58 protein-coding genes and 1 tRNA gene (2 of these 59 only partly in view) are annotated in these 55,935 nt (G+C 68.6%); 24 read left to right on the top strand and 35 right to left on the bottom strand.

Going from position 1 to position 55,935, the window contains the following annotated elements; all coding sequences use genetic code 11:
- The 3 genes from OIE13_RS28850 to OIE13_RS28860 form a co-directional block, all read right to left on the bottom strand.
- Positions 1-428, bottom strand: the 5' portion of a protein-coding gene (locus OIE13_RS28850; protein ID WP_326828969.1) for a helix-turn-helix domain-containing protein. The gene continues 181 nt to the left of window position 1, outside the view; 428 of the gene's 609 nt are visible here — the first part of the coding sequence; the start codon lies at positions 426-428; its stop codon lies off the left edge, out of view.
- Positions 429-1,257: 829 nt separating this feature from the next.
- Entirely contained in the window at positions 1,258-1,974 is a 717-nt protein-coding gene (locus tag OIE13_RS28855; protein ID WP_326828970.1) for a GntR family transcriptional regulator, read from the bottom strand.
- Between the two features lie 15 nt (positions 1,975-1,989).
- Positions 1,990-2,544 carry a GntR family transcriptional regulator gene (locus OIE13_RS28860; RefSeq protein ID WP_326828971.1) on the bottom strand — a complete coding sequence of 185 codons (555 nt, stop codon included), beginning with the start codon at positions 2,542-2,544 and terminating at the stop codon, positions 1,990-1,992.
- Positions 2,545-2,780: 236 nt separating this feature from the next.
- Between OIE13_RS28860 and OIE13_RS28865 the strand changes: the two genes are divergently transcribed.
- Positions 2,781-3,467: a hypothetical protein gene (locus tag OIE13_RS28865; RefSeq protein WP_326828972.1), complete on the top strand. Its 687-nt coding sequence runs from the start codon at positions 2,781-2,783 to the stop codon at positions 3,465-3,467.
- Positions 3,468-3,667: 200 nt separating this feature from the next.
- Here the strand turns inward: OIE13_RS28865 and OIE13_RS28870 are convergent, their stop codons facing one another.
- The 3 genes from OIE13_RS28870 to OIE13_RS28880 are packed head-to-tail and all read right to left on the bottom strand — an operon-like array spanning position 3,668 to position 4,370.
- Positions 3,668-3,940, bottom strand: coding sequence for a hypothetical protein (locus tag OIE13_RS28870; RefSeq protein WP_326828973.1), 273 nt, complete (start codon positions 3,938-3,940; stop codon positions 3,668-3,670).
- Complete coding sequence (locus OIE13_RS28875; RefSeq protein ID WP_326828974.1) at positions 3,937-4,128, bottom strand: hypothetical protein; 192 nt, start codon at positions 4,126-4,128, stop codon at positions 3,937-3,939. The genes OIE13_RS28870 and OIE13_RS28875 overlap by 4 nt, the downstream gene beginning before the upstream one ends.
- On the bottom strand, positions 4,125-4,370 hold the full coding sequence (locus OIE13_RS28880) for a hypothetical protein (RefSeq protein WP_326828975.1): 246 nt from the start codon (positions 4,368-4,370) through the stop codon (positions 4,125-4,127). The genes OIE13_RS28875 and OIE13_RS28880 overlap by 4 nt, the downstream gene beginning before the upstream one ends.
- 539 nt (positions 4,371-4,909) lie before the next feature.
- On the opposite strand from OIE13_RS28880, the gene OIE13_RS28885 reads away from it, so the two are divergent.
- Positions 4,910-10,504: a DNRLRE domain-containing protein gene (locus OIE13_RS28885; RefSeq protein ID WP_326828976.1), complete on the top strand. Its 5,595-nt coding sequence runs from the start codon at positions 4,910-4,912 to the stop codon at positions 10,502-10,504.
- An 87-nt stretch (positions 10,505-10,591) separates the two neighbouring features.
- Positions 10,592-11,149 carry a DUF6461 domain-containing protein gene (locus OIE13_RS28890; RefSeq protein WP_326828977.1) on the top strand — a complete coding sequence of 186 codons (558 nt, stop codon included), beginning with the start codon at positions 10,592-10,594 and terminating at the stop codon, positions 11,147-11,149.
- Between the two features lie 183 nt (positions 11,150-11,332).
- Here OIE13_RS28890 and OIE13_RS28895 read toward each other — a convergent pair whose 3' ends face one another.
- The 3 genes from OIE13_RS28895 to OIE13_RS28905 form a co-directional block, all read right to left on the bottom strand.
- Positions 11,333-12,334 carry an IS30 family transposase gene (locus OIE13_RS28895; RefSeq protein WP_326828978.1) on the bottom strand — a complete coding sequence of 334 codons (1,002 nt, stop codon included), beginning with the start codon at positions 12,332-12,334 and terminating at the stop codon, positions 11,333-11,335.
- 134 nt (positions 12,335-12,468) lie between these two features.
- Entirely contained in the window at positions 12,469-12,636 is a 168-nt protein-coding gene (locus OIE13_RS28900) for a hypothetical protein (RefSeq protein WP_326828979.1), read from the bottom strand.
- 156 nt (positions 12,637-12,792) lie between these two features.
- Positions 12,793-13,122, bottom strand: a complete 330-nt coding sequence (locus OIE13_RS28905) for a hypothetical protein (protein ID WP_326828980.1) — start codon at positions 13,120-13,122, stop codon at positions 12,793-12,795.
- 169 nt (positions 13,123-13,291) lie between these two features.
- Here OIE13_RS28905 and OIE13_RS28910 point away from each other — a divergent pair, with 169 nt between their 5' ends.
- Positions 13,292-13,504, top strand: a complete 213-nt coding sequence (locus OIE13_RS28910) for a hypothetical protein (protein WP_326828981.1) — start codon at positions 13,292-13,294, stop codon at positions 13,502-13,504.
- A 125-nt stretch (positions 13,505-13,629) separates the two neighbouring features.
- Here the strand turns inward: OIE13_RS28910 and OIE13_RS28915 are convergent, their stop codons facing one another.
- The 6 genes from OIE13_RS28915 to OIE13_RS28940 form a co-directional block, all read right to left on the bottom strand.
- The gene (locus OIE13_RS28915; RefSeq protein WP_326828982.1) at positions 13,630-13,992 is read right to left on the bottom strand and encodes a hypothetical protein; all 363 of its coding nucleotides are present in this window, start codon (positions 13,990-13,992) and stop codon (positions 13,630-13,632) included.
- 80 nt (positions 13,993-14,072) lie between these two features.
- Positions 14,073-14,705 (bottom strand): type II secretion system F family protein, encoded by a 633-nt coding sequence (locus OIE13_RS28920; protein ID WP_326828983.1) that lies wholly within the window; start codon positions 14,703-14,705, stop codon positions 14,073-14,075.
- Between the two features lie 407 nt (positions 14,706-15,112).
- Positions 15,113-15,817 (bottom strand): type II secretion system F family protein, encoded by a 705-nt coding sequence (locus OIE13_RS28925; RefSeq protein WP_326828984.1) that lies wholly within the window; start codon positions 15,815-15,817, stop codon positions 15,113-15,115.
- Positions 15,814-17,049: a TadA family conjugal transfer-associated ATPase gene (locus OIE13_RS28930; protein ID WP_326828985.1), complete on the bottom strand. Its 1,236-nt coding sequence runs from the start codon at positions 17,047-17,049 to the stop codon at positions 15,814-15,816. The genes OIE13_RS28925 and OIE13_RS28930 overlap by 4 nt, the downstream gene beginning before the upstream one ends.
- Positions 17,046-18,092: a septum site-determining protein Ssd gene (gene ssd, locus OIE13_RS28935; protein WP_326828986.1), complete on the bottom strand. Its 1,047-nt coding sequence runs from the start codon at positions 18,090-18,092 to the stop codon at positions 17,046-17,048. Before ssd ends, OIE13_RS28930 begins: the two co-directional genes overlap by 4 nt.
- A 1,069-nt stretch (positions 18,093-19,161) precedes the next feature.
- On the bottom strand, positions 19,162-19,935 hold the full coding sequence (locus tag OIE13_RS28940) for a Fic family protein (protein WP_326828987.1): 774 nt from the start codon (positions 19,933-19,935) through the stop codon (positions 19,162-19,164).
- Between the two features lie 336 nt (positions 19,936-20,271).
- Between OIE13_RS28940 and acs the strand changes: the two genes are divergently transcribed.
- From acs to OIE13_RS28960, 4 genes are all read left to right on the top strand, one after another.
- On the top strand, positions 20,272-22,257 hold the full coding sequence (acs, locus tag OIE13_RS28945; protein WP_326828988.1) for an acetate--CoA ligase: 1,986 nt from the start codon (positions 20,272-20,274) through the stop codon (positions 22,255-22,257).
- A 721-nt stretch (positions 22,258-22,978) separates the two neighbouring features.
- Positions 22,979-23,446: a phage holin family protein gene (locus tag OIE13_RS28950; protein WP_326828989.1), complete on the top strand. Its 468-nt coding sequence runs from the start codon at positions 22,979-22,981 to the stop codon at positions 23,444-23,446.
- Positions 23,443-24,366 (top strand): alpha/beta fold hydrolase, encoded by a 924-nt coding sequence (locus OIE13_RS28955; RefSeq protein ID WP_326646551.1) that lies wholly within the window; start codon positions 23,443-23,445, stop codon positions 24,364-24,366. The genes OIE13_RS28950 and OIE13_RS28955 overlap by 4 nt, the downstream gene beginning before the upstream one ends.
- Positions 24,363-24,866: a DUF309 domain-containing protein gene (locus OIE13_RS28960; protein ID WP_326646550.1), complete on the top strand. Its 504-nt coding sequence runs from the start codon at positions 24,363-24,365 to the stop codon at positions 24,864-24,866. The genes OIE13_RS28955 and OIE13_RS28960 overlap by 4 nt, the downstream gene beginning before the upstream one ends.
- 47 nt (positions 24,867-24,913) lie before the next feature.
- On the opposite strand, the gene OIE13_RS28965 is transcribed toward OIE13_RS28960, so the two are convergent.
- A complete protein-coding gene (locus OIE13_RS28965; protein ID WP_326646549.1) occupies positions 24,914-26,110 on the bottom strand; it encodes a MarP family serine protease in 1,197 nt (398 codons plus the stop codon).
- 72 nt (positions 26,111-26,182) lie between these two features.
- Here OIE13_RS28965 and OIE13_RS28970 point away from each other — a divergent pair, with 72 nt between their 5' ends.
- Positions 26,183-26,734, top strand: coding sequence for a HEAT repeat domain-containing protein (locus OIE13_RS28970; protein ID WP_326646548.1), 552 nt, complete (start codon positions 26,183-26,185; stop codon positions 26,732-26,734).
- On the opposite strand, the gene OIE13_RS28975 is transcribed toward OIE13_RS28970, so the two are convergent.
- Together OIE13_RS28975 and nth are read right to left on the bottom strand one after the other, a co-directional pair.
- Positions 26,684-27,328, bottom strand: coding sequence for an NUDIX hydrolase (locus OIE13_RS28975; protein WP_326646547.1), 645 nt, complete (start codon positions 27,326-27,328; stop codon positions 26,684-26,686). The genes OIE13_RS28970 and OIE13_RS28975 overlap by 51 nt on opposite strands.
- Positions 27,329-27,446: 118 nt before the next feature.
- Entirely contained in the window at positions 27,447-28,166 is a 720-nt protein-coding gene (nth, locus tag OIE13_RS28980) for an endonuclease III (protein WP_326646546.1), read from the bottom strand.
- A gap of 45 nt (positions 28,167-28,211) precedes the next feature.
- Between nth and OIE13_RS28985 the strand changes: the two genes are divergently transcribed.
- Entirely contained in the window at positions 28,212-28,934 is a 723-nt protein-coding gene (locus tag OIE13_RS28985; RefSeq protein ID WP_326828990.1) for a Crp/Fnr family transcriptional regulator, read from the top strand.
- Positions 28,935-28,985: 51 nt separating this feature from the next.
- On the opposite strand, the gene OIE13_RS28990 is transcribed toward OIE13_RS28985, so the two are convergent.
- The 4 genes from OIE13_RS28990 to OIE13_RS29005 form a co-directional block, all read right to left on the bottom strand.
- Complete coding sequence (locus OIE13_RS28990; protein WP_326646544.1) at positions 28,986-29,774, bottom strand: MBL fold metallo-hydrolase; 789 nt, start codon at positions 29,772-29,774, stop codon at positions 28,986-28,988.
- A complete protein-coding gene (locus OIE13_RS28995) occupies positions 29,771-30,607 on the bottom strand; it encodes an NUDIX hydrolase (protein WP_326828991.1) in 837 nt (278 codons plus the stop codon). The genes OIE13_RS28990 and OIE13_RS28995 overlap by 4 nt, the downstream gene beginning before the upstream one ends.
- 423 nt (positions 30,608-31,030) lie before the next feature.
- Positions 31,031-31,489 carry a RidA family protein gene (locus OIE13_RS29000; protein ID WP_326646542.1) on the bottom strand — a complete coding sequence of 153 codons (459 nt, stop codon included), beginning with the start codon at positions 31,487-31,489 and terminating at the stop codon, positions 31,031-31,033.
- The gene (locus OIE13_RS29005) at positions 31,486-31,641 is read right to left on the bottom strand and encodes a DUF4177 domain-containing protein (RefSeq protein WP_012887236.1); all 156 of its coding nucleotides are present in this window, start codon (positions 31,639-31,641) and stop codon (positions 31,486-31,488) included. The genes OIE13_RS29000 and OIE13_RS29005 overlap by 4 nt, the downstream gene beginning before the upstream one ends.
- A gap of 432 nt (positions 31,642-32,073) precedes the next feature.
- On the opposite strand from OIE13_RS29005, the gene OIE13_RS29010 reads away from it, so the two are divergent.
- Entirely contained in the window at positions 32,074-33,078 is a 1,005-nt protein-coding gene (locus tag OIE13_RS29010) for an ArsA-related P-loop ATPase (protein WP_326646541.1), read from the top strand.
- A complete protein-coding gene (locus tag OIE13_RS29015) occupies positions 33,075-34,202 on the top strand; it encodes an ArsA family ATPase (protein ID WP_326646540.1) in 1,128 nt (375 codons plus the stop codon). The genes OIE13_RS29010 and OIE13_RS29015 overlap by 4 nt, the downstream gene beginning before the upstream one ends.
- Before the next feature lie 159 nt (positions 34,203-34,361).
- Here OIE13_RS29015 and OIE13_RS29020 read toward each other — a convergent pair whose 3' ends face one another.
- Positions 34,362-34,658, bottom strand: coding sequence for a WhiB family transcriptional regulator (locus OIE13_RS29020; protein WP_012887233.1), 297 nt, complete (start codon positions 34,656-34,658; stop codon positions 34,362-34,364).
- A 265-nt stretch (positions 34,659-34,923) separates the two neighbouring features.
- Between OIE13_RS29020 and OIE13_RS29025 the strand changes: the two genes are divergently transcribed.
- The gene (locus OIE13_RS29025; RefSeq protein WP_326828992.1) at positions 34,924-37,176 is read left to right on the top strand and encodes a transglycosylase domain-containing protein; all 2,253 of its coding nucleotides are present in this window, start codon (positions 34,924-34,926) and stop codon (positions 37,174-37,176) included.
- A gap of 190 nt (positions 37,177-37,366) precedes the next feature.
- On the opposite strand, the gene OIE13_RS29030 is transcribed toward OIE13_RS29025, so the two are convergent.
- Entirely contained in the window at positions 37,367-37,825 is a 459-nt protein-coding gene (locus tag OIE13_RS29030; protein ID WP_326646537.1) for a GatB/YqeY domain-containing protein, read from the bottom strand.
- An 80-nt stretch (positions 37,826-37,905) separates the two neighbouring features.
- Here OIE13_RS29030 and OIE13_RS29035 point away from each other — a divergent pair, with 80 nt between their 5' ends.
- Both OIE13_RS29035 and OIE13_RS29040 read left to right on the top strand, forming a co-directional pair.
- The gene (locus OIE13_RS29035) at positions 37,906-38,829 is read left to right on the top strand and encodes a metallophosphoesterase (protein ID WP_326646536.1); all 924 of its coding nucleotides are present in this window, start codon (positions 37,906-37,908) and stop codon (positions 38,827-38,829) included.
- A 35-nt stretch (positions 38,830-38,864) separates the two neighbouring features.
- Positions 38,865-38,938, top strand: a tRNA-Pro gene (locus tag OIE13_RS29040).
- 240 nt (positions 38,939-39,178) lie between these two features.
- On the opposite strand, the gene OIE13_RS29045 is transcribed toward OIE13_RS29040, so the two are convergent.
- The 3 genes from OIE13_RS29045 to OIE13_RS29055 form a co-directional block, all read right to left on the bottom strand.
- The gene (locus OIE13_RS29045; RefSeq protein ID WP_326646535.1) at positions 39,179-39,379 is read right to left on the bottom strand and encodes a DUF397 domain-containing protein; all 201 of its coding nucleotides are present in this window, start codon (positions 39,377-39,379) and stop codon (positions 39,179-39,181) included.
- Complete coding sequence (locus OIE13_RS29050; protein WP_326646534.1) at positions 39,376-40,209, bottom strand: helix-turn-helix domain-containing protein; 834 nt, start codon at positions 40,207-40,209, stop codon at positions 39,376-39,378. The genes OIE13_RS29045 and OIE13_RS29050 overlap by 4 nt, the downstream gene beginning before the upstream one ends.
- A gap of 386 nt (positions 40,210-40,595) precedes the next feature.
- Entirely contained in the window at positions 40,596-40,724 is a 129-nt protein-coding gene (locus tag OIE13_RS29055) for a hypothetical protein (RefSeq protein WP_326646533.1), read from the bottom strand.
- 367 nt (positions 40,725-41,091) lie between these two features.
- On the opposite strand from OIE13_RS29055, the gene OIE13_RS29060 reads away from it, so the two are divergent.
- The 6 genes from OIE13_RS29060 (at position 41,092) to OIE13_RS29085 (ending at position 46,268) form a co-directional block, all read left to right on the top strand.
- A complete protein-coding gene (locus OIE13_RS29060) occupies positions 41,092-41,328 on the top strand; it encodes a hypothetical protein (RefSeq protein ID WP_326646532.1) in 237 nt (78 codons plus the stop codon).
- Positions 41,325-41,645, top strand: coding sequence for a hypothetical protein (locus tag OIE13_RS29065; protein ID WP_326646531.1), 321 nt, complete (start codon positions 41,325-41,327; stop codon positions 41,643-41,645). The genes OIE13_RS29060 and OIE13_RS29065 overlap by 4 nt, the downstream gene beginning before the upstream one ends.
- Positions 41,646-42,006: 361 nt before the next feature.
- Entirely contained in the window at positions 42,007-42,804 is a 798-nt protein-coding gene (gene modA / locus OIE13_RS29070; RefSeq protein ID WP_326646530.1) for a molybdate ABC transporter substrate-binding protein, read from the top strand.
- A 276-nt stretch (positions 42,805-43,080) separates the two neighbouring features.
- Positions 43,081-43,551 carry a hypothetical protein gene (locus tag OIE13_RS29075; RefSeq protein ID WP_326646529.1) on the top strand — a complete coding sequence of 157 codons (471 nt, stop codon included), beginning with the start codon at positions 43,081-43,083 and terminating at the stop codon, positions 43,549-43,551.
- Between the two features lie 109 nt (positions 43,552-43,660).
- On the top strand, positions 43,661-44,944 hold the full coding sequence (locus OIE13_RS29080) for a PLP-dependent cysteine synthase family protein (protein ID WP_326828993.1): 1,284 nt from the start codon (positions 43,661-43,663) through the stop codon (positions 44,942-44,944).
- A 49-nt stretch (positions 44,945-44,993) separates the two neighbouring features.
- Positions 44,994-46,268 carry an MFS transporter gene (locus OIE13_RS29085; RefSeq protein ID WP_326646527.1) on the top strand — a complete coding sequence of 425 codons (1,275 nt, stop codon included), beginning with the start codon at positions 44,994-44,996 and terminating at the stop codon, positions 46,266-46,268.
- 48 nt (positions 46,269-46,316) lie between these two features.
- Here OIE13_RS29085 and OIE13_RS29090 read toward each other — a convergent pair whose 3' ends face one another.
- The 4 genes from OIE13_RS29090 to OIE13_RS29105 form a co-directional block, all read right to left on the bottom strand.
- Positions 46,317-46,985, bottom strand: coding sequence for an isochorismatase family protein (locus OIE13_RS29090; RefSeq protein ID WP_326646526.1), 669 nt, complete (start codon positions 46,983-46,985; stop codon positions 46,317-46,319).
- 42 nt (positions 46,986-47,027) lie between these two features.
- Positions 47,028-48,176 (bottom strand): isochorismate synthase DhbC, encoded by a 1,149-nt coding sequence (gene dhbC / locus OIE13_RS29095; protein WP_326646525.1) that lies wholly within the window; start codon positions 48,174-48,176, stop codon positions 47,028-47,030.
- A 262-nt stretch (positions 48,177-48,438) separates the two neighbouring features.
- Positions 48,439-49,200, bottom strand: coding sequence for a 2,3-dihydro-2,3-dihydroxybenzoate dehydrogenase (locus tag OIE13_RS29100; RefSeq protein ID WP_326646524.1), 762 nt, complete (start codon positions 49,198-49,200; stop codon positions 48,439-48,441).
- 351 nt (positions 49,201-49,551) lie between these two features.
- Entirely contained in the window at positions 49,552-50,004 is a 453-nt protein-coding gene (locus OIE13_RS29105; protein ID WP_326828994.1) for a MarR family winged helix-turn-helix transcriptional regulator, read from the bottom strand.
- A gap of 57 nt (positions 50,005-50,061) precedes the next feature.
- Here OIE13_RS29105 and OIE13_RS29110 point away from each other — a divergent pair, with 57 nt between their 5' ends.
- A complete protein-coding gene (locus OIE13_RS29110) occupies positions 50,062-50,655 on the top strand; it encodes a class I SAM-dependent methyltransferase (protein WP_326828995.1) in 594 nt (197 codons plus the stop codon).
- Between the two features lie 78 nt (positions 50,656-50,733).
- Here OIE13_RS29110 and OIE13_RS29115 read toward each other — a convergent pair whose 3' ends face one another.
- Both OIE13_RS29115 and OIE13_RS29120 read right to left on the bottom strand, forming a co-directional pair.
- Positions 50,734-51,402, bottom strand: a complete 669-nt coding sequence (locus OIE13_RS29115) for a response regulator (RefSeq protein WP_326646519.1) — start codon at positions 51,400-51,402, stop codon at positions 50,734-50,736.
- 224 nt (positions 51,403-51,626) lie between these two features.
- Positions 51,627-52,595 (bottom strand): magnesium transporter CorA family protein, encoded by a 969-nt coding sequence (locus OIE13_RS29120; protein ID WP_326646517.1) that lies wholly within the window; start codon positions 52,593-52,595, stop codon positions 51,627-51,629.
- Positions 52,596-52,812: 217 nt separating this feature from the next.
- Here OIE13_RS29120 and OIE13_RS29125 point away from each other — a divergent pair, with 217 nt between their 5' ends.
- A complete protein-coding gene (locus tag OIE13_RS29125; RefSeq protein ID WP_326646516.1) occupies positions 52,813-53,322 on the top strand; it encodes a hypothetical protein in 510 nt (169 codons plus the stop codon).
- A gap of 12 nt (positions 53,323-53,334) precedes the next feature.
- Here OIE13_RS29125 and OIE13_RS29130 read toward each other — a convergent pair whose 3' ends face one another.
- Positions 53,335-54,570, bottom strand: a complete 1,236-nt coding sequence (locus OIE13_RS29130; protein ID WP_326646515.1) for a benzoate/H(+) symporter BenE family transporter — start codon at positions 54,568-54,570, stop codon at positions 53,335-53,337.
- 105 nt (positions 54,571-54,675) lie between these two features.
- Here OIE13_RS29130 and OIE13_RS29135 point away from each other — a divergent pair, with 105 nt between their 5' ends.
- A complete protein-coding gene (locus tag OIE13_RS29135; protein WP_326646514.1) occupies positions 54,676-55,269 on the top strand; it encodes an XRE family transcriptional regulator in 594 nt (197 codons plus the stop codon).
- Positions 55,270-55,320: 51 nt separating this feature from the next.
- On the opposite strand, the gene OIE13_RS29140 is transcribed toward OIE13_RS29135, so the two are convergent.
- Positions 55,321-55,935, bottom strand: partial view of an MBL fold metallo-hydrolase gene (locus OIE13_RS29140; protein WP_326646513.1) — the 3' portion only. 132 nt of this gene lie beyond the right edge of the window; the window shows 615 of its 747 coding nt (coding positions 133-747); its start codon lies beyond the right edge, outside the window — the gene reads right to left on this strand; the stop codon is at positions 55,321-55,323.

The raw sequence follows: 55,935 nt of genomic DNA on the forward strand, positions 1-55,935 counted from the left end.
ACGATGCCCTGCGCGCGGGCGGCGGCGGTCAGGCTGTCCAGCGTCCACTCGGCGGGGCCGGCCTCCTCGTCTGCGGCCAGGTCCCCGGCCTCGTCGCGGACCGGCCGTCCGGGCGGAGTCGAGCGTGCCAGCGCGATGAGCTGTCCGCGTTCGAGCTCGGTGATGCGTGGTTTGCGGCCTGCCCCGGGCCGGTCGCCCAGCCCGGCCAGGCCCTCGGCGTTGAAGCGCTCGATCCGCTCGCGCACGGTCTGCATGTGACAGCCCAGCTGGGCGGCGATGGCGCTGGTGCGCAGCCCCCGCCAGCTGAACACGATGATCCGCGCTCTCATGATCCAGTCGGCCGGGGCATGACGGGCCCCGGCCAGCTTGCAGATCTGTCGTTTCTCTTCGGCGTCCATCGGTGGACGCGCATGCAGCAGTTTCGGCATGACAATCCCCCCTGAGACCATCATCACCCCAGGTCAGCAGGGATCTCCGCCCCCATTCAGGAACGCAGCACTAGCACGGTCCATCAGGGTCGCGTCCACGGATGTGGTGTACGAGCATCCGAATCCGGTAAGCCGGTCACGGTGGAAAAGCGCGGCGTCGTCCGTGGGGAAAAGCGCGGCGAGGGCGGTGGAGTGCTTCAGGGCCGCTCGCTGGTGTCGCGTCGTGCGGGGTCGAAGGTCAAAAGCGCGCCGAGGACCGTGGAGTGGCCCCAGACCGCCCATCGGTACGGGTCCGCCGCGGTGCGGCAGGATCCGGGGCCGCTCCTCGCCGCCGCCTCGCGCGGGGCTCTCGCCGTGCGGGGCTTTCGCCGTGCGGGGTACGAAGGTCCGCGGGGTGTCCGGTCATGGGCCGCCCTCGGCCGGGGGGGTGGGGACGAATCGGGCCTGCCACCACGAAAAGCGGCCCACCCAGGGGGCGGGAGTGGCGCCTTCCTTGATCGGGGTGAATCCGCACGCCACCAGCGTGCCAACTCACCCCGATCATGGAAAATCCCCGATCGTCACCACCACGGCCCCGCCTCCACGCCCGCCATGACCCGCTTTGCCCCCTCCCGGAGCTCCACCGGCCCGCCCCCTGTCACCCACACCCGACCAACGCCCGCCACCACCCCTCACGATGCGTTACCGGTGAGCGGTCCCAGACCACTCCAGCGCCCTCGCTGCGCTTTTCCCCACGGACTACGCCGTGCTTTTCAACGGCGATCAGCCAGGCGCGACGCAGGTACCGATCTCAAACACTCGTATACCACCTGCGCGGGCGCGACCTCCATCAGTCGACGACCTGCTGATACGAGAGCTCGTAGAGGTGGCCACCCTTGATCAGGATTGAGACCTCCACCGGCCGCCTCAGGTCGCTGTAGATCACCCGAAACTGGCGAAATACCGGTACATCGGTCGGAAGGTCCAGCCTCTCGACCTCCTTCGTGGTGGGTTGCCGCACCGAGATGCGGTCCTCGAAGTGTCGCTCCGGAAACCCGAGATCGGCCAGTGCTTGAGGTGCCCCGCCGCGGATCTTTCCACGACCTGCCAGGGGACTTCCGGAGGCGATGTGGGGTGGGTAGTACGACCATGACAGCTCAACGGGCGCGCCGTCGTGCAGCAGTAGCCGGTGACGCATGATGACCGGATCGCTGTGCGGAATGGTGAGAGCCGCAGCGACGTCGGTCGGCGGTTCCACCTCGCCGACCTGAAGCAGCTCGTAGCTGTAGCCACGCGGAGCTGGGGCGTTGTAGGCAGCGGCTTCGACAACGAAGGGCTGCCTGTCTCGTACGAAAACGCCTTTTCCTGCGTGGCCACGTACGACCCCTTCCTCCTTCAAAGATTGCAGAGCACGCTGGATCGTCGCGTTGGCTGCGCTGAAGCGCGCCACCAGGTGTGGCGTCGAAGGGAGCTGCCGGCCCGGCTTCAGAGCGCCGGACATGATCTCAGCGCGCAGCTCTGCAGCGATCTGCTGATGACGAGGACGAGGGTCCAGCCGCCTTGCCAAGATTGTCGGGTCTCCTCATTGAATGATCATTTTGTATCGCAGTTCACGGCCGTCGGCGATCATCGTCATTACGGCGACCTCAATCGGCACTCCGTCGTTGGTTCGTAGCACCCGAGTGAGGACCAGGACCCAGTCCTCCGGTCGGATATCAAGCAGGTCTTGCTCTGGAAGGGTTGAGGGGCGCGCTATGACGCCTTCCTCCGCACTGTGTGGCTGGTAGCCGAGTTCGGCAAGCATGGTAGGGGCTCCGCCCGGAATCTTGCGCGCTTCGGCCAGCGGTGTGTCGCGGGCGATCGTCACGGGGTAGTAGGAGTCTGCGAGTTCTGTCGGGCGCCCGTCCAGGAGTACCAGCCGGCGACGAACAATCGCCGTGTCCCCGGGATCGAGGCCGAGGACTTGAGCAACCACTTGTGGCGGGTGGACCTCTTCCACGGTGCGGAGTTGATGAGTGCCGATGTGACCTTGCTGAGCGGCCTCTTCCGCCCAGGGATCTGACTCTCCAGGACGGCGAGGTCTCACATAGGGCGCAGAAACGCTGACCCAGCCTGTGTCCGCCACGCGCTCCTCCATGGGTCATGAAAGGCCATTTAGCAGCCACCGTACCGGTTCGACAACATGCCGGGTTGGTTGAGGACAGCCACTTCAGCATGAGTACATCATTACTGCCTTTCGCGAATCGCAGTAAGATTGGCGAACGAGTCGGCGCCCGAGGGCTGGGGTATTCGGTCCCCCTCCAGACACAAGTCGGGCCCGGCAAGCGCTCGCAACGCCGTACCGGACCCTTGATCAGGAATGAGGCCTGACCCGTGAGCAACCGTAGTACCCCGGTCCTCAACCGGACCAAGGCGAGCGGCTGCGGCTGCTTCGCCGAAGCCCCACCCATGCCGATGGGCTGCGCCGTCTGCGGGCACGCGCCGTACGCGCACGGCTGCCCCGGCCAGGCCGCCGACCACGAGTACGCGCAGCCGTCCGGCGAGCTGATGGCCGAGCGCCTTGGGCCGACCCCGCCGGAACGGTCTTCTGCTGGGGCGCCACCTTCATGGAAGAGCCCGCCGGCCACGCCCCAGTCGAAGACCTACTCCAGGTCGCGCGCCAGATCGCCGAGTGCCTTGGCGAGCACTACGCCGAGCCGACCCTGCCCCTCGCACCCCCAGAGGGGGGAGCGTGAGATGCCAGTCATCCCCGACGCCCTGAGTGGCGATCTGGACGCCCGCAGTGAATGGACCTGCCCCGGCGTCAGCACGCACCCGGGACGCGTCGCCCCAGGGCGTCAGGCGCTCGACTGGGAGCCGGTGTCGCTTGGCCCGTACCGCGTGCTGGAACACACGTGCTCCTGCCGGGCGGTCTTCTTCGAGCTGATCTCCTGCGGCGGCTCCTACATGATCCACAGGGTGATCCAGGGCAGGCGGACGGAACACGCCTTCACCGGGCGATGGACGCACCGCGAGGCGCACGAGATGTGGCAGCGGCTGCTGACCGGGCGGGCGCGGTAGCCGGACGGACAGCAGCCCGCTCGCCCAGACACGCAGAAAGACCCCGGCCCTCCGCGTGTCCGGGTTGTGGGTCAGGCAACCTCGGCGTTCCTCTTCGGCTTCCTCCTTCGTGGCGTATACGTTATTGCCTTCCGGGAACAGACAGGGGTCTCCGTGGCGGTCATACATGGCGACGGTGTAGCCGATCGGCTCGGGCATAGTCACGGTCGCACCTTCTGCAGCGGGCCGACGATATCGAGGTCGGCCCAGCACTCCCAGACGCTGTACCCGAGCGGGACTTGGTCGAGGTCATCACCGTGGGCAGGGGTGCGGCGCTGTCCGCCGACGAGGGTCCATACCCATAGGGAGCCGCCACAGTAGTCGCACAGACCGCCACGGGCGGCTTCATCGCCGTAGTCATCCCGGATGCGGGTGACGTGGGCGGGCGGCTCCGGTGAGATCGCCCTGCCCTGCCAGAGCGGCGGCTCGCTCATGGCCGCCCCACACAGGTCCCGCATGGCGTCCGACCTGCGGCCTCGGCTTCTGCGGCGTTCGCGAATCGGTGGACATCGTGCAGCCGGTAGCCCTGGACCTCGCCACCGAGGCGGCCCGACTGCAACGCGGGGCAGTCCTCGGTCACGTGGTAGCGGTCGCCGGCGCCTGTGGTGATGACCTCGCTCATGATCGCTTCCGTTCATCGAGAAGTCTGCGGATGTCGGCGACGGCGTGCTGGACGAACTCGGCGACGGCCGTCGTCTGGGCGACGTCGGCCAGGTCATCCGGGCCGGGGTGGAACGTGGTCGGGATCATGACCGGGCCGATGCGGATCCAGTCGGTGCAGTACTCTGCGTCGTGCTCGCGCTCCAGCTGGCTCCAGTCGATGCCCTCGACGGCGGCCAGGCGCCGCCGGATGTCGTCGGTCATCGCTGCCCCTTCGGGTAGTCCGGGCGATCGGCGTACGGCATGACCATCTTCTTGGCCCGCTTTCCTACATGACGCGCAGGCCATGGGCCTTCTGCAGTGCAGCAGGCCCATCTGAGGGGCCAGCATGGCACGGCCGGTCAGCTTGTCTTCGTTGGCTTCACAAACTGACCTCTGGACTTCCGTGTCCCTGTTGGTTCGCCTGTTGGGGCGAAAGCAAGCGCGCTTCTATCACGTTCAGTCGGCTAATACCACTGGCGTCGCCGTTATAGAAGTAAATGAAGCTGCTCACGCCGTTTGGACCAGCAGCCGATCAGACCTTGATGACCGATGTCCTGCGGGATTCTCTTGGCACCGGAAGTCACACTACGTGAACCTTCGCCCACTAAAAAATGATCTTTACTTTTACTGTCGATCTATGTAAAGATCACCAAGTTTGCTACAAATGTTCGAGAAAGGCCGGAGTGAACACACCCCCTCCGAGGCCCGGCGTGCTACGCCGCACCTCCGTGATAGCCGCCCTCGGGCTATCCACATCCCTGATGGCAGCACCTGCCATCGCCGACCCCACCCCCACCGCTCCTGCAGCGAAAGCGACCACCGCCCCGACCCCGGTGGAAACCGCCAAGCAGGAGGCGAAAGAGCAGAACAAGCCGATTGAGATTGAAAGCCTCCATACGGAGAATTCGACCACGGTCGCCAATCCAGATGGCAAGACCGTAGGCACCTACGTCTACAGCCAGCCCGTCCGGATCAAACAGGACGGCGCCTGGCGGGGAATCGACACGACCCTGGTCGCGGAGAATGGTGTCGTGAAACCGCGCGTGGCCAAGCTGGACATCAGCCTGTCCAACGGCGGCACCACCACGCTGCTAACCGCTAAAGGTGAATCCCTGGGGGCGAAGAAAGGCAAGGCGGGAGAAGTAGAGATCTCCGCGCCGAGCAAGCTGCCCGCCCCGAAGCTGTCGGGTAACAAGGCGGTATACGAGTCCGTCTACGGCCGCGGCATCGATCTGGTGGTCACCGTGACCCCGACCGGGTTCCACCAGGAGATCGTGATCCGGGAACGGCCCACCAAACAGCTGAAGCTGCCGATCTCCGTCGATCTCCCCGCAGGGATGGACTACGGGAAGACCTCCACAGGCAAGGCCGCTGTACTGGCGGGCGACCAGCCGGTGACCGATCTGGCCATGGTGCGGATGCTGGACGCCACGGCGGCCGAAGCTCCCGGGTCCGGTCGTCTCGGTGCGGCAACGACCTCTGTTGAGGAGAAGCCCGACGGGCCGACTGTGGTGCTGTCTCCGGATGCGGGATTCCTCGCCGACCCGCAGGTCACCTACCCGGTGACGTTGGCCGCGGCCGGCTCGGACTGGTACGGCGCCGGCTACCCCGACGACACCTTCATCAACAACAAGACCTGGAACACCGGCGGCCCCAACCAGAGCATGTACAAGCTGCTGGTGGGCAACGGCGGCAATGCCATCTCCAACGGCCCCACCAACGACCCGAGCACCATCTGGCGCAGTTACCTGCGCTTCGATCTGACCGGCGCGCCGTTCATGGGCCAGGAGATCCTCAACGCCGACCTGCGGCCGTGGAACTACCGCTCCCATGCCTGCGGGGACGAGAAGGGCGACATCGTCGTCCGCCGCATCACCAGCACCTGGTCGGTCAACTCGCTGAGCTGGAGCAACCAGCCCACGGTGACCACCAGCGGCCAGGGCGTCAAGGGCAGCGCCGTCGGCGACCACTGCTCAGGCAATCTGACTTCCCGCGATGTGTACTACACCATCGAGGACATCGTCCGGGACTGGTCCAACGGCCAGCCCAACTACGGCCTCCGGGTCGGCGCCCTACAGGAGGGCGGCGTCATCAACTGGCGCGAATTCCGCTCGGCCAACTACACCGACTTCGACGGTCACCCTCCGCACCTCTTCGTCCAATACGAAATGCCAGCGGAACCCCTGCAAGTGCTCTACATGCGGCCTCGTAGCGACAACTCCACGCCAACTCTTAATGAGGTCTTGGCTCATGTCGACGACTCGGTGATCGACGAGCCGGCCGACCCGGATCCGGTTACCCCTGCGCAGCTCAAGAGCGAGAACGCGCAGTCGACAGAGGTGGTGGGCTCCAAACTGAAGGATGCCGCCTTGCCGGACGGTCTGACGCCTGAAGAGATCGAGCAGTGGAGCAACCCGGATATCGGCGAAGACCCTACGCAGCCAGTCCCACCGAAACCTGCCATAGCCCATTGGCTATTCGATGAGGCTACCGGGACGACCGCAGCCGATTCCACGATCAACGACAACCCAGTAACGCTGAATGACACTTCCACCTGGGTCACGGGCAAGTCTGGTCATGCCCTGTCGAACATGCCTGCTAGCCAGGTCAGAGTTCTCGCCTCACAGGAAGCAGCAAAGCAGAGCAAATCTATCGAGGTCAAAACCGAGACATCCGAAACAAGCATCACCTATGCCCAGCCCGACGGGAAGACGTTCAAGACAGAAATCGCCGCAGGCCCAGTGCGGACTAAGCGGAATGGCACATGGGTGCCAATCGACACCTCCCTGCTGGAGCAAGGCGGGGTACTGAAGCCGAAGGCGATTAAGAGTGGTACTGCGCTGGAGATCTCTACCGGTGGAGCTGACACGTTCGTAAAGATGACCGCCGCCGACGGGCAGTCGTATGCGCTGCGGTGGCCGACGGCGCTGCCCAAGCCGACCTTTAACAAGAACGTGGCTACATTCACCGACGCGGCGGGCCGTGGCGCGGATCTGGTCGTGACCGTGCTGCCGACCGGGTTCCGGCACGATGTGGTGCTCCGTGAGAGGCCCGCTAAGCCGCTAGAGCTGCGGATCGGAGTGGAAACCGGCAGTCTGACCCTGACTGAAGGCAAGGGTGGACGCCTGCTGCTCACCGACACCAAGGCTGGCACGAACGGCAAGGACAAGAGTAAGGACAACAAGCTCGTCGCCTCGGCGCCGCAGCCGGTGATGTGGGACGCCTCTGCCGGAGCTCGCCTGGCCAAGGGCCGCCTGCCCCAGGCCCGGCACGCGAAGATCGCCACCGACGTGGTGACCACGGGCGGCCGCACCGAGCTGGTGCTCAAGCCCGACCACGCTTTCCTGTCCGACCCCGCCACCCGGTATCCGGTGCGGGTGGATCCGACCACTACCTTGCCGTTCAACCATGATGTGGAGATCGCCTCCACCAGCGACGCCGACTTGCCGGCCGATCCGACCGCCGGGTATCTGATGGCCGGGCGGTTGTTCGGCGACTTGTCTCGGGTGCATCTGCGCTTCGACACCGCCGCCCTGACGGGCAGCACAGTGACCGATGCCAGGCTGTCGCTGCTCAACATCGACGCCCAAGGCTGCGGCCCCACGGTCGGGCCGGGCATTCAAGTCCGACGCCTGACTTCGGCGTGGGATGAGAACAACCTGTACTGGGCCAACAAACCGACCTCCACCACCGAGGACGCCCAGATCAACAGGGTCGCCCTCGGCCCGACCTGTGAGCCGGCTCCGCTAGAGTGGCCGGTCACCGCCATCGCTCAGGACTGGGCCGGCGGCGCCGCCAACCACGGCCTGGTGCTGCAACACCCCAACGAGGCCAACACCAACGACAACTACCGGGTCTTCCCCTCCGCCGAGGAGACCTTCGAGTTCAACTCCCCGCCCACACTGACCGTCACCACCACCGGTCCGGCCTCCGCCCCGACGATCGGCGACCTGACCATCACCCCGGCCCAGGCCGCGGGCGGGGTCACCACGGTCACCTCGCTCACCCCACAGCTGGCAGCCACCGTCTCCGACACCATCGGCGGCACGCTGACGGGTGAGTTCGAGATCGAGCACGACCCGGCCGCCACGGGGCAGGGCACCGGCCAGATCTGGACCGGCGCCTCGACCGCGGTCGCCTCCGGCACCCAGGCCACGGCCGCCATCCCGGCCGGGGAGCTGACCGACGGGTGGCTGGTGCGCTGGCGCGCTCGCGCAGTCAACGCCGCCGCGGCGACCGCTTCGGGCTGGTCGGCCTGGCAGCAGGCCACCGTAGATCTGCTCGATCTGCCTTCCGGTCCGGCCGTGAGCGCTCTGCAGGTTGTCCCCTCGGCTCTGGTCGGAGGCAAGACCACCACGTCCAGCCTCACTCCCAGTCTGCGAGCCCAGGTGGACGACCCAGCGGGTGGGACGCTGCGGGCCGACTTCGAGGTCGAGCACGACCCAGCCGCACCGCAAGGGCAGGGCAGCGGGCAGATCTGGGCTGGCAGCGCCGACAACGTGGCCGCGGGGACGCAGGCCGCGGCCAACATCCCGGCCGGGGAGCTGACCGACGGGTGGCTGGTGCGCTGGCGCGCACGCGCTGCTTCAGCCACGGCGACCTCGCCCTGGTCGGAGTGGCAGCTACTGACGGTCGATCCGACGAATGTCGGCGAAGAACCGCTGGCTGCCGCAGCCACGCCCCTCATCCGCACGGACGAAAGTTTCGCCATCGCCGCCTGGGTCCGTCTCGATGACGGGGACGGCCGCTATGCGATTGCCGAGCAAAAGGGCGCCAATGCGGCTCCGTTCCACCTCGGTGTCGACCCGGCTCACGGGCTGGTCTTCACGATGAAGCAGACGGACTCGGCGGCCAGCTCCGAAGAGGGCGCCCTCTCCGAGACGGCTCCGCCCGTGGGCGAGTGGTTCCACCTAGCCGGCACCTACGACTATGCCTCCAAGAAGCTGTCCCTGTACCTCAACGGAAACCTGATCAAGACACAGACGATCAGCTTTGCGCCGTGGAACGCCAACGGCCCGTTCACCATAGGCACGTCCATCAAGGGCGGCATCGATGACCTCTGGGTCTTCCCCCGAGGACTGTCCGCAGCCGAGGTGAGCGACCTTTATGCGCACCCAGGAGCGACGACGAGCCCAGCCGATACGACCAGCGCACCCCACGAATCGGCTACTCCTCGCGCGTCGGAAGAGGCAAAGGGCGTCACCCAGTTGGCAGCGAACCCCTTGCCGTGGCCCGTGGGGAAGGCCCATCCGATTCGTTACGAGAACTACGCGGAATGTGACGCGGACGTGGCCCAGGTGGCCGGATTCACCAGTTTCCGCAGCCGATTCTCCGGATGCTACTCCGGACAGGTAACCGCAGTAGACGGGGAGAAGGTGAATAACCTCCTAGTAGTCAAGGGAACTTTCAAGGGAGACATAACCCTTCTCATTGACGCGGACCAGCGCAGCCGCGCGGTCGTGATTCGAGCCAAGTTCGACAACATCGTCAGCACGGGGACCCTTGCGGGCACCACAGTGGGCTTGAAACTCAAGCCGAAGGGCTATCCGACCAACGCGCACTGCCAACCGGACTTGGACTCGCCGTTCGGCCCGAATATCCGAGAGAAGTCCAAGGCATCATGGAACGCCAACCCGCTGGAGAACTTCGCGATGACCTCCACCGCGGCCGGTGCGGAAGGAGCAGACAAGATATCGACCTGCAACTTCTCCCTCCTCGTCAAGGTGACCCCGATCGGAAACAAAACCCGGTACGTCAACGTCTGGACCAAAGCCGGGACCAGTGATAAGGATTTCAAGGCTCGCTGCGATTCCGCATCGTACGTTTACACCCCCTCCGGTGGCTGCGTCTTCACCTATCGAAGTGCCTTCATGGAAATGGCGCGGAACGATGTCAACGATAGAGGGGAGGAATGGCCTGAGCAGTACGACCACATCAAGAAGGCGCTGACCAATCCGAGCACCGAACCCACCTATCCGATCCACGGCGGGAATCTCTACCCCCACTCGTTCGGGCGGACAAAGAACATCCCAGGAGGATCTCCGCAGAACCCGCTTAAGCGTCTCAAGAACCTTGCTTTTGGCGAGGTGCAACGAGAAAAGTCGGAGTATGTGTGCCGTAAGGAGATTCAGGCTACCTGGTCCAGTAACATTGAAGGCGATCCACTGGCCGAGAACTGCGACGAGTATCCTTTTGCCTCAGTCGAAGAGGGTGCCCTCGGGGCGAACCCCGACTTCAACTTCTCGGTTCTGCTGATCAGAGCCACCCATAACCAGGCGTTCGGCCGCGCCTTGGGCGCTTGGTACGGAAACAATCGTATCCTCAAGGAAGATCCTTTCTGGATCAAGCTGCCCTAGGATGACTCGGGGGGTGCGGACGGTGACTTTCCGCACCCCCCGTGCGCTCGTCGAGAAGAAAGCGAGAGAGCCTGAATGAGTGGAGATATGTCCTGGCTGGTCGATGGATGGGATCTCGGGGATATCTGGTGCCTCGCTTTCGTGAAGGACACGGAACCGTCAACGGCGTTGCTGCGCATCGGTGCGGATCAGGGCACGATCCGGCCACAGACGTTGGAGCAGCTGATGGACGGGGACCTTTCCCCCGACACGATCGTCGCAGGCGACTTCAGCGGCTGGGCCGTGATCTTCCAGGTCAACGGCTGGACGGCCGACGATTCCGACGTCTTGGCGCGGCTGGCGCAGGAGACCACCGTCGTCGTCGTGCTGAAGCATCCGTACGCGTCCAGCCGGTTCGTCTACGCGGTCAACGGCGAGATAGTCACCAACTTCGATCCGGTGTCGCCGCGCCGACGCTATGGGAGCGATCCCGATCGTCTGCTCACTGAAATGCGCAGGTCTGGCATAAACCCCAATCGCGAACCTTGCGGCCCGGGCAGGCTGGCAGGGGTTCAAGAACTCATGGTCTTGGCGCATCGGTTGACCGGAGTAACCCTCACTCCTGACATCATGAGCGCCGTGCTTTTGGGGGCGACGATCACGTGAGCACGACTTCTTCGAGGTTCGTACGCTGATCGGGCATAAGCATTCAGTAGTTCTACACTGGATGAGATCAGCTAGTCAGGTGAGTTGCGCGAAGGGCGGCATCCACAGGTTGTCACTGGCCAAGTGCGTGTCGCCATTGACAACCTGTCCGTGGCCATGCAAAAGTCACAGGTGGCGGCGGTATCAATCGGTGGAAGCAAGTTCGGAGAGCATCTCGGCGAACACTTCGGCTGGCGTTCTGTAATCAAGTATACGCCTCGGGCGAGTGTTGAGAGATTGAGACACAGAATTCAGAAAGGCGGGATCGCTGGAAATCTTCGTCCCTTTAGGAATGTACTCCCGAATGAGCCCGTTCGTGTTCTCGTTGGTTCCGCGCTCCCACGGCGCATGCGGGTGAGCGAAATAGGCATCGATATCAGTCTTGACCGATAGCGCGGTATGCCTGGCCATCTCCGAGCCCTGATCCCACGTAATCGACTTCATCAGCTGGGACGGAACATCCCGGACCGTGTCGATCAACGCATCGCAGACCGCCTCGGCCGTCCTGCCGAACGGCAGCGGGACAATAAGAGTGAACCGGCTCTTCCGCTCGACCAACGTTCCAGCCGCACTTGCCCCCCTCGCGCCAACAATGAGATCCCCCTCCCAATGTCCGGGAATCTCACGACCCTCCACCTCGGCCGGACGCTCGTCGATGGAGCGCATCCCCGCAATCCGGGCACCGGGCGAGCCCTGCCGCCCACGAGGCCTGCGGCGCTCACGGCCCGACCGCAACTCGATACCGAGCCGGCCCAGCTCTCCCTTGGGCAGCGCGTACATCCAGGTGTAAATCGCCTCATGAGACACCGTGTCCACCGTCTCCGCGAAACACCGGTCATACTTCAGCCGGCCCGCGATCTGATCAGGTGACCACCCATGCCGCAACCGCGACACCACCGCCCGCTTCAGGCAGGGATCACCGTCCAGCTTCCGGTCTTTTGGGCGGCGCCTCCCCGCCTCGGCGCGTCTTTGCGCCGCATGAGCACGATACGTTTCACGACCACCGCTACGGAGGATTTCCCGACATACCACCGACTCACTCCGGTCGATATGCCGCGCTATCTCCTTGTTCGAGAGACCGACGGCCAGGCATCGCGAGATTTCCTCGCGATCTTCCAACGTCAATGGACGTCGCTGTTCCCCCACGGACCACTCCTCAACGATCGGTCCGTCGAGGCTCCCAAAAGAAAAAGCTCAACAAGGGCCGGGTGCCTACTTCTCCCTGTAGGTCCCGAACTCATCGATTCTCCGAAAGGTCCGATTGCCTTCACCCCTTGGGATCAAGCGGCGTAGTGGGCGCTGTTGAGGCCGACGACGTTGGCGGCCGGCACGTTCCCCGGGCCGCGCCCCTCGAAGACCTTCCGGTGCGGACAACAGAGCAGGCTGTAGCCGACGTCGATCCAGCCGTTGCCGTCCATGTGGTGCTTCTGGATGGAGCGCACGAGCACGACGCACTTGGCATGGTCGTCCAGGATCGCCGGGTCGACGGGGGTGCCGACGTAGTGAACCTTCGCACCCTTCGTACGGCTGGGTCGTAGCGGCCCTTCGGTGCGCGGGCGCCCCAGTCCTTGCGGGTCACGAGCTCAATGGCCATGATGCTCCCCTCAGGAGTTGAGCCTGAACGCCACCAGCAGCGCGGCGGCGACGATCGCTACGACGAGGGACAGGGCAGCGGAGATCAGGGCGGCGGAGATCAGGGCGGCGGTGACCATGCGCCGGTCAGCGGCCTTGCATTCCCGTTCGGTTTTCAGTTCGCTTCGCAGCTGGGCGATGTCGTCGAGCATCGCGGCCCGGTGCGCCTCATACAGGTCACGGGTAACCATCAGAGAAATGGAAGCGGCCACTTCCGCGAGGCGCGCATTGGTGGAACGCTCGAACCGATCCAAAGTTCGGGCGACCTCACCGAGAGTTGCTTCGCCAGCAGGCATGGTCACTCGCACTCCTCGCAGTAGATAGTCATGTATGGCCGCATCCGGCCAGCAGCAACCCGGGGGGCGAACTCGGGCGTCACACACGCACCACCGCGTACCGGGAGAAGCTATGACCTACCCGCCACAAGGTCCCTACGGGCAGCCACAGCCCTACGGGTACGGGCCTGTCCAAATGACGACCGTGCGCGAACGCGGTTTCAACCCGATCACATTCATCGTCCACGCCTGCCTGTGGTTCTTCATCCACTGGTGGCTGGCCATCTTCACGATCGGCTTGTGGCTCCTCGTCGCCATCCCGATCACCTTCATCGGGTGGCGGGTCACCCGCACCATCCCTGTCCAGCAGGCGCCCGGCTACTACCCACCGCCACCACACGGCCGCTAGATCAGCCAGCCGAATCTGCGTCATACGCACCCCCTTCCACGCTCAGGAGATGCCGTGACCCACCCCCCACCGGACCCGCACGGCCACTACCCGCCCCAGCACGGCCACCCCGCCCCGCCACAGGTCTACGTCAACGTCAACCAGTCCATGCAGGTCGGCCGCAGCGTCACCCGCCCCGTCTGGACTATCGGTGACATCGCCTGGCTGGTCTGCACCGCCGGGCTCGCGTGGCCCTGGATCTGGATGCGTCGGCGACGCCGTACCACGGTGACCCGCCACGGCCGGTAGTTCAGCTCTTGGCCTGGCCCTGCGGGGGCGGCGGGGACGGCTTCGATGATGTGGCGGCTGCGGTAGGCGGGTGAGAGAGTGTCGATCACCGCCACCGCGCGACGCATACCCTTGACGAGCATGCAGAGTGCCTCGTGGAGCAGAATGTTGGCTCGATATCGGTAGTCACCGGTCAGGCGGAGCACGTTGTCCCGAGCCACTTCCGCCTTGGCCTCATCGCCCGCAGCGGAATGGACCCAGCTCTCGGCAAAATGGATCTCGGCCGTGACCTTGGTGACGGTCAGGAGGGGAGAAGCACCTCGCCGGCGAGGCCGGCCACGACGGGGATGATCCCCAGAAAGACGAACGCGGGCAGGAAACAGAGTCCCAGGGGAGCGACTGCCTGGACCCCGACCCGTTGGGCGGCCGCCGACGATGCGGCGCGGGCGGCGCGGCGGGAGTCGTCGGACAGCCTGGTGAGGACGTCGGCCACCGGGGCACCGCTCGCCGCGGCCCGGCTCATGGCGCGGGCCAGAGGGGCGAGCGAGTGCTCGGAGGCCAGAGCCTGCCAGGCGCTCTCCGGTGCGGCCCCCAGTCTCAGTTGGCCGCTCACCCAGGCCAGTCTCTCACCCAGTGGTCCCCCGATCGCCTCCGCCGTGACATCGACGGCTCCGCTGATCGGCTGGCCCGCGCGCAGGCAGGCGACCATGAGATCGGCCGCCAGCGGCAGATCCGCCGTCAACCGCCTGCGTTCCTCGCGCAGTTCGGGTGACTCTCGCCGCCGCAGCACCGCCAGCGCGATCCCGGCACCTGTCGCCCCGACGACCGCTCCCGGCAGACCCCCCACGGCCAGGAACGCCGCCAGCCCCACGGCGAGGGCCGCCGCGATCTCACCCCGGCTCGTCCGCCGCCTTCCCTCCAGATCATGAACCACTCCGGCGGACGGACCACGGGCCGTTCCCGCAACCGGATCCCGAGCCGTCCCCGTGGACAGACCCCGGCCTGTCCTCGCAACCGGGTTCCGAGCCGTCCCCGTGGACAGACCCCGGCCTGTCCTCGCAACCGGGTTCCGAGCCGTCCGCACAGGCAGACTCCGAACCATCCCCATGGACGGATCCCGAACCGTTCCCGCGAACGAGTCTCGAACCGTCCCCGTAACCGGGAAAAACGTGGGTGCTTCGGCCTTCGGAAACTCGGCCGGATGCGCCGAGCGCCGTGCGCGGCGGAGCCGGTCGGCGGGTTCGCGCCGGGCGATCCACAGCCGGGCGGCGATGCCGGCGAGCAGCACGGCAAGCAGAGTGATCACTTTCTCTCCTTCTCGCGATCCGGACCACTGGGAGGTCAGCCCCGCTGTGCCCGGGTGACCAGGCGATGGGTCCACCACAGGCCACAGGCGTCGAGTGCCAGGCCGACGAGCAGACAGCCGACGCCCGCCGGACCGCCGAACAGGAAGTGCAGCGGGCGCATGCCGAGACCGGCCGCCATCAGCAGGCCGAGGACGGGCAGACCTGCCAGCAGGCGGGCCGTGGCGCGGGGTCCCGCGAGTTGGGCGGCGACGTCCTGGCGATGCCTCTGAGCCTCTCGCAGGGAGGCGGCGACACGATCGACAAGGACGGCCAGGCCCGCCCCCGCTGTCATGCTCACCTGCCAGCAGGCGGCCAGTGCCCGGAAGGCCTCGCCTCCCTGCTCCGGCGCCACGGCCAATAAAGCGGCGGGGACGTCACCGCCGTCCCTCGCGGCCGCGACCAGCGGGCGCAGCGCCTCGGGATCGGGAAACCCCGCTGCCCGCACGGCCCGCGCCAGCGCGTCACCGGCCGTCCGTCCCGCCGTCAGTTCGGCGGCGAGTCCCTGGCACAGCTCGATCGACGCGACCCGCCAGGCGGCCGCGCGCCGGGAGGGCCGCGAGTGAGCGGCGAGCCTCTCCCGCGAAGAGAGCGAGGCGACCGGGCCACGACGGCGCAGGCGGCCCAGGCGGGCGGTACCGGGATCCGCACCCGTCCACAACCACACCGCCAGGGTGGCGAGAACCAGGGCGGCTCCCGTCATACCGCCGACCGTGATATCGACGGGTAGGGCCTGCGTCGGGGAGTCGGCGAGGCGGGAACGCCGGGCGCTCGGGCTGCGAGCGCGGGCAGGCCGGGGCCGGGAGTCATCTGGCCGTCCGGGGCGAAGGTGAGGGCCGGTTCGGCCTCCACCAGCCCCGAGGGGCGGCGGATCATCATGCAGATCTCGGCGACCCGGCGGCGCCCGTCGGCGTGGTCACGAGCGAGGTGGATGACGACGTCCAGAGCCGCGGCGATCTGGCTGTGGACCGCCTCCCTGCTGAGACCCGCCGCGCATGCCAGTGCCTCCAGACGGGGCGGCACATCGGTCGCGGTGTTGGCGTGCAGGGTGCCGCAGCCTCCCTCATGACCGGTGTTTAAAGCATTTAGAAGATCAACTACTTCGGAACCCCGCACCTCACCGACGACGAGACGGTCGGGGCGCATCCGCAGGGCCTGACGGACGAGGTCACGCAGGCCGACGCCACCGGCGCCCTCCAGATTGGCCGGGCGTGCCTCCAGGCGGACGACGTGGGGATGTAGCGGTCTCAGCTCGGCCGAGTCCTCAACCAGCAGCAGCCTTTCGCCGGGGTCCGCCAGGGAGAGCAGGGCCGAGAGCATGGTCGTCTTGCCGGTCCCGGTGCCACCGGTGACCAGGAAGGCGAGCCTCGACTCGATCACCGCGGTGAGAACGGCGACGCTTTCCGCTCTGATCGCACCCGCCTCGACCAGATCGTGAAGGGTGAAGGTGCGCCGGGGCGGGAGTCGCAAGGACAGGCAGGTGCCATTTGGTGCCACGGGCGGCAGGACGGCGTGCAGCCGGACACCTCCCGCCAGGCGGGCGTCGACATAGGGGCAGGCGTCGTCGAGGCGCCTGCCCGCGGCGGAGGCGAGACGTTGCGCGAGCCGCCGGAGCGCGTCTTCGCCGGGGAAGACGACCGAGGTCAGGCGCAGCCCGTGCCCGTCGTCGACCCACACCTCACGCGGGCCGTTCACCAGCACGTCGGTGACCTGGTCCTCGGCCAGCAAAGGCTCCAATGGCCCCGCTCCGATGAGATCGGCGCACAGGACCCGGGCCACCGCCAGGATCTCCGCGTCGCCGAGCATCGCCCGCTCGGCCCGCAGCGCAACCGCGACGTGCGCGGCACTGGGCTCGACTCCCGTCCGGGCCAGCCGTACCCGGACCGCCTCCACCAGCTCCGGCGAGACCGTCGCCGCGCTCTCGGCCCGCCTCACCTGTCCGACCCGAGCAGCTCGTGTAGGAAAGCGGCGCAGAACCGTCCAAGAGAGGTGCGGCGGCCGAGCGGGGGAACGTCCCCCCGGTCGAGTGCGGCGGCGAGACGAGGCTGGTCGGGGAGGCTACCGCCGTGCGGGACGCCGAGCGAGCCCGTCACCACGTCGTCGGTCAGGACCCCGCTGCGCACAACGGCCCGCACCTCACCGGTGTGCTCGCGCAAGGAGACGAGCACCTGTGCCGCGGCGAGCACGCCACGCACGTCGGCGGTGACGACCAGGAGGGTGGTGGTGGCCCGGCAGAGCGCCTCCACCGCGGCCTGGTCGAGGTGGCGCGGCAGGTCGACGACCACCAGATCGAAGCCCCTGCGCCCCGCTTCGAGGACCGAGCGCATCGCCTCGGCCGGGATCGGCTCGATCTCGCCACGGCTGAAGGAGAGCAGGGCCAGTCCTGCGAAGGTCGGCAGGGCCGCCTGGAGCGCTGTGCAGCTGACCCTGCCCTCGCGGGCCACCAGGTCCGACCAGCGCGCTCCGTCGGACTCCTCCTGGCCAAGGAGGAGATCCAGACCTCCGCCAAGTGGGTCGGCGTCGACCAGGAGGGTGCGGATGCGCCGACGGGACGCGGCCAGCGCCAGCGAACCGGCCAGGACGCTGGCCCCCGCTCCGCCGCGCCCGCCCGCGACGCACACCACGAATCCGGGCTTGGCGGGCGGCTCGACGATGTCGGCGAACTCGTCGACCAGCCGACGCTCCGCGGCGGGCAGCTCCAGCACGGCCTGGGCACCGACCGCGACGCACCTGCGCCAGGTGTCGGGGTCGTCGCAGGTGCGGGTGACCAGGAAAACACGGTGGCGAGGTGGCGGTCCGGTCGAGGCCAGCGCGCCTGCCAGGTCGTCACCGACGACGACCAGCGGCGCACGGTTCCAGTAGGGCCTGGCGTGCGCGGGCGCGTGGGCGACGTCAAGCTCGGCTCCGGCCGCGGCGGCGATGCGGAGCAGGTCGTCGAGCAGATCATGGTCTTCGGTGATGACCAGCGGGCGGTCCACTGATGCCTCCTGGGATGCGGGGACCCCACCCTCCGCGAGGGCCCCCCATCCCCGAGGCACCGAACGCCGTACTGTGGACGGCCGGCTCCCAGGTGACCCGGCCTGTGGAAAACCAGCGTCCGGGAGAAAGCGTGGAAGGCCCCGGGCAAGCGAAACACCTCGGCGGGCCGGCCTCGCGCGTTCGGGTGCGCCGGCAGGTCACACCGGGGAACCGGGGTGGGAGTGACCGCTGGGAAAAAAGGCGACCCCCGTCGGGGGGAGGACGGGGGTCGCCGACCGGTCCGGCTCTGGGGGGGTAGAGCCGGTCCCGTTTCAGAAGAAAGCTTCAACGGCCAACCAGAGTATGGCAAGGGATTGCGGTGCAACCTATGCGCAGTTACTCCAGTTTGGGGAGATACCAACTCATGCTGCCCGATCAACTCAAGTTTCGTCGAGGAGTAATCCTCAATTCCCACTAGTTTTTTAATGTAACGATCCAGTCTCCGGATACCGTCCGGCCCGGACACGCTCCTCGCCCGGACGAGCCGCGACTACGTTAAGTGATCATTGCCGGAGCCCGCCCCCGCCCGCGCGGACGGCATCGGTCGGCCGCGCGCGACGCAGGATGGCATATGAGTGGGTTTGCTGATTAATGTCCCTCGATCCGCAAAGGTTTTGCCCCTAGGGGTTCCCATCAGCGCGGATCGGACGTACAAAGGTTGCACGGACCACGTGTCCGGGCACGACCGCCGGGTACCCACGCGCCGTCAGCCGCGGGAGGCGCGTTGAAGCGGGCTTGTCCCGTTTCAACGATTATCAGGTGCACGCTTGGTAACCCGGTAGGAACGTGCCGACGACGGCGCCCCCTACCAGGGGCGCCGTCGGCTCGTGTGGACAGGTGTTCGGTGGGTGTCCGTAATCGACGACCCCGGGTGATCGGACAAGCGCGGGCAGCGGCCACCGAGGTGCCCGACCGCCCTCATCGCGACCGTCCGCCCCCCCCTGCCGCGGCCGTCCGCCCTCTGCCGGGATCGGCGCCTCCCTCAGAGGTCAGCCTCGCTCCTCAGAGGTCAGCCTCGCTCCCCGGAGATCAGCCTCGCTGCATGGCCTCGCAGATCGCCGTGGCCTCGCGCACGCCCAGCGTGACCGCCGTCGCACAGTGTCGTACCCACGCCGCGACACCCTCGGGGGTACCGCTCAGGTAAGACCGCAGTCCCTCCCCGTAGGCCGGCCCGAGTTCGAGGTGGCCCACCTCGACGGCCACCAGCGATTTCGGATCCAGGCCGAACTCCACCAGCGTCAGCCGCTCCGCCGCCCGCGCGACCACCCCGTCCGCCGACCCGAACGGGCGCAACACCGCCAGTTCCGCGTGCACGACGGCGGCGAGCACCAGCGCCGGCGCCTTCGAGGAGGCCGTTACCAGCTGGACAAGACCATCCACCCGCGCCACCGCCTCCTGCGGTTCGGGCGCGGCCCCCAGACCGAGTGGATCGGGCGCCTCGACTGTGTCCCTGGGGCGGCCGAGGTCCTTGGTGAGCCCCGAGGCGGCGAGCGTGTGCAGCCTGGCCAGCACCTGGCGGGGCGCCGTACGCCAGGTCGGGCCAAGCCGCCCCAGCTCGGCCGAGACGCGCAGCGCGCCCTGTACCACCGGGTCGGTGACCTCGGGGATGACATCGAGCGGGATGTCCACGCCTTCCAGTGCGGCTGACGCGCGGGCACCGCGCAGAGCGGACCTGGCCGACACCTCCGGGCTCTTACGCCGCAGTACGCGGTGCCCGTAAAGCCGGTCGACGGCCTTGCGCGCGTCGGTGACCGCCTCGGACACTCCGGGCATTCCTGCGATGACATCCAATGGGTCGCTCACGCTGCACGACCCTATCGGGACCGCCTCGCGGAGCCTCGGCCAGGCGGCGGGGCTTCCCCACCGCCCCGGAGAGCGGCGGTCGGACCGTTCGCCGAGCGCATGACACCGCCCGGCGCACTACCGTGTCCGTAGACATTGAATAACGCCGTCTATCTTCCTACCGTGTCGGAAACGCATCGTTTCAGGGTAGTTGTCCCCCTGAAATTAAGGCACTTTGAAGGCACATGATCTCCCATCACCGATTGGTACGGACCTGTCTAGACCTCTTGTGGCGGGCATGCGTGGCCTGGTGAAGTGGGACACGACCCGTCGATAGCAGTATGTGAGGAGTGCGCAGTGGCCCCGGAGACCCCTGGTTCCGAGTCTCGTGAGACCCAGGAGACGTTGTCGAACCTGCTGAACGAGACCCGGCGGTTCGCACCTCCCGCAGACCTGGCCGCGGCCGCGAACGTGACCGCCGACGCCTATGCGGAGGCCGAGCAGGACCGTCTCGCCTTCTGGGAGAAGCAGGCCGACCGCCTGACCTGGTCGAAGCGCTGGGACACCACCCTTGAGTGGAACCCGCCCTTCGCCAAGTGGTTCATCGGCGGCGAGCTCAACATCGCCTACAACTGCGTCGACCGCCATGTGGAGGCGGGCCGCGGTGACAAGGTCGCCTATCACTGGGAGGGCGAGCCCGAGGGCGACAGCCGCACGCTCACCTACGCCGACCTGCGGCGCGAGGTCTCCAAGGCAGCCAACGCACTCCAGGAGTTGGGCGTCGGCAAGGGCGACCGGGTCGCGATCTACATGCCGATGATCCCCGAACTGCCGATCACGATGCTGGCCTGCGCCCGTATCGGAGCGATCCACTCGGTCGTGTTCGGCGGGTTCTCCTCCAGCGCGCTCAGCGGCCGGATCAAGGACGCGGACGCCAGGATCGTGGTCACCGCCGACGGCGGCTACCGTCGCGGCGCGCCCAGCGCGCTCAAGCCGACCGTGGACGAGGCGGTCGCGGAGTGCCCCGGCATCGAGCACGTCCTGGTCGTGAGGCGGACCGGCCAGGAGGTCGGCCAGACCGACAAGGACGTCTGGTGGCACGATGTGGTGGACCGGCAGTCCGACGTCCACGAGGCGCTGCCGAACGATGCCGAGGACCCGCTCTACATCCTCTACACCAGCGGCACCACCGGCAGGCCCAAAGGCATCCTGCACACCACCGGCGGCTACCTCACCCAGGTCGCGTACACCCACAACGCGGTCTTCGACCTCAAGCCCGACACCGACGTCTACTGGTGCACCGCCGACATCGGCTGGGTGACGGGCCACTCCTACCTCGTGTACGGCCCGCTGGCCAACGGCGCGACCAGCGTCATCTACGAGGGCACCCCGGACACCCCGCACCGCGGCCGGTTCTGGGAGATCGTGCAGAAGTACGGGGTCACGCTGCTCTACACCGCCCCGACGGCCATCCGCACGTTCATGAAGTGGGGCGACGACATCCCCGCCAAGTACGACATGTCGTCCCTGCGGATCCTGGGCAGCGTCGGCGAGCCGATCAACCCCGAGGCGTACGTCTGGTACCGCGAGCACATCGGCGGCAACCGCACCCCGGTCGTCGACACCTGGTGGCAGACCGAGACCGGCGCCATCATGATCAGCCCGCTGCCCGGCGTCACCGAGGGCAAGCCCGGCGCGGCCATGCGCCCGCTGCCGGGCATCACCGCCGACGTGGTCGACGACCAGGGCCGCAGCGTCGGCAACGGCGGTGGCGGCTACCTCGCGATCCGCGACCCGTGGCCGTCGATGCTCCGCACGATCTGGGGCGACGACCAGCGCTACATCGACACCTACTGGTCCCGCTTCGAGGGCATGTACTTCGCAGGCGACGGCGCCAAGAAGGACCAGGACGGCGACATCTGGCTGCTCGGCCGCGTGGACGACGTCATGCTCGTCTCCGGGCACAACATCTCCACCACCGAGGTCGAGTCGGCGCTGGTCTCCCACCCGAAGGTCGCCGAGGCGGCCGTGGTCGGGGCCACCGATCCGGTGACCGGGCAGGCCATCGTGTCGTTCGTGATCCTGCGCGGCAACGCCGAGGAGGGAGCGGACATCGCCGCCGAGCTCCGCGCCCACGTGTCCAAGACTCTGGGCCCGATCGCGAAGCCCCGTCAGATCCTGGTGGTGCCCGAGCTGCCCAAGACCCGCTCCGGCAAGATCATGCGGCGTCTCCTGCGCGACGTGGCGGAGAACCGCAGCATCGGCGACGTCACCACGCTGGCCGACAGCACGGTGATGAATCTCATCTCGGAGAAGCTGCCCAGCGCTAAGAGCGAGGACTGAGCGAACCGGAAGACCCGGGTGGACCAGGAGCCATGGCCCACCCGGGGTCTGCCCACCCGGGGTCTGCCCTCCCGCGACGGAGGTTCGCACGCTCGGGCGCTCCACCCGCCGCCCCCGTGATATTCGGCGACCCGCGATGTTCGGCGATCCCGCGATGTTCGGCGACCCGCGATGTTCGGCGACCCGCGATGTTCGCCGTCCCACGAGGTTCGGCGCCCCGCCGCCGGGGTAGCCCTCGGCCGTGCCAACCTCCCCACCGGTGCCGTCATCCGGCGCCGGAAACGAATCGGCCGCAACAAATCGGCCGGAAACGAATCGGCTGGAAACGAATCGGCTGGCAGAGTTCTCACGGCCCGCCGCCATCCCGGTCAGGGCGCGGGGCGGAAAACCACCCGGTGGTCCTGCCCGGTCTCCGCACCCCGCCGATCTGAAGGGCCCCGCCGGTCTGAAGGGCCCCGTCGGCTTGAAGGGCCCTGCCGGCCCGAAGGAACGCCCGGTAGCGCGGATTTCCACCACCGGACGACTGGGACCTCACCGACCCCCGTACGGCCGGACTAAAGTCTGAAGTCCTGACGACGCAGATATTCGATGACACATGCGCGATTACCACAGCCGTGCTCGCGACACCGGCTCCGGCGACGATCCCACCGCGGGTGTGCGTGCACGACCGCCTCAGGGCGCAGCATGATGTTCGACAGAGGCCCTCGATAGGAGACCGTCCATGACACATATTCCGCCCGCGGAGCCACCGGAGGAGTCACTGGGCGCGCTGGTCGCCGCGGCCACTGACCACATGTCCACCCTGGTCCGCGCCGAGATCGAGCTGGCCAAGGCCGAGCTGAGGTTCGATGCCAAACGGGTCGGCGTGGCGGCGGGTCTCTTCGGTGCCGCGGCGTTCATGGCCCACCTGTGCCTGATCCTCGCCTCGTTCGCGATCGCCTACGGCCTGGTCGCCGCAGGCCTGTGGACCTGGCTCGCCTTCCTGATCGTCACGGTGTTCTATCTGGTCGTGGCCGGGCTGCTGGTCTTCGTCGGCGTTCGGCGGCTCAAGGGCCTGACCGGAATGAGGCGGACCCTGCGCTCGCTCAAGACCATCAAGAGCGGAGCCGAACTCGACTCCGTTCCCGCCACTCCGGTCACGGCCGGTCAGGTGGGCAGCCATCGCGACCCGGTGAGACCGGGCCAGTGAGCAGACCCGACGAGTCCATGGTCAGGGTGGAGGGTCCGTGGACCCACCACGCCGTCCATGCCGGAGGCACTCGCTTCCACGTCGTGGAGGCCGGTACGGGCCCTCTCGTGCTGCTGCTACACGGCTTCCCGCAGTTCTGGTGGAGCTGGCGCAACCAACTTGTCTCGCTGCCGGCCGCGGGCTACCGCGCCGTCGCCGTCGATCTGCGGGGCTACGGCGCCAGCGACAAGCCGCCACGTGGCTATGACCTGTACACCCTGGCCGCCGACGCGGCCGGGCTGGTCAGGGCACTGGGCGAGAGCTCCGCGATCGTCGTCGGCCACGACTGGGGCGGGCTGCTCGCCTGGACCATGGCCGTGAAGGATCCGAAGGCGGTCCTGCGGCTGGTCACCGTCTCCGCGCCACACCCCCGCCGTCTCCGCGCCGCGCTGTTCACCGAGCCGTTCGGCCAGTTCCGCGCGGCCCGCTACGCGCTGGGGTTCCAGCTGCCGGTGCTTCCCGAGCGGCGCCTGACCGCCGACTCCGGCGCCATGGTGGGGCAGTTGCTGGAGAAGTGGTCGGCTCCCGGCTGGCCGCAGGAGGAGGTGGCGAAGGTCTACCGCGACGCGTTCCGCATCCCCAACGTCTCGCACTGTGCGCTGGAGTACCACCGCTGGTTCGGCCGCTCCCAGCTCCGCCCGGACGGGTGGCGCTACGCGAAGACCATGCGCGCCCAGATCAACGTACCGACTCTGCAGTTGCACGGCGCGCTCGACAGGCATGTCCTGCCCCGTACCGCCCAGGGCTCGGGCCGCTACGTGGCCGCTCCCTACCGGTGGCGGCTGCTCGAAGGCGCCGGGCACTTCCCGCACGAGGAGCGCCCGGCGGAGTTCGACGCCGAGCTCCTCGCCTGGCTGTCCGATCCGGAGCCCGACCGGTGAACGGACGGGACCGGGATGCCGACGGGAGGCCGCGCAACCGGCGTCCCCGCGACGCGTTCGGGAGGCCGCTGCCGCACGGCGCGGAGGGCGTGGAACGCATCCCGGACGACTACGCGCCGAGCGCGGCGGAGGCCGTCTCCGAGGCGCATCGGCTGCTCGGCGAGGGACGCCCGTTCCACGCCCACGAGGTGCTGGAGGGCCGCTGGAAGAACTCCCCCGCCCAGGAGCGCGAGCTGTGGCAGGGACTGGCGCAGATCTGCGTCGGCCTCACTCACCTGCAGCGGGGCAACCGCAGGGGAGCCGCGACGCTGTTCGCCCGGGGCGCCGACCGGATCAGCCGGTACGGCACCCCGTACGAGGAGATGGCCGTGGCGGCCGGGAGGCTGGACGACCTGGACGCCGAAACGGCCATCGCCGTGATCAGAGACTTGATCCGGCACCGGGTTCCGCCAAAGGGGGCGAGCCCAGGGGCCTCCCCGGATGGGACGTCCGTGGCCTGATCACCTGCCGCCCGACGCGCCGATCACCTCACCCGGCCAAGACCTGATCAGTTCCGGGTGCACTTCTGGGTGTCCACCCGATTGGACAACGTGGAACCGTCCTCGGCGTCCGGCGCCACTTCGGCGGCGGTCAGCACGAATCCGGTCTCCGCCCTGTCGGTGGCCGCCGCGAAGACGACGCCGTAGACCTTGCCGTCGGTGGTGAGCAGCGGCCCGCCGGAGTTGCCCTGCCGGACCAGGCCGCGGATCCAGTAGACATCCCGGTTGACGGTCTTGTGCTCGTAGATGTTGGGTCCCTGAGCCTTCTGCCGGTCCCTGATCCGGGCCGGGCTCATGGTGTAACCCTGGCCGTGCGGGAAGCCCGCGACGATGGCGTCGTCGTCCTTCTTGGCCGTGCCGTCGAAGCGCAGGATCGGCAGGTTCATGCCGGGGACGTGCAGGATCGCGATGTCCCTGTCGGGGTTGTAGAGCACCACCTGGGCCGGGTGGACGTTGTTGAGGTGGTCGATGACCTGAAGGTCCTGGTCGACCCCGGCGACCACGTGCGCGTTCGTCATGATCTTGTTCTGGGCGTAGACGAACCCGGTGCCCTCGATGTGCTTGCGGCAGCTGGCGGCCACGCCCTGGACCTTGACGATGCCCCGGCGGGCCCGCGAGAGCGCCGCGCTCTTCGGCGCGCTCCGGTCGGGTGGCGCGACCTCGACGAACTGGCCACCCGCTATGCCGTCGAACACCCTGGGAAAGCCGGAGGTGTCGATGAAGTCCTTGAAGGGCTTCTGCAGGTCCCTGGCCAGCTTCGGCATCGTCTGATCGACCGTGTTGATCAACAGGGACTTACTGACCTGCTCCCCGAGCAGCGTGAACTGCGAGGAGGTGATCAGCGAGCCGATCAGCCACGCGATGATCAGCACTGAGAAGGCGCTCGCGAAGGTGCCGCCGACCGCGTCGACGATCTTGGCGGGCTCCCAGGTGACATGGCTGCGGACCACGGCGCCGATCGTCGACGACGCGAACTGACCGATCGTGGCGGCGAGGAAGACGATGACGATCGCCAGCAGCGCCCGCTCGGTCTCACCGTCGACCACCGCTCCGGCGATGGGCGGGGCGATGAACATGCCCAGCAACCCGCCACCGACAAAACCGACAAAGCTCAGGGCCCCGATGATGAACCCCTGGCGGTATCCCGACACCGCGAAGGCCACCATCAGGGCGATCAGGATGAGGTCGAGGAGATCACCGCTCACTCCTTTACGGTATCCAGCCCTTGCCCCGCGCGTGCACACCTTCTGCGAGGTCTCTGCGGTTATCGTGGCCGAATGGCGATGATCGGAGGAGCGGCGACCGTGGGGGCTCTCATCGAGACCGCGCTGCGGGAGCGAGATCAGGAGGGCGCGGCCCGCTGGCGCGTGATCACCCAGCTGCAGGAACGGGGCGATCTGGAGACCTTCACCGCGGCACGGAGACTCTGCTCGGGAAAGACCACGGCCGAGCGGATGCTCGGGGTCGACATCCTGGGGCGGCTCGGCTTCGTCGACCGGACCCTGCCGGTGCTTCGCGGCCTGTCGGTCCGTGAGGAAAACTGCCTGGTGCTCTACTCGGTACTGATCGCCTTCGGCCACCTCAGGGACCGCCGCGGGCTACCGTCGGTGATCGCCCTCTCCGAACACGCCGATCCCCGGATCAGGTACGGGGCCGCCTACGCGCTGCCGAACATCATGGGCAACCCACCCGACCCGACGGGCCTGGCAGCGCTGCGACGGCTGACCCTCGATCCCGACGGGGACGTGGCCGACTGGGCTCGACTGGGCCTGGCCCTGTCAACGGGACGCGAGGTTGAGGACGTCGGGCGGGATGTCCTCGATCCGTGAACGATCCCAGGGAAGCTCGAAACCCGAACGGCCGAGCACACCGTCGAGCACTCCCGCGGTGAACCCCCACACCAGCAGCCCGCGCACCCGGAAAGCCGGCCCCGAGTAACCACTCGGATGGCGCAGCCTGATCCGGTTGGCCGGGTCGACGAGCTCGCGGATCGGGACCCGCTCCACCGACTCCACCTCGTCCGGCGAGGCCGCGTGGACCACGCAGGGCGTGTGCCACCAGGCCAGCACCGGGGTCACCCGGTTGTCGCTGCGGCTCACGTACAGCTCGGGCATGGTCCCGATCACCTGGACGCCCGTCGGATCCAGACCGGTCTCCTCACCGGCCTCGCGCAGCGCGGCGGCGATCGGGCCGTCGTCCTCCGGGTCCACCCCGCCGCCCGGGAACGCGGGCTGCCCGGCGTGTGTGCGCCCGCGTGAGCTCCGCTGGATGAGCAGCACGTCCGGACCGAGCGGCCCCTCGCCGAAGAGCAGCAGCACCGCGGCCGGGCGCCCGCCGGCCGCCGGCGGACGCATCATCGAGGGCACCGGCGTTCCCGCGACCCGCTCCGCCAGCGTTTCCAACCATCCGGGAACCTCTTCCACGGGCACACCTCCGGTCCTCTGCAACACGGCGCCCCGCTCCGCGCTTCCCGGGCCCGGCGGGATGGTAGCGGATCCACCGGGACCGGGAAGCGGTCTTACCGCACCGATGAAGGAAAGATCACGAGAAGGGGCCGGGACGCACCAGCTTGGCGGCCTGGGCGGGGTCCGTGGGGCCGATGCCGTACGAGGGGCAGAGCTCGGCGAGCGGGCACACTCCGCAGGCCGGCGTGCGGGCATGACAGACGCGGCGGCCATGCCAGATCAAGCGGTGGGACATCATCGTCCAGTCGCGCTTCGGTATGAGCTCGGCGACGACCCGCTCGATCTTCACCGGGTCGGTCTCCGAGGTCCACCGGAAGCGGTGGGTGAGCCGCTGGAAGTGGGTGTCGACGGTGATTCCGGGCACCCCGAAGGCGTTGCCGAGCACCACATTGGCGGTCTTGCGGCCGACTCCCGGCAGGGTCACCAGATCCTTGAGCTTTCCCGGGACCTCGCCGCCGAAGCGCTCACACAGGGTCTGGGCCATGCCGATGATGCTGTTGCTCTTGGCCCGGAAGAACCCGGTGGGCCGGATGATCCCCTCCAGCTCGGCCCGGTCGGCACCGGCATAGTCTTCTGCTGTGGGATATTTCACAAAAAGGGTAGGAGTGACCGTATTGACCCTTTTATCCGTGCACTGTGCGGACAAGATCGTCGCAACCAGCAGCTCAAGAGGATTGCCGAAGTCAAGCTCGCAATGGGCGTCGGGATAGGCCTTCGCCAAGATCCGGTCCATTCGCCGAGCTCGACGTACCAGGGCAAGCTGGGATTCACCACCGGGGCTGACATTGCGGAGCACTCCGACAGCCTACGCTCAAGGCCCCCCGCAGAGCCGCTCGGTGGGATGGGTCACAATAACTGCGTGAGCCGTGAAACAGGAGGCACTGTGAACTCCGACGACGTGCTGGGCAAGGCCCCTCTGTTCGCCGCGCTCGACCGTGAGAGCGCCGCCGCGCTGCGCACGAGCATCTCCGAGGTACGTCTCGCCAAAGGGCAGACCCTTTTCAGCGAGAACGAGACCGGAGATCGCCTCTACGTGGTGCTCGAAGGCAAGATCAAGCTCTCCCGTACCGCACCCGACGGCCGGGAGAACCTGCTCAGCGTGCTCGGCCCGAGCGAGATGTTCGGCGAGCTTTCCCTGTTCGACCCCCGTCCCCGCACGGCGTCCGCCACAGCGCTGACCGACGTCCTGCTGGCCGGGCTCGGACACGACGACCTGCGCCCCTGGCTGACCGGCCGCCCCGAGGTCGCCCTTCACCTGCTGCGCGCCCTGGCCCAACGCCTCCGCCGTACGAACGACGTGCTGGCCGACCTGGTCTTCACAGACGTTCCCGGACGGGTGGCCAAGGCCCTGCTGGACCTGGCCGATCGTTTCGGCCAGCGGGTCGACGACGGCGTGCGGGTCCACCACGACCTCACCCAGGAGGAGCTGGCCCAGCTGGTCGGCGCCTCCCGCGAGACCGTGAACAAGGCGCTGGCCGACTTCGCCCAGCGCGGCTGGCTGCGCATCGAGGCCAAGGCCGTGGTCATCATGGACCTGGAGCGGCTGCACAACCGTTCGCGCTGACCGGTCGGGCCGCACGCGGCCCAGGCTCTGTCCCCCTTGAGGAACGGAACACTAGCCGTCCAGATAGGCGAGCTGCGCGCGGACCGACATCTCGGCGGCGAACCAGAGGGACCTGTCCACGTCCGCGTAGACGATCTCGACGATCTCGCGAGGCGTCGCCGCCCCCCGCTCCCTGGCCTCCCGGATCTGGTCCAACCGACGCCGCCGGTGCGCGATGTAGCCGTCGAGCGCGCCGATCGGATCGGGGAGCACCGGGCCGTGACCGGGCAGCAGCGCCTCGGCCCCGACCTGCTCGGCTCTCGCCCGGAGCAGGTCCAGGGAGCGCAGGTAGTCGGCCAGGTCGCCGTCCGGCGCGATCATGGTGGTGCCGCGGCCGAGCACGGTGTCGCCGGTGAGGATCGCCCTGTCCTGTGGCAACCAGAAGCAGAGCGAGTCGAACGAGTGGCCTGGCGTGCCCACCACGTGCAGCTCCAGGCCTCCTGCCGTGAGCACGTCGCCGTCGCCGAGCCCCTCCTCACCCAGCCGGTGCGCGGGATCCAGTGCCCTGACGGGCGCGCCGACCAGCCCCGCGAACCTCGCGGCACCACCGCTGTGGTCATGGTGCCCGTGGGTCAGCAGGATCGCGACGACCCGGCGGCCCTCCAGCCGGCCCGCGACCCGCGCGAGGTGCTCCTCGTCGTCGGGGCCGGGGTCGACGACCAGCACCTCCTCCCCGAAGCCGATCACCCACGTGTTGGTGCCGTCCAGGGTCATCTCCGAGGGGTTCGGGGCGAGAAGGTTGAGCGCGTGTTCCGTACCCGCCCCGTCCGGCCCCTCCAGGGGGATCCGCAGCCCGCTCACCGGGCACCGAACTCGTAGTCGTCGTCGAGCACGATGCGCATTTCCCCGTCCACCTCGGCGATCTTGGGCATGAAGGTCACGATCTCACGCTCGGCCGCGAGCGTCTCGGACACCTTCTCGTAGGCGCACAGCTCGGTGAGCGTGCGACAGGTCGGGGGCATCAGGAAGATCTGGCCCGCCCTCCCCTGGTCGAGCGCATCGGCGGGCCGGACCCAGACCACCTGGTCGGCCTCGCCGCCGACATCGCGGGTGAGCTGGCCCGGCGGGAGCGCCGCGACGAAGAAGCGGGTGTCGAAGCGCTTGTTCTCGACCTCGGGGGTGATCCAGTGGGCCCAGGGACGGAGCAGGTCGGAGCGGAGGACCAGGCCGCGCCTGCCGAGGAGGTCGGCGAAGGACAGGGTCCTGTCGATCAGGGCGAGCCGGTCGGCCTCCCAGTCGTCGCCGGTGGTGTCGGCCACGACGGACTCCGCGGACGGCCCGGCCAGCAGTACCCCCGACTCCTCGAACGTCTCCCGCACGGCGGCGCACACCAGGCCCCGCGCGGTCTGCTCGTCCGCGCGGAAGATCTCACCCCAGGCCGCGGGCGAAGGACCGGCCCAGGTGATTTCCTGGTCGGTGTCGCGCGGGTCGACCGACCCGCCGGGGAAGACGTAGGCCCCCGCGGCGAAGGCCATGCTCGCCTTGCGCCGGATCAGGTAGACCTCCACCTGGTCGGCGTCCTCGCGGAGGATGACCACGGTGGCGGCGTCTCGTGCGGGGACGGGCTCCGTCCGCCCGGCCAGAATGTCGCGCGCACGCTGACCGAACTCACCGGGAAGCGGGATACCGCCCATTTGAGACCCTCCGCCAGAACATCACTCGGTTTCCGGGTCCATCATGTGACACGGCACCGCCCCGGACAATCACGGGGTCCCCACCGGCGCCCACCTTCCCGAAGCACCGCCCCGGACGATCACGGGGTCCCCACCGGCGCCCACCTTCCCGAAGCACCGCCCCGGACGATCACGGGGTCCCCGCCGGCGCCCACCTTCCCGAAGCGCCGCCCGCCAGGGCAGTACGACTGGCATGGCCACCGGCGGGCCTCCACGCTCTCCACGGCACCTCCACCGCTCTCGGCGGCACCTCCACGGCCCTCCAGCGGCCCTCGGCGGCCCTTCATGGCCTCGGGCGGGTCTCGCCGACGGTCAGCCGCCGGCGAGCCTCCACGCCCGTCAGGGCCGCGCTGACGCCGGGGCGTCCACTGACCTCAGCGAACCTCAGCGAACCTCGGCGATCAGCTCGACCTCGACCGGCGCGTCCAGCGGGAGAACGGCGACACCGACCGCGCTCCTGGCATGCCTGCCCGCGTCACCGAGCACCGCGGTGAGCAGCTCGCTGGCGCCGTTGACGACCTGCGGCTGGCCGGTGAAGCCGGGGGCGCTGGCCACGAACCCGACCACCTTGACGATCCGCACGATGTTCGACAGTCCTCCGGCCGCCGACGCGACCGCGGCGAGAGCGTTGAGCGCGCAGACCCTCGCGAGCTCGTAGGCGTCCTCGACGTCCACCTCGGCGCCGACCTTCCCACTGGCCGTCAGCTTGCCGTCCACCATCGGAAGCTGCCCAGAGGTGTAGACGTGGTCACCTGAACGCACCGCCGGGACGTACGCCGCCAGCGGCGGCACCACTTCCGGCAGGGTCAGGCCCAGCTCCGCCAACCTCTCCTCGGCCGTCACTGCTTCGGCCGCTTCAGGTAGGCGACCAGCTGCTCGGGGTTGGGCCCCGGCACGACCTGGACGAGCTCCCAGCCGTCCTGGCCCCAGTTGTCGAGAATCTGCTTCGTCGCATGTACCAGCAACGGCACTGTCGAGTACTCCCATTTCGTCATGCGGGACACATTAGCGAGACCGCTCCCGCCAGGCGGCCCACTACCGGCCCACTACCGGCCCACTACCGGCCCGCGAGCGGCCGGTATGGCTCGGGCCCTCCCCGGTACCGCCGGAAGCGGACCGATGATCAGGGCTGTCCACTGTGAGAATCTACATATTTACTTTCCGCATCCGATCGATTAGCGAGGAGCCCGCACCCGGTTCCCCGGGCCGCGTGCCCGCCCCCCGGACGGGTACGGCTCCATGCCGTCCGGCCAGCACCGCCTTGCTGACCAGTGTGATCGGCGAAGGAAGCCCCCCGATCACCTTCGGCACAGGCGCCCGCGACCGGGCGTGCCCGTCTCACGCCCGCCAGGTGACGGCGCCGTCGCGAGATCCGCGGGGGAAGGCGCCGGAGAGTTGCCAAGTAACCGTTGGGTAGCCTTCGAAAGGTGAGAGCTCGCGACACCGATTGGGACGGCGTACGCCTTCACGTCGTCACCGGCAAGGGCGGCACCGGCAAGACGACGGTGGCCGCCGCACTCGCGCTCGCCCTCGCGGCGGGCGGCGGCAAGGTCCTGCTGGTCGAAGTCGAGGGCCGACAGGGAATCTCCCAGGTCTTCGACCTGCCGCCGCTGCCGTACGAGGAGCGCAAGATCGCCGTCGCGCCCGACGGCGGGGACGTCTACGCGCTGGCCATCGACCCCGAAGAGGCGATGCTGGAATATCTTGAGATGTTCTACGGCATGCGCAGAGCCGGCAGGGCACTCAGCAAGATCGGCATCGTCGACTTCGCCACCACCATCGCCCCCGGATTCCGCGACGTCCTGGTCACCGGCAAGACGAGCGAGGCCGTCCGGCGCAAGGGCAAGGACGGGAAGAGGATCTACGACGCGGTCGTGCTGGACGCACCGCCGACCGGCAGGATCGTGCGCTTCCTCAACGTCACCAACGAGGTCGCGGGGCTGGCCAGGATCGGCCCGATCAAGAACCATGCCGACCTGGTGAACGGCGTCGTGTCCTCTCCCGAGACCGCCGTGCACTTCGTCACGCTCCTGGAGGAGATGCCGGTCCAGGAGACCCTGGACGGCCTGAGCGAGCTCCGCGCCGCCGGGCTTCCACAGGGGGGCGTCTTCATCAACATGGTCCGCGAGTCGCTGCTGCCCGGCTCCGTCCTGGAGGCCGCCGCCGAGAACCGGTTCGACCCGGCGGAGCTGGCGCTCGGTCTCAAGGCCGCGGGGCTCACCGACGGCGGCTCCGCCGCGGTCACGATGGCCGAGGCGCTGACCGAGGAGATCGCCGAGCACGCCCGCCGCACCGAGCTTGAGCGGGACGAGAGGCTGACGCTGCAGGAGGCCGCACGCCCCAGCTACGAACTGCCGCTGCTGGCCGACGGAGTGGACCTGTCCGGGCTGTACGAGCTGGCGGAATCGATCCGCACCCAAGGAGCAGCGTGAAGACCCCTCCGGTCCTCGACCTTGACGCGATCGTCGACGACCCGCACACGCGGATCATCGTCTGCTGCGGTTCCGGCGGCGTCGGGAAGACCACCACCGCCGCGGCCCTGGGACTGCGCGCGGCCGAGCGCGGCCGCTCCGCCGTGGTGCTCACGGTCGACCCCGCGCGGCGGCTGGCCCAGTCGATGGGGCTCACCGAACTCGACAACACTCCCAGGCTCGTCGTGGGCGTCGAGGGCGAGGGCCGGCTGCACGCCATGATGCTCGACATGAAGCGGACCTTCGACGAGATCATCGAGGCGCACGCCGACCCCGAGCGAGCTCGCCAGATCCTGACGAACCCCTTCTACCAGTCCCTCTCGTCCAGCTTCGCCGGCACGCAGGAATACATGGCCATGGAGAAGCTGGGCCAGCTCCGGCGGTCGGACGACTGGGATCTGATCATCGTCGACACCCCTCCGTCCCGCTCCGCGCTCGACTTCCTGGACGCCCCCGAGCGGCTCGGCCGCTTCCTCGACGGCCGGCTCATCCGGCTGCTCATGGCCCCCGCCAAGGCCGGGGGACGGAGCGCGTTCAAACTGTTCAACGCGGGTTTCGGCATCGTCGCCGGAGCGCTGAACAAGCTGTTGGGCGCCCAGGTCCTCAAGGACCTGCAGACGTTCGTGTCCGCGCTGGACGCCGTCTTCGGCGGTTTCAGGGCACGGGCCGACCAGACCTACCGACTCCTGCAGGCCCCGGGAACGGCGTTCCTCGTCGTGGCCTCGCCCGAGCGCGACGCGATACGCGAGGCGTCCTACTTCGTGGAGAGGCTGGCCGAGGAGCGCATGCCCCTGGCGGGTCTCGTGGTCAACCGGGTGCACCGCTCGCCCGCGGGCGTGCTGTCCGGGGCGCGGAGCACCGCCGCCGCCGAAGACCTTGAGTCGCGCGGCGAGCACGAGCTCACCTCCGCCGTACTGCGGCTGCACGCGGACCGGATGCAGCTGGCCGCTCGCGAGCAACGCGAGCAGGAACACTTCATCTCCGCCCATCCCACGGTGCCCGTCGCACGGGTCCCCGCCATGCCGCAGGACGTGCACGACCTGGAAGGGCTGCGCGAGGTGGGCAACCTGCTGGCCGCCCAGTAACCGGTCCCCCTAGTAGCCGACAGGCGGACGCGGCCCGGTAACCGGCCCCCGGTAGCCGACAGGCGGACGCGGGAACGCGCGTGGCCGCGCGCGTTCACCCGCCCATGACATGCGTGTACGGCTGGCGCCCGGCGCCAGCCGTACGGGATCGGCGCGAACTCAGCCTGCGATCAGCTCATTCGTCCGCTCATATTCTTCTTTGGCCAACTCCAGCAGGTCCCGCCAGGAGTCGACATCCGGTCGCCGACGCAACAGCGCTCGGCGTTCGCGCTCGGTCATCCCGCCCCACACCCCGAACTCGATGCGATTGTCCAGCGCATCGGCGAGGCACTCGGTCCGGACCGGGCATCCTCGGCAGATCAGCTTTGCTCGGTTCTGGGCAGCACCCTGAACGAACAAAGCGTCAGGATCCGCACCCTTACAGGCCGCACGGGAGGTCCAATCCGTGATCCACATTCGACCCCACTCCCCTTAGGTGGTCAGTCGTGACTTGGGCCGACGGGCGCGGGCGTCGGGCCTCGGTATTCAATTGCTGCAGAAAGAGACCGTACGCAACCAGACGTTCGGGCCGACAGACCCCGGCGGGACCAAATTCTCACATGGTCATCCACGGCCATCTGGCCGGGAATGACTAGTCACCCGCCTGCGATACAGCACGAAGTCACGGCAAAACAGTGTTCCGTTACCGTTTGGGTTATCCGTCCGACGTACCCTGGGTCTCGTGCAAGCTCAAGGCAAAGATCAGGGGTCGGCGGTCGGCAATGTGCTAAAGCTGCTCGGCGCGGCGGCTGTCACAGGTGTGCTCGTCGCCGCAGTGGCGCTTCCGGCGGTGGGTGGCGCGGGGATGACGGTGAACGCGGCGACGAACGAGCTGCGTCTTCTCCCCGAGGAGCTCAAGGAACCTCCCCTGGCGGAGAAGACCACCCTGCTCGACGCGGACGGCAAGCAGTTCGCCCAGTTCTACTTCGAGAACCGCGAGTCGGTGAAGCTCGACCAGGTCGCCGACGTCATGAAGACGGCGATCGTGGCGATCGAGGACACCAGGTTCTACGAGCACGGGGCGCTCGACCTGGAAGGCACCTTCCGCGCGGCGGTGCGAAACGTCTCAGGCGGCGGGGTCGTCCAGGGTGGCTCCTCCATCACGCAGCAGTACGTCAAGCTCGTGCTGGTCAATGCCGCGGAGACCAAGAAGGAGCAGGATGCCGCGATCGCGCCGACGCTTCCCAGAAAGCTCAACGAGCTGCGCTACGCACTGGCCGTCGAGGAGAAGTACACCAAGTCGGAGATCCTTGAGCGCTACCTGAACATCTCCTACTACGGCGCGGGCGCCTACGGCATCCAGGCCGCGTCCAGGCGTTTCTTCAACAAGCCGGCCTCCAAGCTGACCCTGTGGGAGGCGGCCACCCTGGCCGGAGCCGTGCAGAACCCGAGCGTTACCGACCCGAGCGTCGGAAAGGCCGCCCGCGAACGGCTGCTGGAGCGGCGCAACATCGTGCTGAGCCGGATGGCCGAGCTCGGCAAGGTCACACCGCAGGAAGCGGAAGAGGCCAAGAAGAAGAAGCTCGGTTTCAAGAACATCTCGGCCCCCGGTGGCTGCGAGGTGAGCGACTACCCCTACTTCTGCCTCTACGTGCAGCAGGAGATCGCCTCCAACGAGGACTTCGGCAAGACCCGCAAGCAGCGGGAGAGACTGCTCCAGCGGGGCGGCCTGACGATCAGGACGACGCTCGACCCGCAGGCGCAGAAGGCCTCCGAGAAGGCGATCCGACAGGTCGTCCACACCAGCGACAAGCCCGTCGCCTCGCAGGCGATGGTCGTCCCCGGCACCGGCGCCATCAAGGCGATGGCCGCCAGCCGGAAGTTCGGCGGGAACAAGAAGAAGAACGAGATCAGCTACAACCTCGTCGGTGACAGGCAGCACGGTGGCGGAGCGGGCTTCCAGGCCGGCTCCACGTTCAAGCCCTTCACCCTGCTGACAGCCCTCGACAAGGGCATGAAGCTGAACGACGGTTTCAACACCGGCACCGGCTACCAGGCCCCCAGCCCCAGCGCGTTCCGCGACTGCAAGGGCAACGCGGTCGGCGAGCCCGGGCACACCGTCACCAACTCCAGCGAGGGCCCCGGCGGCTTCAACACCCTGACCACCGGCACCCTGGGCTCGGTGAACACCTTCTTCATGCGCCTGGAGCAGGAGGTCGGCCTCTGCGAGACGGTGAAGATGGCCAAGAACCTGGGCGTCCAGCGCGCCGACGGCAACCCGCTGAAGGAGTTCGAGACCTTCACGCTCGGCATCAACGAGATGGACCCGGTGACCGTCTCCGCCGCCTACGCGACGATCGCCGCCCGCGGCACCTACTGCAGGCCGATGGTGATCACCGAGAGCACCGACCGCGAGGGCAAGAAGACGTCGTACAAGCCCAAGTGCAAGCAGGTCCTGGACGAGGAGGTCGCCGACGCGGCCACCCACATCATGTCCGGGGTCTTCACCAAGGGCACGATGAGCCAGGTCGGCGGCATCGGCCGCGACGCGGCGGGCAAGACCGGCACCACCGACGCCTACACCGCCGCCTGGTTCGCCGGGTTCACCCCCGACCTCGCCTCCGCGGTGAGCGTCGGCGACCCGCGTGGTGCCTTCGGGCACGACCTGATCGGCGTGACCATCGGCGGGCGCTACTACAGCTACGTGTACGGCGCCTCGATCGCCGGCCCGATCTGGAAGAACTCCATGATCAACGCACTCAGGGGAGTCGAGGCGACCTCGTTCACCCCGGTGAACATGGGGCGCTTCGGCGGCTGTACCGGCAACCGGTGCGCGCCCAAGCCGCCGCCGAAGCCCGACCGGGGTGACGGCGGCGACCGGGGTGACGGCGGCGACCGGGGTGACGGCGGCGACCGGGGTGACGGCGGCGACCGGCGCGGCGGCGGCGACCGGGAGATCAACGACGGCACCACGATCCCTCCGGTCATCCCCTAGGCCCGTCTAGGCCCGTCCCTCAGGACACCGGAGCCCTCCTCACCGGACCCCCTTAAAGGTCCGGTGAGGAGGGCTCTCGCCTTAGAGGAGGCGGTATCGGGACCGCAGAGGAGGCATCGGGACCGCGCGGATGCGCGTTCCCTTCCCGAAACCCGTGCGTTCCGCAGTTCAGGCGCCCCATGGCCTCATGTCAGGAGGACGCGAGGCGCGCCCGTACGGCCTGTGCGACACGACCGCCCTCGGCGCGCCCGGCGACCTTCGGGTTCACGATCTTCATGACCTGGCCCATGGCCTGCGGCCCGGAGGCGCCGCTCTCGGCGACGGCCTCGTCCACGAGTGCGGCGAGCTCCTCGTCGGAGAGCTGTGCGGGCAGGTACGCCTCCAGCACGGCCTGCTCGTCGACCTCCGCCTGTGCCTGCTCCACCCGGCCGGCACCGCCGAACGCCTCGGCCGCCTCGCGGCGCTTCTTGGCCTCCTTGGCCAGCACCTTGACGATCTCGTCGTCGGTGAGCTCGCGCGCCGCCTTACCCGAGACCTCCTCGACGTTCACGGCCGCGAGGGCCATGCGAATCGTGCGGGTGCGGATCTCGTCCCTGCTCTTCATGGAGGCCGTGAGATCGGCCTTCAGCTTGTCTTTCAATGCGCTCATGCGGTCCATCTTGCCGCCTCACCAGCCCCGCTGTATCCCGAGTTTCCGTCCGGGGGGCCGATCTCGGGCATGATGAGAAGGTGAGGAAAGCAGCCGCGGTGCCCCTGTCCCTGTTCGGTGTCGGCCTGGCCGGCCTCGCATACGCCTCGGTCGTCGAGCGCAACGCGTTCCGGCTGCGCCGCTTCGACGTGCCCGTTCTGGAGCCGGGACAGCGTCCGGTGCGCATCCTGCACCTGTCCGACCTGCACCTCACCCCCGGCAGGCGGATGCTCATCGACTGGGTCCGCTCGCTGGGTGCCCTCAACCCCGACCTGGTGGTCAACACCGGCGACTCCATCGCACACCCCGACGCGATCACGCCCCTCATGCACGCCCTGGAGCCCCTGCTGTCACGTCCGGGGCTGTTCGTCTACGGTTCCAACGACATGTACGAGCCGAAGCCGAAGAACCCCCTGCGTTATCTCTGGCGCACCTCCAAGGCCGACTACGGCCAGAAGATTCCCACGCTTCCCTGGGAGGAGCTGGGCACCGCCATGGCCGCCGAGGGCTGGCTCGACATGAACAACACCACGGCCCGCGTCAAGGTCGGCGATCTTGATGTGGCGGTGGGCGGCATCCACGACTCCCACATCAACCTCGACCGCTACGACCTGATCGCCGGCCCCGCCCCGGCCGAGGCCGACCTGCGCCTGGGCGTGATGCACTCGCCGGAGCCCCGCAACATGACCCGCTTCGCCGCCGACGGCTACCAGCTGCTGCTCGCCGGTCACACCCACGGCGGCCAGCTCTGCGTCCCCTTCTACGGCGCCCTGATCACCAACTGCGGCATCGACCGGGCCCGCGTCAAGGGCATGAGCCGCCACGACTCCGCCTACCTCCATGTCTCCGCCGGCCTCGGCACCAGCCCCTACGCCCCGGCCCGCTTCGCCTGCTACCCCGAGGCCAGTCTGCTGACCCTGATGCCCCGCCGGCGCGGCGACGCAAGCACCCACGAAGTCCGCTAGACTTTCCCAAGCACGAGCAAGACCGGACGTGTGACCGGGGTGTGGCGCAGCTTGGTAGCGCGCTTCGTTCGGGACGAAGAGGCCGCAGGTTCAAATCCTGTCACCCCGACGTCGAGTAAAGTCCCGAGGTAGAGGGCCGTTCCTGAGAGATCAGGAACGGCCTCTCGCTTCCCCGAATTCTGTAACCGTGCGCCACAGGTGCGTCAAGATCACCAAAAGGGCGAATGTTGCCGCAGAAGTTGGGCCATCTTTCATGGTTCTGCGGCTCACGGTTGTGCCAGGGGCTTGTGTTGCCGCGCGACCGGATGGCTTTCCAGCCGGTTTCTATCGCACAGCGCCCGGCGTCCGGTCAGAATTCTCCGCTGCGGATGCTGGTCAGGAAGTTGCGCCAGGCCGCCGGGGAGAAGGCTAACGCCGGGCCGGATGGGTTCTTGCTGTCGCGTACGGCGATAAGGTCTGGCAGGTTCGTGGCTACCTCAATGCAGTCATTGTTGCCGCCGCTGAGGCTGGACTTGCGGAAATCAGCGGCAGACAGGTCAGGGGAGATCATGCCTTGCTCCTCATCGCAGCTATGCGTGTTGCGGATTCCTGGGGGGACAAGCACGCGCCGGCGAGGCGCTCGAACATGAGCATAAGCCTGCGGACCTGATCCGATGCTTCCACATAGACCTCACCGGCCGGACATTCGGCGTATCCGATGTCGGGGTCTTCGTCGCCGAAGCCGAGGACGGAGAAGGCTCCTTCCAGCCCGGTATGCGCACCGTTCGTGAGTGGCAGGACTTGGACGGTGACGTTCGGCCAGTCCATGATCCGAAGGAGGTCGCCAAGCTGGTCGGCCATGATCTCGGGCGTACCGATAGGCCGATTCAGGGTTCCCTCGTCCATGAGGACGTGCAGCGCCGATGTCTTTGATCCGAGGAGATTGATCTTTCGTGCCATGCGGGCGTCCACGCGGCGGTCCAGTTCGGTGCTGGTCAGGTCCGGCCAGGTAGCTCGGATGATCTCACGCGCGTAGTCCTCGCTCTGTAGTAGCCCTGGGATCAAGAGCGGCTCCCATTTGTGGATGACGGTTGCCTCTGCCTCGAACTCGATGTAGCTGCCTGTGAACACGTCCGAGTAGGCCGTCCACCAGCCGCGTCGGGTTACCTCCCGGGCGAGTTGCACCGCGGCTTCGGCGGTGGCCTGGTCCACGCAGTACAGGTGGCAGATGGCGGCCACGTCCTCGGTTGCCGGAGCGATCTTGCCGGTCTCGAAGCGGTTGAGCTTCGACCTGGACCAGCCAAGTTGTTCGGCGGCGGCCTCGGTTGTCAAGCCGGTGGTCGCACGCAGGGTGCGCAGCTCACGCGACAGACGACGCAGGCGGACCGTGGAGTACTTCATGCGGTCAGTGTGCCGCAGCTCAACCGGCTCCTCCTGCTCAACGCAACAAATATGTGCGATGGGATTGTCAGCCTGAGATTCTCACGTCATCATGAGGCTCGTCACACAGAGTAGGGAAGTTCGAGCAGTCGGTGACAGGCTTACGCCCGTACTGACGCAAGCAGCCTTGACGCAAATCGGGCTTGTCAACGGTGTGGGCCACCGTCAACAAGTCCTTGATCAGGAAGGCGCTCCTCACCCATGACCAGGCTTGGTGCCCCAGTCCTCGACTCGCAGATGGCAAGGGAACGCTGCGGTTGCTTCGCCGACGCTGTGCCGATGCCGATGGGGTGCGCTGTCTGCGGGCACGCGCCCTTCGCGCACGGCTGCCCAGACCGGCCCGCCGATCACGAGTACGCCCAGCCCTCCGGCGATCTGATGGCCACGCGCCTGGAGGCCCGCCGCACCGGGGACCGCTCCTTGCCCTGCTTCGAGTCACTCGCCTTCGCGGCCCCGGCCGAGGTGATTGCGTTCATACCTGCTCAGCGGTCTGCCGAGCAGGACCCGGCCAAGGTGATCCCGATACCACCTACCCCACGGCTTCCCGAACAGGCCCTGGCCGCCGAGCCCGCGATACCGGTACCGCCGCCCAGGCGGGCCCTCTGCCGTCTTCCCCCGATACTCCCGCCCAGATCCGCCCCGGCTCGGCACTGGACGTCGCCTCGCGCCCCGTCACAGGCGAACAACCGCCTGTTCCCCAACCGCGTAACGGTCACCTCGTCTCCGTACCGGCCACCCGGCCCGTGCGGCGCACCCCTCCGTGTCCTGCCCTGCCCCATGAAGCGGGCCCGTCCTCCGCTACCAACGTCCGGACGGGCCCTTGATCGGATGGAGGTCCAATCAGTGGACGATGTTAGATCCAGCACCCCCGAACCGGCCATCCCCGGCCGGCGGCTGATCCTCAGCGACGCCGGACGGCTGTGGGCCAGCCGGGAGCAGCCCTTCCCTCTGGCCGCGTTCCACGCCGGGGCCGAACGTACCGTCGACGCCGACACCCTGGAGGCCCTGCGCATCGAGACCGATCGGCAGGAGACCATCGCGCGGGAGGCGCAGGAGCAAGCCGGGCAGGTGATCTCATGATCCAGCGACGGCCCGCCCGTCCCCGGGGCCGCCACCGCGACGGCCAGGCCGCCCCTCCCGTGCCCTGCTACACCTGGGACCACGAAGCCCGCGCCGAGGCCGCCATGCTGGAGATCACCTGGCCGGGATGGGCCGTCCTGTACGGCACCGGCAGCCGCCTCTTCCACGCCATCGCCACCTGGCCCACCCCAGAACCCTTGCTCCTGTGCGACCGCACCATCGAGGGGCTCAAGGCGCAGATGCGCGAGGCCGAGATGACCGCGCTCCTGCACCGCTGGGCACTCACCTCCACCTCAGCCGACATCGGCCACTTCTGAGCAGGCACGGCGGCCCCATCCCTTCCCTGGTCCAGGCCGCCGTGCCGCCCACGACGTACCACGCGGACGCGAATAAAGGCGCCCGCGTGGTACGTGACGCCATACGGGACAAAGCGAAGCAGTGAACGCCCTGGCCGGGATCGTCGTGGACGTTGGGGTGGCCGGGGACGGGGTCGGGCCCACGAGAGACGGGTGGGCTGCGACCACACCTGCTCTACTTATCGCAGGTGCGATGATATAAGGGCAGCTTCTTTGCCAATTGCCATGGGTATCGCCTCTTGAGACCTGAATATGCGAAGGTATCGTGATTGTCGGTGACGACGTTCTGGGTCGGCACGGTGAAGTCAGTAAGGAGCCCTCGTTGTTCAGGCGTCTTTCCCGGTGGGCCACGATCCCCATCGCCCTCACATTGGCCGCCGGCCTGTCCGGCTGCGGTTCCAGCGATCCAGCCACCTCCGCCTCCTCCGGCGGGCCGTCCGGGGGCGGGGCCACGACGCTGACCGTGTTCGCCGCCGCCTCGCTGACCGGCACGTTCACCGAGCTGGGCAAGACCTTCGAGGCAGCGCACCCGGGCACGACCGTGCGGTTCAACTTCGGTTCCAGCGCCACGCTGGCCCAGCAGATCGTCGAGGGCGCCCCGGCCGACGTCTTCGCTTCCGCCAGCCCGGCCACGATGAAGACCGTCGCCGACGCCTCCCTGGCCGCGGCCCCGGCCACGTTCGTGCGCAACACCCTGCAGATCGCCGTCCCCGCCGACAACCTGGCCAAGGTCGACGACCTGGGCGACCTGACCGATCCGAAGGTCAAGGTCGCCCTCTGCGCCGAGCAGGTGCCGTGCGGCGCGGCAGCGGTCAAGGCACTGGACGCGGCCGGATTGAAGGTCACGCCGGTCACCTTGGAACAGGACGTCAAGGCCACGCTGGCCAAGGTCTCGCTCGGCGAGGTCGACGCCGCCCTGGTCTACAAGACGGACGTGATCGCCTCCGACGGCAAGGTCCAGGGCATCGACTTCCCCGAGGCGGAGAAGGCGATCAACGACTACCCGATCGCGACCCTGTCCAAGGCGCCCGCCCCCGAGGCGGCCAAGCAGTTCGTCGATCTGGTGCTGTCCCAGCAGGGCAAGGACGTGCTGACCAAGGCCGGCTTCCAAGCCCCCTGACCCGCTACCGCATCACCCGCGAACGGGTGCACCATCCCTGCCGCACCGAGCCGTTCATCGCCCTGAACTGGGCCGATCCACCCGAACCGGCCGACCTGCCCTGCCCTGCCCTGCCCCTGTGGCCTCAGGCACTGGACACACCGCTCCGCAGGCGCGCCTCCGGCCAATGCCGGTACGGCCTCCCGCACTTATTAGGAGCCTTTAAAGGCATAAAGTAACCCCCCGCAGTCAATCGACTGCAAGCGGTAATGTACGTTTGTGGTCATGATCGCATCGATGCGGCGAGTCGCACAGCGCGGAGGCGCAGCCTTCGCGCTAGGGCTTGCCGTGCTCGGTGCCGTCGTGTTGATGCATCTGGCGTTGTGCGTGGTGGCCCCCGCCCACTCGGGCCATCATCGGGCCCCCGGCCCCTGGCTGCCGGCCACGGCGAACGCCGACGTGAGCGCCGCCGGAGATGCCGACGCCCCCACCGGGCGTCTCACCCTGATCGGCGCGGGGACTCCGGCGGAACACCTGCCGTGCCCGGTACCGCCCGTCGACGAGGATCACCACCTGTGCGGTGCGGCTGCCGGAGCGCAGATCACCGGCGTGCGCGCCTTGGTGCCTGCCGGCCCGATCACCGGTGACCCTGTGGTGGCCGAGGAGGCCGTGACGCCTCCACCGCCACCCGCGCGGCGTCGCGCGCGACCGGTCCGTCCGCCGCCCGGGGTCGCGTTACTTCTCCTCAAATCCGTTTCCCGGATATAGCCCGCCCCTCGGGCCGCCAACGACTCCACGCTCCTGCTGAGCGGTATGAGCCGTCGTTCGCGCGCGCCCGTCAGCGAGCCAATCACATCGCATCCAGGGGAAACGGATCATGACATATACACTTAGTTCACCGCAGATCACTGCGAGTTCGCCACAGATCGCCACCACCTCGCTCAGCCAGCTGATCACCGGAGCCACCTGCCACGCCCCCGAGCACGTGGTCGGCAACACCCCGGTGCTCTGGATTCCGGAGATCGCCTCGGGGCAGGGGCGCGGGTTCTGGGCGAAGCTGGAGGGCAGCAACCCCGGAGGGATCAAGGACCGCTCCGCCCTCTACATCGTCGAGCGGGCACGCGAGCGCGGCCTGCTGCGACCCGGGGCCCCCATCGTGGAGTCCACCAGCGGGACCTTCGGCCTGGGCCTGGCACTGGCCGGCATCGTCGGTGGCCACCCGGTGACGCTGGTGACCGACCCGGGCATGGAACCGCTGATGCGCCGGCTGCTGTCCGCCTACGGAGCGCGCGTCGTCGTCGTCGGCGAACCGCACCCGGTGGGCGGCTGGCAGCAGGCACGCCGCCAGCGCGTGCGGGAACTGCTCGGCGAGCATCCGGACGCCTACTGCCCGGACCAGTACAACAACCCCGACAACGTCGCCGCCTACACGGGACTGGCCACGGAACTGGCCGGTCAGCTCGGGCGGATCGACGTCCTGGTGTGCAGCGTGGGCACCGGCGGTCACAGCGCCGGAGTCTCCCGCGCGCTACGGCGCTTCTATCCCGACCTCCGGCTCGTCGGCGTCGACACGATCGGCTCGACCATCTTCGGCCAGCCCGCGCGCGCCCGGCTCATGCGCGGCCTGGGCAGCAGCATCTACCCGCGCAACGTGGCGTACGAGGCATTCGACGAGGTCCACTGGGTCGCACCCGCCGAAGCGGTCTGGGCCTGCCGGCGCCTGGCCGCACTGCGGTACGCCACCGGCGGATGGAGCGTCGGCGCGGTGGCCCTGGTGGCATCGTGGCTGGCCCGTACGCTGCCCGGTCACGCCCGGATAGCGGCGGTCTTCCCCGACGGTCCGCACCGCTACTTCGACACCGTGTTCAACGACGACTACTGCGCCGAATGGGGCCTGCTCGGCGCACCGGCGGCGACCGACCCCGACGAGATCGCCCATCCCACCGAACGCGAGCTGACGCGCTGGACCCGGTGTACGACCGTGCTCGACCCCACCACCGGCGCCCTGGCGAAGTGCGACGGGGAGACACCCACGGCCGTTCCGGGAGGCGGTGTGGAAGCGATTCCCGAGGGTGATGTCCGCGTCGAGAACACCGCCGCCGAGAGGACACCCTCCAAAACCGAGAGGGCGCCCTCCGAAGACGGAGGGGTCCGACGGTGAGAAGCACCCTGGCCCTGGCCCGCTCATCCGAAGACGGAGGGGTCCGACGGTGAGAAGCACCCTGGCCCTGGCCCGCTCCTTCGACCGGCCGGTGAAACTACTCCTGGTCAACCAGCTCACCATCAACACCGGCTTCTACATGCTGATGCCCTACCTGGCCGGTCATCTGTCGGGAGCGTTGGCGCTGCCGGCGGCACTGGTCGGCCTGATCCTTGGCATCCGCAACCTCAGCCAGCAGGGCATGTTCCTGATCGGCGGCACCCTCGCCGACCGGCTCGGCCACAAACCCATGATCATCGCGGGCTGTGGGCTGCGCACCCTCGCGTTCCTGATGCTGGCCGTGGCCGACTCGCTGCCCATGCTGGTGACCGCCTCGGCCCTGACCGGGTTCGCCGGCGCGCTGTTCAACCCCGCCGTACGGGCCTACCTCGCCCAGGAGGCCGGAGCGCGGAAGGTCGAGGCGTTCGCCGCGTTCAACGCCTTCTACCAGCTCGGCATCCTGATCGGGCCGCTCGTCGGCCTGCTGCTCAACGCGGTGGCCTTCAGGCTCGTCTGCCTGGTCGCGGGCGTGATGTTCGCCGTGCTGACCATTGCCCAGCTGCGGGCCCTGCCGAAAGGGGAGCGCCCGCGGACCGAGGACAGCCGGGGCGTGCTGCTCGACTGGCGTGAGGTGATCGGCAATCGCCCCTTCCTGCTGTTCTCCCTGGCCATGATCGGCTCGTACGTGCTGAACTTCCAGGTCTATCTGGGCCTGCCGCTGGAAATCCGCCGGATGACGAGTGGTGAGCTGGGGGTCACCCTCGTCTTCGTGGTCTCCGCGGTGATGACCATCGCCGGTCAGGCCCGCCTGACCGCGTGGGCGACCCGGCGGTGGCGACCGCCGCAGGCCATCGCCAGGGGCCTGGTCCTGATGGGGTTCGCCTTCACCCCCCTGGCCCTGGCCGCCCCCTGGGCGGGCAACGCCGGCCACTCCGGCGGCGTCGCCGGAGTGCTCGTGCTGCTCCCCGTCCTGGGGACGGCGGTGCTGCTCAGCCTGGCTACTATGATCATCTATCCGTTCGAGATGGCGACCATCGCCACTTTCGGCGGCCGGCACATGGTGGGTACCTACTACGGGCTTTACAGCACCCTGGCCGGGATCGGCATCGCCGCGGGCAACCTGCTCACCGGGTGGGCGCTGGATCTGGGCGCGCGGACGGGTCTGCCGAGCCTGCCGTGGCTGGCCCTGGCGCTGATCGGCCTTGGCTGCGCCGCGGCCGTCGCCGCCCTGGATCGATCGGGACGCCTGGCGACCTCACCGCAGACCGCTCCGGCGCCGGCGTGACGCGCCTCGGAGACGGCGCGGCCTCGCGAAGCGGGTTCCGGCGGTCGGCTACCCACCGCCGACCATCTCGGCGGCCTGCCGCGCGGGATCCCACCCGCGCAGCAGGCCGCGGGTGACGGCCGTGACCGCGCAGCGCTGGGCGGCGTAGGCGAGGGCCATGGTGTGGTGTTCCCAGGAGAAGTCGGCGACGGCGTCGGCCACCAGGAACGGCTGCAGGTCCTGCATGAAGGCGTCGCAGGCGGTCATGAGGCAGCCGATGTGGGCGTAGACACCGCAGACGATGATCTGGTCACGGCCCATGGCGTCCATCCGGGCGCGCAGGTCGGTCCTGCAGAAGGCGCTGTAGCGCCACTTGGTGAGCAGGATGTCGGCCGCCGCGGGAAGGAGGCTCGCGACGATCTCACTCTCCTGCGAACCGGGGATGCCCGAGCCCCAGAAGTCCTGGAGCAGGCCGCGCTGATGGCTGCTCTGGCCGCCGGGCTGCATCGAGTAGACGACCGGGACCCCCAGCCCGGCGCAGGCCTCGCGCAACAGGCCGATGTTGTCGATGAGCCCGGTCAGCGGTGAGGCACCGGCGGCGAAGGGTGCGAGGAAGTAGTTCTGCATGTCATGGACCAGCAGGATGGCTCGGCGCGGATCAGGGCGCCAGGCCACCCGGTTCTCAGGAAGATCGCCTTCTCCCGGCAGCGGGTAGGAGGCGATCTGGGGAAGGGCCACGGGCACTGTCTCCTTTCCTACGACGGTGGGCCAGACGGTGGGTCAGCGGTCCTGGTCCAGGCCGACGGCGCGGAGCATGGTCTGGAACTTGGCGGTGGTCTCGGCGAGCTCGGTCTCCGGCACCGAACCGGCGACGATTCCCGCACCGGCGAACAGCCTCAGGGTCTGGTCGGCGACCTCGGCACAGCGGATGGTCACGACCCATTCGCCGTCGCCCGTCGCGTCACCCCACCCGACCAGGCCGGCGTACAGGCCGCGGTCGAACGGCTCGATCTCCTCGATGGCCTGGCGCGCGGCGCTCGCGGGGGTGCCGCAGACGGCGGGGGTGGGGTGCAGCATCATGGCCAGCTCCAGCGACGTGACCGCCGGGTCGTCGAGCACGCCGGTGATCCGGGTCGACAGATGCCACATGGAGGCGGTGGACAGCGGTGAGGGCCCGGCAGGTACCGAGAGTTCCCGGCAGTACGGGCGCAGGGCCTCCACGATGCTCTCGATCACCAGGGCGTGCTCGCGGAGATCCTTGTCGGAGGTGAGCAGGGCGCGGGCCCGTTCACGGTCGATGACAGGGTCCGGGTGACGGGGTACGGACCCGGCCAGCGGGTTCGTGGTGATCTGGCGGCCGGAACGGGAGACGAGCAGCTCGGGGCTGGCCCCCAGCAGCGTGCGGGTGGTGGCGGTGCTCGACGGCAGGTCGACCGCGTAACCGTAGGCCTGCGGGTCACGCCGGACGAGGTTGCGCAGCACACGCCCGACGTCGACGGGGGCGCCCAGGGTGACGTCCAGGGCGCGGGCCAGCACGATCTTCTTGAGCTCTCCGGCGGTCAGCTTGGCCAGCGCCTTCTCCACACCGCGCATGTAGTCGCCGGGGTCGGGAACCGGGCCGAATCCGGTGAACGTGCCCGTGACCTGCTCGGGGCCGGCGGGTGGACCGGCCGGTGGGCTCGTCCAGCAGACGGCGGCGGGCACCAGCAGGCGGGTGGGCCGGTCGTCGCGGAAGGGGATCGCGCCCACCACCACGGGGTTGGGGTGGCCTGACCTCTGGGCGTCCCGCAGGGCGGAGGCGACGCGATCTCGCAGGCTCGTCGCCCTCGAATCCGGGACCTCCTGGCACACCCCCCTGGCGAGCAGGGTCCGGGTCGGTGAGGTGAAGAAGAAGGTGCCGGGTTCGTAGTCCTCCAGAAGGTCCGGCATTCGGGGCATGGTGAGGGCGTCGTTCGGCGACATGGTGGAAAGCTCTCCTGTCGGGAGGGGTCCGGGAATGGGAGGGGATCGCGCTGGAAGGAGACCGCGTTGGGAGGGAATCGCGCTGGAAGAGGGCCGGGCTGAGAGGGGATCGCGACGGAAGGGGACCGCGCTGGAAGGAGGCCGGGCTGAGAGGGGATCGCGACGGAAGGGGACCGCGCTGGAAGGAGGCCGGGCTGAGAGGGGATCGCGACGGAAGGGGACCGCGCCGCTACCGGAGCGTGGCGCCCCCGTCGACGTACAGGTCCTGCATGGTTATGTGCCTGGCGTGGTCGGAGGCCAGGAAGAGGACGGCGTTCGCGATGTCCTCGGGGTCGGCCAGCCGGCCGAGGGGGATGCCCACCCGGAAGGTGGCCGACGATCCGTCGATGGCCGTCCGCGCGTCGTGGTCTCCGGTCCACAGGGCGCGCTGCATGGGAGTGTCGGTGGAACCGGGCGACACCACGTTGCAACGGATGCCGTACGGCGCCAGCTCCAGGCCGAGGCACTTGGTGAACTGCGCGGCCGCCGCCTTGGAGGCCGCGTAGGCCGACATGTTCATCCGCGGCACGCCCGCGGCGTTGGAACCGACGGTGACGATCGCCCCGGACCTGCGAGGGATCATCCGGCGGGCGACCGCGCGGGACAGGTGGAAGACCCCGCCGGTGTTGACGGCGAAGGTCCGGGCCCAGTCGTCGTCGCTGATGGCGACTGCCGACCCCGAGCAGAGCACTCCGGCCACGTTGACGAGCAGCTCGATCGGGCCGAGATCGGCCTCGACCCTCGCGACGACGTCGTCGACGGCGGCGCTGTCGGCGACCTGGCAGGGGTAGGCGACAGCGGTGCCGAGCCCGGCGGCGACCTGCTCGACCCGCTCGACGTTCACGTCGAGCGCGGCGACACGTGTGCCCGCCACCGTCAGGGCTCGCGCCACCGCCTCGCCGATGCCCTGTGCCGCACCGGTGACCACGGCCACCCCGCCTTCCGCCAGCATGTCCCCACCTCCGTCAGTCTCTCGCCGGTAGGCAGGCTAGTGCCATTACTTTAAGTTGCGCAGCAAAAACTTATAGTTACTTTTCACAGATCAGGAGGACATCACGGAGGTTGGTACGAACACTCCTGCCCGCTGGACGCGGCGATCAGTAGGAGCACGGCGGGCCGGCCGGCCGACAAGGTGGCCTGTGGCGCGGTCGGCAGGCTCGCGCAGAAGTCGCCGCGCATCGTGCATCCGCGGCCGGCCTCCGGGCGCGGATGCACGATGCGCGCCCGGAGGCCGGCCGCAGCCGTGCCGGGTCATCGCCGCCCCGGCGATCCTTCCGACCCGGCTCGTGATCAAGGAGTCCGGCTAGCCCCCGCCCTTGAGAGCACGGGCCAGGCCGGCCAGCCCGAGAATGAGACCCGCACGCTCGTCGGCGGTGAGGCTCGCGAACAGCTCGGCGTGCTTGGTGCGCAGGTCGGCGCCGACCTGCTCGACGACGGCCCATCCGTCAGGGGTGAGGCGGAGGCGGTAGAAGCGACGGTTGGCCGGGTCGCGCTCCCGCGACAACCACCCCCGCCGCTCCATGCCTGCGGCCAGACGGCTCACGGTGCTCTTCTCCAGGCTCAGGCGAGTGGCCAGCTCCCCCTGGGAGAGCGTCCCGCCCTCGGCGAGCTCGCCGAGGGCGAACACCTCCGACAGGGAGACACGCAGGCCGCCGTAGTCATGCGGTTCGAGCAGGCCCCCCGCCCTGACCAGCAGCTTCAGCAGGTGGCGCAGCTCGTCGTCGGGGAACGCCCCTTCATGAGTTGTACTGTACAACTATCTGTCCTATGCTCGACGGCACACAGTTGTGCTTTGCAACTATAGGAGAGTGCCATGCGTGCCATCCATCGTGCCCGTGCGAGCCTGTTCGGCCTCTTCCACCACGACGGCCTCTACGACCGGTTCATCAGCCGGGGATTCCGTTCCCTCTACGCCAAGGTCACGACCGACGTCGTGTCGGCGACGCCCGCCGGGGGAACCAGGGTGCTCGACGTGGGCACCGGCCCTGGGCGGGTCCCCCTCGCGATCGCCCGGGCCCTGCCGGGGCTGCGGGTCGAGGGCCTCGATCTGTCCGCTGAGATGATCGACCGCGCCCGGCGGAACGCGGCGGAGGCCGGCCTAACCGGCCGGGTCGACTTCACCGTGGGCGATGTCGCCGACCTCCCCTACCCCGACGGTGACTTCGACCTGATCGTCTCCAGCATGAGCCAGCACCACTGGCCGGACGTCGCCACGGGGCTGCGCGAGCTGCGCCGGGTTCTCCGCCCCGGCGGCCGTATCTGGATCTACGACTTCCGGTTCGCGCTGCGCCGGGCCGAGACCGCCGCCCGTGCCGCGTTCCCCGGACATCACGTCCACGTGGAGACCGTCCGCACCAGTCGCCTGCCGATCGGATTCGTCGGCCGGGTCGTGGTCGAAACCTCCTGACACCTCTCCGTATCCACCTCGGCCCCTAGCGGTCCCCGGCCGATCTACGGGGGTGTCCGCAGGTTGAGACCGGACCGGTCAGGGCAGGAAACGGTAGCCCATGCCGGGTTCGGTGAGCAGATGGACCGGGTGTGCGGGGTCGCGCTCCAGTTTCTTGCGTATCTGGGCCATGTACTGGCGCAGGTAGTTGGTCTCCTTGTGGTACGAGGCGCCCCAGACGTCGTTCAGCAGGCGGCGCTGGGTGATGAGCTTGCCGGGGTTGCGGACCAGTATCTCCAGCAGGCGCCACTCGGTGGGGGTCAGCCGCACGCCACCCGAGACGGTCTTGCCCGCCAGGTCCACCTCGTGCTCGCCGATCACCAACCGGGCCTGCTCCTCCTCGGGGACCGAGGTGCGTCGCGACACCGCGCGGATCCGGGCGAGCAACTCGTCGACGCCGAACGGCTTGATGATGTAGTCGTCCGCGCCCGCGTCCAGGGCCTCCACCTTGTCGTGGCCCTCGACCCGGCCGGACAGCACGATGATCGGGATGGTGCTCCAGCCGCGCAACCCGTGGATGACGTCCACCCCGTCCATGTCGGGTAGGCCGAGATCGAGCACGACCAGGTCGGGGTGCCAATCCGCGGCCTGGCGCAGGGCGGCGGCGCCGTCGGAGGCCACGGCCACCTCGTACCGGCGGGCGACCAGGTTGATCCGCAGCGCCCGCAGGAGCTGGGGCTCGTCGTCGACGACGAGGATGCGCGTCACGGGCCCTCCAGGGGCGCGGTCGCGGTTCGCGTCCACGGGAAGATGGGCAGCCGTCCTCGTACCATGCAGCTCGTCCTGTTCCGATCGCCGGATCCCTGCCGGATGCCGGGCCGGGGCCGGCGCCCTGACGGCCGGCCCCTTTCCATGGCCAGGCTACGGTGAGCGATGTCCGACCGGTCACGCGCCCGGCCAATGGACGCGGGACCGTGGGTCCCGGCGGGGGCTCAGAGCCAGTTGCGCTTCCGGAACGCCCGGTAGAGCAGGAGGGTGCCCACGACGATCAAAGCCGTGGACGTCCAGAACCCGAGTGACTGCCCGAAGCTCGGGTAGGGCACGTTCTGCCCGTAGAAACCGGTGATCATCGTGGGCACCGCGATGATCGCCGCCCAGCTCGTGATCTTCTTCATGATGTCGTTGAGCCGGAACCCCTGCTGGTTCACGTGGGCCTCGCGGACGTTGCCCACCAGGTCCCGCAGGGACTCGCTCCACTCCGCGGTACGCAACGTGTGGTCGTAGACGTCCTGGTAGTACGGGGTCAGACCGCGGTCCATGACGTCCTCCCCCCTGCGCAGCAGACTGCCCACGATCTCGCGCATCGGCACCGCCAGCCGCCGGAAGCGCACCAGCTTCTTGTGTGTCTCGAAGGTCCGGCGCTGGATGTGCTGCATGTCCCGGGAGTTGTCCCCGAAGAGATCGTCCTCCAGTTCCTCGATCCGGTCGTCCACCACCTGGAGGACGTCGAAGTAACCGTCCACGACGTGGTCAAGCAGGCCGTAGAGCAGGTAGGGCGCCCCGAACTTGGCCATGTCGGCGTTGACGTCCCAGCGCCTGATCACCTCGTCGATGTCGAACTCGGGGCTCTCCCTCACGGTGACCAGCGCGTTCTTGGTCACGAAGATCGAAACCTCGACGAAGTGGATCCCCTCCTCCGTGAGCTTCGCCGCGTAGGCGGTGATGAACAGGTGACTGTCGTAGGTGTCGAGCTTGGGGCGCTGCCCGCTGTGGACCGCGTCCTCGACGGCCAGGGGATGCAGACCCAGCTCCTCGCTGATCTTCGCCAGGTCCGCCTGGGTGGGGGAGCAGAGGTCGAACCAGACGACGGCCGAGCTGTCTCCCACGTGTTCGGAGACGTCGTCGATGGGGAAACCCTCGGCTTCCAGAACCCCGTTGCGATACAGGCGGGTGCGCTCCATGTGCGCCCACCCTAGACCCGCGACAGCGAGTCCGGAATCCCCGGTGGATCACATTCGCGGACCTCGTGTCAGCCTCCCCGGCGACGACCTCGTTCGCGGCCTCTTCCGGCGGCCTGTCCGTCATATTCCCCGGCGAACGCGGGGTTCCGGATGAATAATCCCGGCCGCCCGGGGCAGCGGCGCCTACCACAACAGCCGAAGCCTGAGGTGAGCTCACATGATAGTGCTGGGACTTCTCTTGGTCGTACTCGCGAGTGCGACCGTGATCGCGGTCTCCTGGGACGAGACCGCGGCATCGACCACCACCGCGACCTTCACGGTGTTCGACCGCGTGATCCAGCTCACCCAGCTGGAGCTCTTCTTCGCGGGTGTGGCCACGGGGGCGGTTCTCCTGCTCGGCCTGGGAATCATGTTCGCCGGGATGCGGCGCTCGTCCTCGCACCGTCGCAGGCTCCGTGCCTCGCGTGCGGAGGCTCGTGACCGTGTCACCCGCCTGGAGGAGGAGAAGCGGGAGCTGGAGCGAAAGCTCGAAGCGACCCCCGCCGCCTCCAGGACTCTCGCCGCCGCCACGGCTCCCGCGGCTCCCGCGGCCGACCGTGACCGTGACCGCGACGGCGTCGACGACCGCGCCGAGGACACCGCGCCCCACCCCCGGGTCGAGGTGCCCCACCAGTCCTCCACCGACCAGCTCGTGGCCGGTCGCCACGGGCGCTCGGACCGCCACTAGTCACATCTCCCCTCAGCCGGGACGGCCCACTGGCCGCTCCGGCTGAGGTGCATCCGGGCCGTCACCGTTCGCCATGGTCGTGTCCGGCGGAGTCTCAGGGGATTTCCGGCGGCGGTGCAGGACCGTCATGAGGCCACCGGCCACGAGCCCCCAGAAGGCTGCGCCGACGCCCAGGAGTGTCAGCCCCGAGGCGGTGACCACGAAGGTGACGGCAGCGGCCTGCCTGCCCTCGGGGTCGGCGACGGCGGAGGCGATGGCCGAGACGAACGCGCCGAGCAGGGCGAGACCTGCGACGGCCTCGATGAGCGACGACGGAGAGAGCAGGACGAGCGCCGCGGCCGGCCCCGAGGCGATCCCTAGGACGATCATCGAGGCGCCCGCGCTGACCGAGGCGATCCACCGGCGGGCCGGGTCGGGGTCGGCGTCGGGCCCGGCGGCCAGGGCGGCGCTGATCGCCGCCAGGTTCACCGCGTGGCCGCCCAGCGGAGCCCCCAGCGTGCTCGCCAGACCGGTGGAGACGAGGATCCCCCGCAGCGGGGGATGGTAGCCGTACCCGGCGAGGACCGCCATGCCCGGCACGTTCTGCGAGGCCATGGTGACCAGGAACAGCGGGAGCGCGATGCCGACCAGCGCCTGGGCGCTCCAGGACGGGGTAGTCACCTCCACCACCGGCCGCACGTCCACCGCTCCCGGCCCCGGCCCGGTCAGGGCGATCGCCGCGACGGCGACGAGGAGGGCCACCGGGATCGCCCACCCTCGGGCGAACCTGCTCAGCAGCGCCCAGGCGAGAACGGCGGGACCGGCCATCAGCGGTACCTCGGCGAGCGCCCTGACCGGCGCGACGCACAGGTCGAGCAGGACCCCGGCGAGCATGGCACCGGCGATCGGGGTGGGGATGGACGCGATCCATCGGCCCAGGGTGGGGAAGAGCCCGGCCGCGGTGAGGAGGAGCCCTGAGACCGCGAACGCGCCGACCGCGACGGGAAAACCGCCCTCCACGGGGCCGGTCGCGACCAGTAGCGCCACCCCGGGCGTGGACCAGGCGATGACGATCGGGACGCGCTGCCGCACTCCCAGCCAGATGGCCACCATGCCGCTGACCACGCAGAGCGCGAGCAGCCCTGACGCCGCCTGTCGCTGGTCGGCGCCCACGGCCCCGAGCCCGGCCAGGACCACGGCGAAGGAGCCGGCGAAACCGACCACCGCGGTGACCATCCCGGCCAGCACGGGTTGAAGCAGGCGTGTCATCTGTTGGTCCTCACACGAGGGGGTGCCGAAGGAGTGCCGAGGGGGTGCCGAGGGGGTGCCGACCGTTCCGTAAACGGAACGGGTCCGGTGCTGCACGATAGCCTCATGGACTCCGAAGCACAACGCCCTCGCCCCGCCGTGGACGGCGGCATGGCCGACATCGGGCGGCGGATCCGCCGGCTGCGTGAAGAGCGCGGTATCTCCCTGTCCGCCCTCGCCCGCGGCGCCGGTGTCGGCAAGGCCACGCTCTCCGGCCTGGAGAACGGCACCCGCAACCCCACGCTGGAAACCCTCCAGCGCATCACCGCCGAGCTCGGCGTCCCCCTGGCCATGGCCTTCGGCACACCGGCGCCGGATGGTTCGGACACCACCCCCGGCGGGAGCCGGCCCCCCGTCATCCACGGAACCGCCGTGGAGGGAACGCTGCTCCAGGTCTTCGAGGACGAGGAGGTCACCTACGAGCTCTACCGGCTGGTGATCCGCCCGGGGGCGCCACAGGTCTCGCCCGCCCACCACGGGGGCGTCACCGAACATGTGACCGTCTTCGCCGGCACGCTCAGCGCGGGACCGGCCGACGCTCCCCTGCGGGCCGGTCCCGGCGAGCACATCTCCTGGCGGTCGGACGTTCCGCACACGTACGCCGCCCTCGGCGACCAGGACGTCCACGTCGGCCTGCTCATCCGCTACCCGCGCCGCTGATACCGGCGGCCCGGCGAGCGGGTAAGGGACCCCGCGCCCGGCTGTCTCCCGTCAGACGATCCGGGTGAAGGGCTCGGCGAAGTGGGCGGTGCCGATCATTCCCCGTTCCGCCCTGACCCGATCGAGCAGCTCCACTCGCGTGGCCGCGGCCAGCTCGGGGTCGTCGTCGTAGAGGTAGGTCACCCGCGGGTTCTCCAGCTGCACCGGATGCAGCACCACGTCGCCGGTCAGCACCAGATCGCCGACCTGGACGACCTGATGGCCGGGGGTGTGCCCCGGCGCGAGCAGCACCCGGATGCCGGGCAGCACCTCCGCACCGCCGTCCACGCGCTGCACCCGCTCGCCCAGCGGCCGGACGACGTGATCCAGGACCGCCTCGGCCACCGCGTCGATCTCCGCGCGTTGCAGGACGTACCGGGCGTTGGGGAAGACCGGTGCCCCCGCGATCACCGCCCCGCTCGCGTGGTCGCTGTGCAGGTGCGTAATGACCACCGCGTCCACCTCCTCGGGGGCCGTTCCCACCCGGGCCAGCTCCGCGCCCAGTGCGCCGGGCACCGGCGCCCAGCTCGACGCGGGCGAGTCGCCGGGGCCGATGCCCGTGTCCACGAGCACCGTACGGCCCGCCGCGTCGCGCAGCAGGTAGCAGTGGAAGTGCAGGATCCACTC

The sequence above is a fragment of the Streptosporangium sp. NBC_01810 genome (genome assembly GCF_035917355.1).
In the GTDB taxonomy this organism is placed as follows: Bacteria; Actinomycetota; Actinomycetes; order Streptosporangiales; family Streptosporangiaceae; genus Streptosporangium.

Bases quoted from the DNA above. Each gene is read 5' to 3' on its own strand.
- OIE13_RS29080 (WP_326828993.1), top strand. From the start codon at position 43,661: ATGACATATACACTTAGTTCACCGCAGATCACTGCGAGTTCGCCACAG.
- dhbC (WP_326646525.1), bottom strand. From the start codon at position 48,176: ATGCCGGACCTTCTGGAGGACTACGAACCCGGCACCTTCTTCTTCACC.
- OIE13_RS28925 (WP_326828984.1), bottom strand. From the start codon at position 15,817: ATGACGGGAGCCGCCCTGGTTCTCGCCACCCTGGCGGTGTGGTTGTGG.
- OIE13_RS29005 (WP_012887236.1), bottom strand. From the start codon at position 31,641: ATGACGAAATGGGAGTACTCGACAGTGCCGTTGCTGGTACATGCGACG.
- OIE13_RS28910 (WP_326828981.1), top strand. From the start codon at position 13,292: ATGACGACCGTGCGCGAACGCGGTTTCAACCCGATCACATTCATCGTC.
- OIE13_RS29020 (WP_012887233.1), bottom strand. From the start codon at position 34,658: ATGTGGATCACGGATTGGACCTCCCGTGCGGCCTGTAAGGGTGCGGAT.
- OIE13_RS29100 (WP_326646524.1), bottom strand. From the start codon at position 49,200: ATGCTGGCGGAAGGCGGGGTGGCCGTGGTCACCGGTGCGGCACAGGGC.
- OIE13_RS29055 (WP_326646533.1), bottom strand. From the start codon at position 40,724: ATGAACGCAATCACCTCGGCCGGGGCCGCGAAGGCGAGTGACTCGAAG.
- OIE13_RS28985 (WP_326828990.1), top strand. From the start codon at position 28,212: ATGGGTCACAATAACTGCGTGAGCCGTGAAACAGGAGGCACTGTGAAC.
- OIE13_RS29030 (WP_326646537.1), bottom strand. From the start codon at position 37,825: ATGAGCGCATTGAAAGACAAGCTGAAGGCCGATCTCACGGCCTCCATG.
- OIE13_RS28860 (WP_326828971.1), bottom strand. From the start codon at position 2,544: ATGGAGGAGCGCGTGGCGGACACAGGCTGGGTCAGCGTTTCTGCGCCC.
- OIE13_RS28880 (WP_326828975.1), bottom strand. From the start codon at position 4,370: ATGACCGACGACATCCGGCGGCGCCTGGCCGCCGTCGAGGGCATCGAC.
- OIE13_RS28970 (WP_326646548.1), top strand. From the start codon at position 26,183: ATGGCGATGATCGGAGGAGCGGCGACCGTGGGGGCTCTCATCGAGACC.
- OIE13_RS28890 (WP_326828977.1), top strand. From the start codon at position 10,592: ATGTCCTGGCTGGTCGATGGATGGGATCTCGGGGATATCTGGTGCCTC.
- OIE13_RS29125 (WP_326646516.1), top strand. From the start codon at position 52,813: ATGATAGTGCTGGGACTTCTCTTGGTCGTACTCGCGAGTGCGACCGTG.
- OIE13_RS28950 (WP_326828989.1), top strand. From the start codon at position 22,979: ATGACACATATTCCGCCCGCGGAGCCACCGGAGGAGTCACTGGGCGCG.
- OIE13_RS29045 (WP_326646535.1), bottom strand. From the start codon at position 39,379: ATGATCTCCCCTGACCTGTCTGCCGCTGATTTCCGCAAGTCCAGCCTC.
- OIE13_RS28870 (WP_326828973.1), bottom strand. From the start codon at position 3,940: ATGAGCGAGCCGCCGCTCTGGCAGGGCAGGGCGATCTCACCGGAGCCG.
- OIE13_RS29110 (WP_326828995.1), top strand. From the start codon at position 50,062: ATGCGTGCCATCCATCGTGCCCGTGCGAGCCTGTTCGGCCTCTTCCAC.
- OIE13_RS29065 (WP_326646531.1), top strand. From the start codon at position 41,325: ATGATCCAGCGACGGCCCGCCCGTCCCCGGGGCCGCCACCGCGACGGC.
- OIE13_RS28995 (WP_326828991.1), bottom strand. From the start codon at position 30,607: ATGGGCGGTATCCCGCTTCCCGGTGAGTTCGGTCAGCGTGCGCGCGAC.
- OIE13_RS28885 (WP_326828976.1), top strand. From the start codon at position 4,910: ATGGCAGCACCTGCCATCGCCGACCCCACCCCCACCGCTCCTGCAGCG.
- OIE13_RS29135 (WP_326646514.1), top strand. From the start codon at position 54,676: ATGGACTCCGAAGCACAACGCCCTCGCCCCGCCGTGGACGGCGGCATG.
- OIE13_RS28875 (WP_326828974.1), bottom strand. From the start codon at position 4,128: ATGAGCGAGGTCATCACCACAGGCGCCGGCGACCGCTACCACGTGACC.
- OIE13_RS29075 (WP_326646529.1), top strand. From the start codon at position 43,081: ATGCGGCGAGTCGCACAGCGCGGAGGCGCAGCCTTCGCGCTAGGGCTT.
- OIE13_RS29050 (WP_326646534.1), bottom strand. From the start codon at position 40,209: ATGAAGTACTCCACGGTCCGCCTGCGTCGTCTGTCGCGTGAGCTGCGC.
- OIE13_RS29120 (WP_326646517.1), bottom strand. From the start codon at position 52,595: ATGGAGCGCACCCGCCTGTATCGCAACGGGGTTCTGGAAGCCGAGGGT.
- OIE13_RS29130 (WP_326646515.1), bottom strand. From the start codon at position 54,570: ATGACACGCCTGCTTCAACCCGTGCTGGCCGGGATGGTCACCGCGGTG.